The 56,589-nt window shown below is 52.2% G+C and carries 60 protein-coding genes and 3 tRNA genes (2 of these 63 running past the window's edge); 12 read left to right on the plus strand and 51 right to left on the minus strand.

Annotation, left to right across the window (positions count from 1 at the left end):
* A protein-coding gene (locus tag EDM60_RS07760; protein WP_122963450.1) for a glycerophosphoryl diester phosphodiesterase membrane domain-containing protein crosses the window boundary here: on the minus strand, positions 1-282 show its 5' end (the start). Its footprint begins 1,542 nt before the window's first position; 282 of the gene's 1,824 nt are visible here — the first part of the coding sequence; it begins with the start codon at positions 280-282; its stop codon lies beyond the left edge, outside the window.
* Positions 283-459: 177 nt separating this feature from the next.
* On the opposite strand from EDM60_RS07760, the gene EDM60_RS07765 reads away from it, so the two are divergent.
* Positions 460-1,473, plus strand: coding sequence for a helix-turn-helix domain-containing protein (locus tag EDM60_RS07765; RefSeq protein WP_122963451.1), 1,014 nt, complete (start codon positions 460-462; stop codon positions 1,471-1,473).
* Between the two features lie 141 nt (positions 1,474-1,614).
* On the opposite strand, the gene EDM60_RS07770 is transcribed toward EDM60_RS07765, so the two are convergent.
* From EDM60_RS07770 to EDM60_RS07805, 7 genes are all read right to left on the minus strand, one after another.
* On the minus strand, positions 1,615-2,376 hold the full coding sequence (locus EDM60_RS07770) for an ABC transporter ATP-binding protein (protein WP_122963452.1): 762 nt from the start codon (positions 2,374-2,376) through the stop codon (positions 1,615-1,617).
* 1 nt (position 2,377) lies between these two features.
* Positions 2,378-3,493, minus strand: a complete 1,116-nt coding sequence (locus tag EDM60_RS07775; RefSeq protein ID WP_122963453.1) for a FecCD family ABC transporter permease — start codon at positions 3,491-3,493, stop codon at positions 2,378-2,380.
* 2 nt (positions 3,494-3,495) lie between these two features.
* Entirely contained in the window at positions 3,496-4,530 is a 1,035-nt protein-coding gene (locus tag EDM60_RS07780) for an ABC transporter substrate-binding protein (RefSeq protein WP_122963454.1), read from the minus strand.
* 33 nt (positions 4,531-4,563) lie between these two features.
* Positions 4,564-6,012, minus strand: a complete 1,449-nt coding sequence (locus tag EDM60_RS07785) for an MFS transporter (RefSeq protein ID WP_122963455.1) — start codon at positions 6,010-6,012, stop codon at positions 4,564-4,566.
* A gap of 382 nt (positions 6,013-6,394) precedes the next feature.
* Positions 6,395-7,777 carry an MATE family efflux transporter gene (locus tag EDM60_RS07795; protein ID WP_122963457.1) on the minus strand — a complete coding sequence of 461 codons (1,383 nt, stop codon included), beginning with the start codon at positions 7,775-7,777 and terminating at the stop codon, positions 6,395-6,397.
* A gap of 37 nt (positions 7,778-7,814) precedes the next feature.
* Entirely contained in the window at positions 7,815-8,402 is a 588-nt protein-coding gene (locus EDM60_RS07800; protein WP_167470251.1) for a TetR/AcrR family transcriptional regulator, read from the minus strand.
* Positions 8,403-8,621: 219 nt separating this feature from the next.
* Entirely contained in the window at positions 8,622-9,077 is a 456-nt protein-coding gene (locus EDM60_RS07805) for a hypothetical protein (RefSeq protein ID WP_122963459.1), read from the minus strand.
* 217 nt (positions 9,078-9,294) lie between these two features.
* Between EDM60_RS07805 and EDM60_RS07810 the strand changes: the two genes are divergently transcribed.
* Both EDM60_RS07810 and EDM60_RS07815 read left to right on the plus strand, forming a co-directional pair.
* Positions 9,295-9,957, plus strand: a complete 663-nt coding sequence (locus EDM60_RS07810; protein WP_122963460.1) for a hypothetical protein — start codon at positions 9,295-9,297, stop codon at positions 9,955-9,957.
* Positions 9,958-10,117: 160 nt separating this feature from the next.
* Positions 10,118-10,618: a hypothetical protein gene (locus EDM60_RS07815; protein WP_122963461.1), complete on the plus strand. Its 501-nt coding sequence runs from the start codon at positions 10,118-10,120 to the stop codon at positions 10,616-10,618.
* 396 nt (positions 10,619-11,014) lie between these two features.
* Here the strand turns inward: EDM60_RS07815 and EDM60_RS07820 are convergent, their stop codons facing one another.
* The 5 genes from EDM60_RS07820 to EDM60_RS07835 all read right to left on the minus strand — a co-directional run bounded on the left by EDM60_RS07820 (position 11,015) and on the right by EDM60_RS07835 (position 12,020).
* Positions 11,015-11,380, minus strand: coding sequence for an imm11 family protein (locus tag EDM60_RS07820; protein ID WP_141254136.1), 366 nt, complete (start codon positions 11,378-11,380; stop codon positions 11,015-11,017).
* Between the two features lie 13 nt (positions 11,381-11,393).
* Complete coding sequence (locus EDM60_RS28480; protein ID WP_167470252.1) at positions 11,394-11,534, minus strand: hypothetical protein; 141 nt, start codon at positions 11,532-11,534, stop codon at positions 11,394-11,396.
* A gap of 196 nt (positions 11,535-11,730) precedes the next feature.
* Positions 11,731-11,814, minus strand: a tRNA-Leu gene (locus EDM60_RS07825).
* Positions 11,815-11,825: 11 nt separating this feature from the next.
* Positions 11,826-11,901: transfer RNA gene (locus tag EDM60_RS07830), tRNA-Thr, on the minus strand.
* A 42-nt stretch (positions 11,902-11,943) separates the two neighbouring features.
* Positions 11,944-12,020: transfer RNA gene (locus EDM60_RS07835), tRNA-Asp, on the minus strand.
* Positions 12,021-12,205: 185 nt separating this feature from the next.
* Here EDM60_RS07835 and EDM60_RS07840 point away from each other — a divergent pair.
* On the plus strand, positions 12,206-13,114 hold the full coding sequence (locus EDM60_RS07840) for a C40 family peptidase (protein ID WP_122963463.1): 909 nt from the start codon (positions 12,206-12,208) through the stop codon (positions 13,112-13,114).
* A gap of 63 nt (positions 13,115-13,177) precedes the next feature.
* Here EDM60_RS07840 and EDM60_RS07845 read toward each other — a convergent pair whose 3' ends face one another.
* The 17 genes from EDM60_RS07845 to EDM60_RS07925 all read right to left on the minus strand — a co-directional run bounded on the left by EDM60_RS07845 (position 13,178) and on the right by EDM60_RS07925 (position 29,708).
* A complete protein-coding gene (locus EDM60_RS07845; protein ID WP_063227052.1) occupies positions 13,178-13,420 on the minus strand; it encodes a hypothetical protein in 243 nt (80 codons plus the stop codon).
* A 97-nt stretch (positions 13,421-13,517) separates the two neighbouring features.
* Positions 13,518-15,299 carry a M3 family oligoendopeptidase gene (locus EDM60_RS07850; protein WP_122963464.1) on the minus strand — a complete coding sequence of 594 codons (1,782 nt, stop codon included), beginning with the start codon at positions 15,297-15,299 and terminating at the stop codon, positions 13,518-13,520.
* Positions 15,300-15,427: 128 nt separating this feature from the next.
* Positions 15,428-16,645, minus strand: a complete 1,218-nt coding sequence (locus EDM60_RS07855) for a M20 family metallopeptidase (RefSeq protein WP_122963465.1) — start codon at positions 16,643-16,645, stop codon at positions 15,428-15,430.
* Positions 16,646-16,703: 58 nt separating this feature from the next.
* Positions 16,704-17,663, minus strand: a complete 960-nt coding sequence (locus EDM60_RS07860; RefSeq protein WP_122963466.1) for a P1 family peptidase — start codon at positions 17,661-17,663, stop codon at positions 16,704-16,706.
* A gap of 3 nt (positions 17,664-17,666) precedes the next feature.
* Positions 17,667-18,224 carry an ECF transporter S component gene (locus EDM60_RS07865; RefSeq protein ID WP_122963467.1) on the minus strand — a complete coding sequence of 186 codons (558 nt, stop codon included), beginning with the start codon at positions 18,222-18,224 and terminating at the stop codon, positions 17,667-17,669.
* A gap of 61 nt (positions 18,225-18,285) precedes the next feature.
* Positions 18,286-19,122: an energy-coupling factor transporter transmembrane component T family protein gene (locus EDM60_RS07870; RefSeq protein WP_122963468.1), complete on the minus strand. Its 837-nt coding sequence runs from the start codon at positions 19,120-19,122 to the stop codon at positions 18,286-18,288.
* Positions 19,123-19,134: 12 nt separating this feature from the next.
* Positions 19,135-19,995: an energy-coupling factor transporter ATPase gene (locus tag EDM60_RS07875; RefSeq protein ID WP_122963469.1), complete on the minus strand. Its 861-nt coding sequence runs from the start codon at positions 19,993-19,995 to the stop codon at positions 19,135-19,137.
* Positions 19,992-20,861, minus strand: coding sequence for an energy-coupling factor transporter ATPase (locus tag EDM60_RS07880; protein ID WP_122963470.1), 870 nt, complete (start codon positions 20,859-20,861; stop codon positions 19,992-19,994). Before EDM60_RS07880 ends, EDM60_RS07875 begins: the two co-directional genes overlap by 4 nt.
* A 158-nt stretch (positions 20,862-21,019) precedes the next feature.
* Complete coding sequence (locus tag EDM60_RS07885) at positions 21,020-22,321, minus strand: sigma-54 interaction domain-containing protein (protein WP_122963471.1); 1,302 nt, start codon at positions 22,319-22,321, stop codon at positions 21,020-21,022.
* On the minus strand, positions 22,318-22,563 hold the full coding sequence (locus EDM60_RS07890; RefSeq protein WP_122963472.1) for an LPXTG cell wall anchor domain-containing protein: 246 nt from the start codon (positions 22,561-22,563) through the stop codon (positions 22,318-22,320). Before EDM60_RS07890 ends, EDM60_RS07885 begins: the two co-directional genes overlap by 4 nt.
* A gap of 110 nt (positions 22,564-22,673) precedes the next feature.
* The gene (locus EDM60_RS07895; RefSeq protein WP_122963473.1) at positions 22,674-23,345 is read right to left on the minus strand and encodes a GNAT family N-acetyltransferase; all 672 of its coding nucleotides are present in this window, start codon (positions 23,343-23,345) and stop codon (positions 22,674-22,676) included.
* Positions 23,346-23,382: 37 nt separating this feature from the next.
* On the minus strand, positions 23,383-24,051 hold the full coding sequence (locus EDM60_RS07900) for a GNAT family N-acetyltransferase (RefSeq protein WP_122963474.1): 669 nt from the start codon (positions 24,049-24,051) through the stop codon (positions 23,383-23,385).
* Between the two features lie 26 nt (positions 24,052-24,077).
* A complete protein-coding gene (locus tag EDM60_RS07905) occupies positions 24,078-24,935 on the minus strand; it encodes a carbon-nitrogen hydrolase family protein (protein ID WP_122963475.1) in 858 nt (285 codons plus the stop codon).
* 155 nt (positions 24,936-25,090) lie between these two features.
* Positions 25,091-26,350 (minus strand): M20 family metallo-hydrolase, encoded by a 1,260-nt coding sequence (locus EDM60_RS07910; RefSeq protein WP_122963476.1) that lies wholly within the window; start codon positions 26,348-26,350, stop codon positions 25,091-25,093.
* Positions 26,347-27,969: an amidohydrolase gene (locus tag EDM60_RS07915; RefSeq protein WP_122963477.1), complete on the minus strand. Its 1,623-nt coding sequence runs from the start codon at positions 27,967-27,969 to the stop codon at positions 26,347-26,349. The genes EDM60_RS07910 and EDM60_RS07915 overlap by 4 nt, the downstream gene beginning before the upstream one ends.
* Positions 27,970-28,014: 45 nt before the next feature.
* Entirely contained in the window at positions 28,015-29,508 is a 1,494-nt protein-coding gene (locus tag EDM60_RS07920) for a sodium:solute symporter family protein (protein WP_122963478.1), read from the minus strand.
* A complete protein-coding gene (locus EDM60_RS07925; RefSeq protein ID WP_063227036.1) occupies positions 29,505-29,708 on the minus strand; it encodes a DUF3311 domain-containing protein in 204 nt (67 codons plus the stop codon). The genes EDM60_RS07920 and EDM60_RS07925 overlap by 4 nt, the downstream gene beginning before the upstream one ends.
* Before the next feature lie 165 nt (positions 29,709-29,873).
* On the opposite strand from EDM60_RS07925, the gene EDM60_RS07930 reads away from it, so the two are divergent.
* Both EDM60_RS07930 and EDM60_RS07935 read left to right on the plus strand, forming a co-directional pair.
* Positions 29,874-31,532 (plus strand): PucR family transcriptional regulator, encoded by a 1,659-nt coding sequence (locus EDM60_RS07930; RefSeq protein WP_122963479.1) that lies wholly within the window; start codon positions 29,874-29,876, stop codon positions 31,530-31,532.
* Between the two features lie 40 nt (positions 31,533-31,572).
* Positions 31,573-31,764 (plus strand): hypothetical protein, encoded by a 192-nt coding sequence (locus EDM60_RS07935; protein ID WP_063227034.1) that lies wholly within the window; start codon positions 31,573-31,575, stop codon positions 31,762-31,764.
* A 75-nt stretch (positions 31,765-31,839) separates the two neighbouring features.
* Here EDM60_RS07935 and EDM60_RS07940 read toward each other — a convergent pair whose 3' ends face one another.
* From EDM60_RS07940 to EDM60_RS07960, 6 genes are all read right to left on the minus strand, one after another.
* The gene (locus tag EDM60_RS07940; protein ID WP_122963480.1) at positions 31,840-33,453 is read right to left on the minus strand and encodes an ABC-F family ATP-binding cassette domain-containing protein; all 1,614 of its coding nucleotides are present in this window, start codon (positions 33,451-33,453) and stop codon (positions 31,840-31,842) included.
* 458 nt (positions 33,454-33,911) lie between these two features.
* The gene (locus EDM60_RS07945) at positions 33,912-35,027 is read right to left on the minus strand and encodes a sulfate/molybdate ABC transporter ATP-binding protein (protein WP_122963481.1); all 1,116 of its coding nucleotides are present in this window, start codon (positions 35,025-35,027) and stop codon (positions 33,912-33,914) included.
* On the minus strand, positions 35,024-35,890 hold the full coding sequence (gene cysW, locus EDM60_RS28915) for a sulfate ABC transporter permease subunit CysW (RefSeq protein WP_141254163.1): 867 nt from the start codon (positions 35,888-35,890) through the stop codon (positions 35,024-35,026). The genes EDM60_RS07945 and cysW overlap by 4 nt, the downstream gene beginning before the upstream one ends.
* Before the next feature lie 12 nt (positions 35,891-35,902).
* Positions 35,903-36,739: a sulfate ABC transporter permease subunit CysT gene (gene cysT, locus EDM60_RS28920; RefSeq protein WP_141254161.1), complete on the minus strand. Its 837-nt coding sequence runs from the start codon at positions 36,737-36,739 to the stop codon at positions 35,903-35,905.
* A 41-nt stretch (positions 36,740-36,780) separates the two neighbouring features.
* Positions 36,781-37,848, minus strand: coding sequence for a sulfate ABC transporter substrate-binding protein (locus EDM60_RS07955; protein ID WP_122963482.1), 1,068 nt, complete (start codon positions 37,846-37,848; stop codon positions 36,781-36,783).
* A 260-nt stretch (positions 37,849-38,108) separates the two neighbouring features.
* Complete coding sequence (locus EDM60_RS07960; RefSeq protein WP_141254159.1) at positions 38,109-38,396, minus strand: hypothetical protein; 288 nt, start codon at positions 38,394-38,396, stop codon at positions 38,109-38,111.
* A gap of 99 nt (positions 38,397-38,495) precedes the next feature.
* Between EDM60_RS07960 and EDM60_RS07965 the strand changes: the two genes are divergently transcribed.
* The gene (locus EDM60_RS07965) at positions 38,496-38,804 is read left to right on the plus strand and encodes a DUF3846 domain-containing protein (RefSeq protein ID WP_217364880.1); all 309 of its coding nucleotides are present in this window, start codon (positions 38,496-38,498) and stop codon (positions 38,802-38,804) included.
* 93 nt (positions 38,805-38,897) lie between these two features.
* Here the strand turns inward: EDM60_RS07965 and dut are convergent, their stop codons facing one another.
* Positions 38,898-39,434: a dUTP diphosphatase gene (dut, locus tag EDM60_RS07970; protein WP_122963484.1), complete on the minus strand. Its 537-nt coding sequence runs from the start codon at positions 39,432-39,434 to the stop codon at positions 38,898-38,900.
* A 208-nt stretch (positions 39,435-39,642) separates the two neighbouring features.
* Between dut and trhO the strand changes: the two genes are divergently transcribed.
* The 3 genes from trhO (at position 39,643) to EDM60_RS07985 (ending at position 41,502) form a co-directional block, all read left to right on the plus strand.
* On the plus strand, positions 39,643-40,587 hold the full coding sequence (trhO, locus tag EDM60_RS07975) for an oxygen-dependent tRNA uridine(34) hydroxylase TrhO (protein WP_122963485.1): 945 nt from the start codon (positions 39,643-39,645) through the stop codon (positions 40,585-40,587).
* Between the two features lie 226 nt (positions 40,588-40,813).
* Positions 40,814-41,017 (plus strand): hypothetical protein, encoded by a 204-nt coding sequence (locus tag EDM60_RS07980; RefSeq protein WP_122963486.1) that lies wholly within the window; start codon positions 40,814-40,816, stop codon positions 41,015-41,017.
* Between the two features lie 20 nt (positions 41,018-41,037).
* Entirely contained in the window at positions 41,038-41,502 is a 465-nt protein-coding gene (locus tag EDM60_RS07985; protein ID WP_233454098.1) for an NUDIX hydrolase, read from the plus strand.
* Here the strand turns inward: EDM60_RS07985 and EDM60_RS07990 are convergent.
* Positions 41,495-42,190, minus strand: coding sequence for an HAD family hydrolase (locus EDM60_RS07990; RefSeq protein ID WP_122963488.1), 696 nt, complete (start codon positions 42,188-42,190; stop codon positions 41,495-41,497). The genes EDM60_RS07985 and EDM60_RS07990 overlap by 8 nt on opposite strands.
* 125 nt (positions 42,191-42,315) lie before the next feature.
* On the opposite strand from EDM60_RS07990, the gene EDM60_RS07995 reads away from it, so the two are divergent.
* Together EDM60_RS07995 and EDM60_RS08000 are read left to right on the plus strand one after the other, a co-directional pair.
* Positions 42,316-43,767: an amidase family protein gene (locus tag EDM60_RS07995; protein WP_122963489.1), complete on the plus strand. Its 1,452-nt coding sequence runs from the start codon at positions 42,316-42,318 to the stop codon at positions 43,765-43,767.
* Between the two features lie 126 nt (positions 43,768-43,893).
* Entirely contained in the window at positions 43,894-44,370 is a 477-nt protein-coding gene (locus EDM60_RS08000) for a GNAT family N-acetyltransferase (protein WP_122963652.1), read from the plus strand.
* 240 nt (positions 44,371-44,610) lie between these two features.
* Here EDM60_RS08000 and EDM60_RS08005 read toward each other — a convergent pair whose 3' ends face one another.
* From EDM60_RS08005 to EDM60_RS08065, 13 genes are all read right to left on the minus strand, one after another.
* A complete protein-coding gene (locus EDM60_RS08005; RefSeq protein ID WP_122963490.1) occupies positions 44,611-44,922 on the minus strand; it encodes a hypothetical protein in 312 nt (103 codons plus the stop codon).
* A 73-nt stretch (positions 44,923-44,995) separates the two neighbouring features.
* Positions 44,996-45,778 carry a nucleoside 2-deoxyribosyltransferase gene (locus EDM60_RS08010; protein WP_122963491.1) on the minus strand — a complete coding sequence of 261 codons (783 nt, stop codon included), beginning with the start codon at positions 45,776-45,778 and terminating at the stop codon, positions 44,996-44,998.
* Positions 45,779-45,947: 169 nt separating this feature from the next.
* Positions 45,948-47,564 carry a DUF2326 domain-containing protein gene (locus EDM60_RS08015; protein WP_122963492.1) on the minus strand — a complete coding sequence of 539 codons (1,617 nt, stop codon included), beginning with the start codon at positions 47,562-47,564 and terminating at the stop codon, positions 45,948-45,950.
* Positions 47,542-47,781 (minus strand): ABC-three component system middle component 7, encoded by a 240-nt coding sequence (locus tag EDM60_RS08020; RefSeq protein ID WP_122963493.1) that lies wholly within the window; start codon positions 47,779-47,781, stop codon positions 47,542-47,544. The genes EDM60_RS08015 and EDM60_RS08020 overlap by 23 nt, the downstream gene beginning before the upstream one ends.
* On the minus strand, positions 47,778-48,533 hold the full coding sequence (locus EDM60_RS08025; protein WP_122963494.1) for an ABC-three component system protein: 756 nt from the start codon (positions 48,531-48,533) through the stop codon (positions 47,778-47,780). The genes EDM60_RS08020 and EDM60_RS08025 overlap by 4 nt, the downstream gene beginning before the upstream one ends.
* A 458-nt stretch (positions 48,534-48,991) precedes the next feature.
* Entirely contained in the window at positions 48,992-49,438 is a 447-nt protein-coding gene (locus EDM60_RS08030) for a hypothetical protein (protein WP_122963495.1), read from the minus strand.
* Between the two features lie 320 nt (positions 49,439-49,758).
* Positions 49,759-51,360, minus strand: coding sequence for a serine hydrolase domain-containing protein (locus tag EDM60_RS08035; protein WP_122963496.1), 1,602 nt, complete (start codon positions 51,358-51,360; stop codon positions 49,759-49,761).
* 72 nt (positions 51,361-51,432) lie between these two features.
* Positions 51,433-52,503: a M42 family metallopeptidase gene (locus EDM60_RS08040; protein WP_167470253.1), complete on the minus strand. Its 1,071-nt coding sequence runs from the start codon at positions 52,501-52,503 to the stop codon at positions 51,433-51,435.
* 2 nt (positions 52,504-52,505) lie between these two features.
* Complete coding sequence (locus EDM60_RS08045; RefSeq protein WP_122963498.1) at positions 52,506-53,147, minus strand: FMN-binding negative transcriptional regulator; 642 nt, start codon at positions 53,145-53,147, stop codon at positions 52,506-52,508.
* Between the two features lie 18 nt (positions 53,148-53,165).
* Positions 53,166-54,119 carry an alpha/beta hydrolase gene (locus tag EDM60_RS08050; RefSeq protein ID WP_122963499.1) on the minus strand — a complete coding sequence of 318 codons (954 nt, stop codon included), beginning with the start codon at positions 54,117-54,119 and terminating at the stop codon, positions 53,166-53,168.
* Positions 54,116-55,438, minus strand: a complete 1,323-nt coding sequence (locus tag EDM60_RS08055) for a serine hydrolase domain-containing protein (RefSeq protein WP_122963500.1) — start codon at positions 55,436-55,438, stop codon at positions 54,116-54,118. The genes EDM60_RS08050 and EDM60_RS08055 overlap by 4 nt, the downstream gene beginning before the upstream one ends.
* Positions 55,439-55,443: 5 nt before the next feature.
* Positions 55,444-56,421 carry an ABC transporter ATP-binding protein gene (locus EDM60_RS08060; RefSeq protein ID WP_122963501.1) on the minus strand — a complete coding sequence of 326 codons (978 nt, stop codon included), beginning with the start codon at positions 56,419-56,421 and terminating at the stop codon, positions 55,444-55,446.
* An 8-nt stretch (positions 56,422-56,429) separates the two neighbouring features.
* Positions 56,430-56,589, minus strand: partial view of an ABC transporter ATP-binding protein gene (locus EDM60_RS08065; RefSeq protein ID WP_122963502.1) — the 3' portion only. 857 nt of this gene lie beyond the right edge of the window; only the last 160 of its 1,017 coding nucleotides appear in the window; its start codon lies off the right edge, out of view; the stop codon is at positions 56,430-56,432.

A 56,589-nucleotide genomic window follows, 5' to 3' on the forward strand; every position in this document is an offset into this window, starting at 1 on the left:
TTCCAAAAAGATCAATATCGTAGCGGCAGGAATTAATATCAGCATGCATAAAAAGCCGTAGCGGCTCACAACGAAAGACAACAGCTCGTAATTCGTCGCACCAGCGTAACCACCCAACCTAAGCAGACTGTGGAAGACGAACGAAATCGCCGGAATGAAGATGAATATCGTAATGACCTTGTACAGCAGCTCGAACAGGAAAATCTCCCGGTACGTAAAAGCCAACGTTTTGAAAATATCGGCAATCAGTCTATGTACAGGAGCTTTCTTGGTAGTGCTCATGTTTTGGTTCCTGCTTTCCAAAAAGATGTCAGGTCCTTCATTTTAGCATAAAAGCGCATGCTCCACCGCATGACGGGCTTGATCCCGCACGTCTCTGCCGCCACAGCCCTGTCACGATGATTGTAAGGCAAATGCAGATCAAGTAGACTGGAAGGGACTAAAGAGGTGACCGAAGCCATGGCGTTACACGTAACCAAGATTCACGACCTTTTTGACCAATTTACAGAAATGGTAGAAGGACAGGTCCAGCAAAAAGCCTGGGAACAGCAGCTTACCATTCCTGCGCATATCGGCAAGGGAAAAATAACGCGCACACAAATTCGTCCCGGCATGGAAATCATGCTGACAGATATTACGTATCACCAGGATATGCAGCTACAGATTCAGGAGTCGTGCCAATTATTTGAATTGAGCTATTGCGTGAGCGGCGAGATTCATTGCGATTGGAACAGCAAGAACAGCCATACGCTGTCCCAAACGGGAAATGTTCTGTTTTTGGAAGATGTTCGCGTCTGCGAAGAGAAAAAAGCAGGCATTCGCAATCAGCTGCTGGAAGTCAGGTTTACGCCAGACGAGTTGCTGCGCTACGCCGAGGATGTCACGGAGCAGCGGAAGATGGAGTCTTGGCTCAAGCATCATCGCGGAAACATTGACCAGTATCCGAACACGCCTGCGATTCAAAGATGCGTATCGGAAATGATTCATTGTTCGCATCTGGGAGCGATGAAGCGGCTGTACATGGAAAGCAAGGCGCTGGAATTTTTGGCGCTGTTTGGAGAATCGGGCGGATACGGTGACGTCGGAGGCGACATCATGCTGCGCCGCGAGGACATATCCAGATTGCAGCAAGCGCATGCCTTGGTGCAGCAGCATCTGGAGCAGCCACTGTCCATCCGCGAGTTGGCCAAGCGGGTTGAAATGAACGAATTTAAGCTGAAAAAGGGCTTCCGCGAGCTGTTTGGCATGACCATCTTTGAGCTGGTGCGCCAAAAAAGAATGGAGAAAGCGCTCTGGTATTTGGAAGTGGCGCGTCTGAATGTCGGCGAAGCGGCTGCCTCGGTCGGTTACAGCAACGCCAGCAACTTCACCACGGCTTTTCGCAAGCATTACGGCTGCAATCCAAGCGAGCTTGTCAAACGGATCAATCAGTTGGATGTGGAGCAAAACAAGGTGACCAACGACTCCAATTGATCATGATAGATAGGCTAGTTTGTCCAGTCCAGTACAAAAAGCGGCTTGACATCGAGGAAGGAAATCGTCCTTCTCACTGTCAAGCCGCTGTTACACATAGCGCCGATTCATTTCGCCCGCGTACGCAATCAGGCTTCCTTTTCAGGGCAAATACGCGATTGCCAGATCCCCCGTAACCGGATTGGCGTACACTTCGCAATCAATTTCGTACACCTGCCGGATGAGCGAATTGGTCAAAATTTCTTTGGGCTTGCCCGCCGCCAGAACCTCCCCTCGCTTGACCACGTACAAAATATCGCAGTACGCAGCCGCCATCGACAGATCGTGCAAAGCCGCCAGTACGCCGATGTTCAGCGATTTGACCACCTGCAAAATCTGGAGCTGGTATTTGATGTCCAGATGGTTCGTCGGCTCGTCGAGAATCAAAAAGCGGGGCTGCTGCGCGATCGCTCTGGCGAGGATCACGCGTTGCTTTTCGCCGCCTGACAGCGTCAAATAGCTTCTGTCTGCATACCCGGCCAAATCAACCTTTTCCAGCGCCGCTGCGACAAGTTCGTAATCCTGTTTGTTGTCCGCTTCCATCAGATGCTTGTGCGGCGTTCGCCCCATCATCACCATCTCATGAACGGTGAAGTCGAAGTTCAGCTCATTGAACTGCCCGACCACGCCCAACTCCTTCGCGATCACGCGCTCCGACGTTTTCAATACATCTGTCTCCCCCAAAAAGACAAGGCCCTTTTGCGGCTTGATGACTTTATACATGCTTTTCAACAAAGTCGACTTTCCGCATCCGTTCGGCCCGATGAGTCCGACAAACTGCCCGGCTTCTACTCTAAGGCTGATGTCCTTGACAATCTCCGCTCCTGATAACGTGATCGACAAATGCTCTGCTGTCAGATTCACCTTACTTCCCCCCGAAGCCGTAGCTTTTTTTGATAAGCATGTACATGAAGACGGGAGCGCCCAGAAGCGACGTAACAATCCCAATCGGCAATTCTCCATTCGGAATGACGGTTCGGGCAAACACATCCGTCCAGATCATGAACAGAGAGCCGAACAAGATCGCGACAGGCACAAGCCGCTTATGGTTGGAGCCGACGACACTGCGCACCAGATGCGGCACAATCAGTCCCACAAACCCGATGATTCCGCACGTGCAGACAAGGACACCCGTGACGACCGATGAAATCACCATGTACAGCCGTCTGTAATGATTCAGGTTAATCCCGAGTGTTACCGCCGTCTCCTCTCCCATCAGCATCGTGTTCATGACCCGGAATTGAAACAGAAAAAAGAGCGCCGCGGCGAGGACGACTGCTGTAATGAGGGAAAGCGTCCCCCACTCAGCCGCGGCCAAGCTGCCCATTGTCCAAAACGAAATGGAACGAATGCCTTCCGCATTTTTGGCAAAGTAAATGATAAAGTTGGAAAAAGCCCCGCACAACGCGTTAATGACCGTTCCGGCCAAAATCAGCTTCACCGATGAGGTTTTGCCGCCGATACTGGCAAGGCCCAAAACGAGCACAGCCGCTGTCAATGCCCCGAGAAACGCCCAGGAAGCGACGCCAAGCTCTCCGATAATCCCGCCTAAGCCAAAACCGAGCAAAATGGAAAACGTTGCGCCCAAGGAGGCCCCGGAAGAAATCCCGAGTATAAACGGATCAGCCAGCGGATTTTGGACAGATGCCTGCATGACGGTTCCGCAAAGCGCCAAGCCAGCCCCGGCTACCATGGCCAGCAGCACGCGCGGAAAGCGGATTTCCCAGATCACATCGAAAAACATGCCGCTCGCATCCGCGCTGATCTGCCCGGTTTCCAGTCCGGTGATTTGTTCCAGCAAAATCCAGAAGGACTGTTCAAACGGAATCGATACTTGGCCGATGGAAACCGAGCTGACGATGGATACTCCGACCGCGACAAGCAGCGCCACTGCCATTGCCGAAAACAGGGAACCGTTCTGTATCCGGTTTTCCGTATCCAGCGAGCTGCTTGTGCGTTGTCTGCTAGATGTGGTTGCCATGCCTATTCCCCTTCAAACAGCTCAGGATGAACATACTGGGCCACGTCCTTGTACAAATCAGCCAACCCAAGACTTCCGCGAACAGCCGTCGTGTACTCGACCACCTTCACGTTGCCGTTTTGAATCGCAGTCGCATTTTTCAGCTTCGGATTGTGCAAGTATGGATTGATCAGCGCTTCGCTGTCCGATTTCTGAAATCCGGTAATGATGATTTTGTCGGGATTTACCGCCAGAATCGACTCCTCCGACATCTCGACATACGTCTCAGCGGACACTTTTACATACTCGCCGCCTGCCCCTTCAATCATCTCATCAATCAGGCACAGCGATGGACCGTAGTAATAAGTCGTTTCCCCGCTCGTGCCAAGCAATAAGACCTTGGGCTTGTCCTTGGCTTGCGCCGCTTTCCGCTGAATCTCGCCAATCTGCTCTTTTTGCTGCTCTACAAAGGCATTCGTTTTCTCTTCGATATTCAGCACCTTGCCCAGATTGGCGATATCGTCGAAAAAGCTGTCAATGGTGCGGCCCGTCGTATAGTTAATCCCGGCAAGCACCGGAATGCCCCGACTGTTCCAAAAAGCAATATCCCCGATCCGTTCTTTTTGAAAAGCGGACGACATGGAAATAATCAAATCCGGTTGCAGCCCCAAAATCGCTTCCTTGGAAGGCCACATATCCGTCATAATCGGCAGTTGCTTGATTTGTTGTTCATATTCGGAAAAAGATTTGTCCAAATAGGCCAGGCCGACGATTCGCTCCTCTTCGCCAAAGGCAAGCATCCACTCCGCGAAGCCTTGCCTGATTACGACAATGCGCTTCGGTTCTTTGGCAATCGTTTGCTGCACGGCTTTTCCGGCATCGTCGTAAATGGTCAAGCTCAACGGGTAATGGCTTTTCTCAGCAGGGGTGCTTGGGACTGCTTCAGTTTGATTCTGATTTGCAGCTTGTGGCTCGGCTGTTTGTGACAAGCAAGCAGACAGCATCGTCAGGCAAAGGAGAAGGGGTAGCAAAATCAATGCGTGTTTTTTTCTAAACATATGTTCTTCCTCCTGATTTCGGAAAGCGGATTTTTACGGATTGTGCCGATTGGGTAGAAAACATAGGCAGCCAAAAGCAGCCAGAGCAAGACTTCCGCAGGCTGTCAAAGAAGTGGAAAACGCCCTTGCGTAGTCGGACAAAACAGCGCTTGCCATAGACTGTCCCAGCGCAGCGGAAAACAAAATGCCAATCAACGCCACGCCTAGCGAATTGGCCATGTACATCACGGTGTTAAACAAACCCGAGCCTGTTCCCGCATCCTTCGCCGGGACGGTGCTAAGCACGACGCGAGTGAGCGGTGTCGTGACCAGGCCGACCCCCAAGCCGTGAACAAAGAAAAGCGCAATGAATGGCATACGCAGCAGATGCACCGCGTCCATTTGCAAGAAAAAGCAGAAGACAAAGCAGCAAATTCCCGTGACCAAAGCGCCGATTCTCAGCACGCTCATCCCCCACCTGTCAACCACTCGCGACGAGATCAGCGAAGTCAGGAAAAACCCGCCGCCCAGCGGCAGAAAAGCGAGACTCGTCGCTTGGGCATCGAAATGCAACCCGAACTGCAAATAATAGGTCAGGATAAAGTAAAAGGAAAACGTGCTGAGATAGATCAAAATAACCGCAGCCATCCCTACGCCGAATAAGCGTTGCTTGAATATCGCCAGATCAATGAGCGGCACCCGCTTCCGTTTTTGCTTGGCTACTTCGACGGCAACAAAAGCAAGCAGCAGCAACAGCGAAAGCGCGAGGCACCCCCAGATCCAGTCCGGCCAGCCTTGCTTTTGCCCCTCAGACAGCGGGTAAACGAGCATGAACAGCCCGCTCATCAGGAAAGCCGTGCCTGTCCAATCAACCTTCTGCGTCCGCTCGCCGCTCGATTCCGGCAGCAGCGGCATGCAGAGAAGAATCAACATCCCGAAAGGAACATTGAAAAAAAAGATCGTCCGCCACCCCAGCTCAATCACGTTCCAATGAAGCAGCATGCCTCCGAGTGTCGGTGCGAAGGCAAAGCCGAAGCCGAGCAAAGCGCCGTAAATGCTGAAGACAAGCCCTTTTTCCCGCGGCAGAAATTGAAGCTGCATCATGGACAGCACCTGGGGCTGAATCAGCGCTGCGGCAAGCCCTTGCACAAGCCGAATGACGATCAGCAGCGCCGAACTCGCAGTCAAGCCGCCGAGCAATGCCATGAGGGTAAACCCGCTGACGCCAACAAGCAGCAACCGTTTTCGCCCGTAGATGTCGCCCAGTTTTCCGCTCACGACGAGCGCTACAGCGAGACTCAAGGAAAAGCAGGTCACAATCAGCTGCGCATCGGAAAAGCTGGCGTGCAGACTGTGCTGGATCAAGGGCAACGCGACCTGAATCATGTACGTATTCAAAGAGTTGAGCAAGATCGGGAGCAAAATGACTGCCAGCGCATACCAGCGGCGCGGATCAACCTGCTGCTCCCGGTTTTCGCCTGCGGTTGGCGTCTGATGACCCATTCGTATCCCTCCAGAGCCGCCAGCTTGTTGGGCATCCGCTTCGCGTACAAGCCAGCCAACTTTTATTCGTTGGTTCCCAAAACCACTCCCCTGTTCTTTTTCTCTCCCGATGATCGTTGTGCCTCAAGCGGAATTTATTGATAACCATTATCAATTACCAACGAGACCAATTATCCGCGATGCTGCCCCTTTTCTCTACCTGTTGCAGGAGCTTCTTCTTTTATTGCGGGAGCGAAAATTCGTGCGAGCAGGAACATCCTCGCTACGAGCAGTTTCGGGTGGCAGCGCATATATTGCCAAGCTTCCTGTAAAAAGCAAAAAGGGTCAGGAGCAAATTCCTGACCCGCTTGATCTATCCTCGTTCTTTCCGCCTTGGCACCAGTCACCCTTCCAATTTTCCGCGCACGGACGAGCCAGTTGCAGGCAAGCTTCTGGAACGTCGACGCACGTATGCGTAGACCGTCAGCAAAACGATCAGCTCCGAAAGCGGAATCGCCAGCCAAATCCCCGATGTGCCGAGCCAATGAGGCAGCGTGAGCAAAATGGCGACCATCAGCAGCATTTCACGAGCTACTGTAATCCAGGTTGCCATCCGCACCTGATCCGTCGCCTGGAAATACGTCATCATGACAAAATTGATGCCCATGAACAAATACCCTGCGAAAAACAGGCGAATGCCCGTAACAGCCAGCTCTTGCACTTCTTCGGCGAACGAACCGAATGCTGCGACGATGCCGTGCGCGGCGACCAGCCCGATCAGAAATACAACAAGCCCGGTTCCAAAAGCGGTGCGAACGGCGATCCTCATTGTCGCCTTTTGCCGCTCCACCAGCTTCGCTCCCCGATAATAACTGATCAACGGCTGGATGGCCGAGCCCATCCCGAGAAACGTCATCAGCATGACACTATGTATGTAATTCAAGATCGAGAACGCGGATACGCCCACCGTCCCTGCCCAGCGGACCATCGCCATGTTATAGCCTGCGGTAAAGACAGCGATGCCGATTTCCGCCACAAAACTGGGGAAGCCAATCGTAAACGTTTCTTTCGCCAGTTCCCGGGAAAAACGCGAAACGGCGAAACGCAATGCCGTATCCTTGCGCACAAAATGCAGGGACAGCACGATAGCTCCCAAGGTCGCCGCAATGACGAGCGCAAGTGCTGAGCCTGCTACTCCGTAATCGAGCACAAACAGAAACACATAATTCAAAACAATATTGAAAAATGCAGTGACGAGCAGCGACATCATCGCCAGATTCGGGTTGCCGTCGTTGCGGACGAAGACACTGAACGTGTTTTGCACAGTAATGGCGAACCCGCCGACCAGCAGTACGTTCATGTATTCCTTCACATAAGGCAACGTATCGTCGTTCGCCCCGAGAAAGACGGCCAACGGCTCGCGGAACAGGAAAGCGAGCGCTGCCAGCAGCAACGTCAAGCCGAAAATCAGCGTCAACGAATGGGTAAATACGGAGCGTGCCTCCTTGATTTGCTTGGCTCCCAAATGACGCGAGCAGATCGTCGCCCCTCCGATGCCGATCCACAACGATAAGGCAAAATAGATGGAGAACAGCGGAAATGCAACGTTGACACCGGCAAGCGCCACTTCGCCAAGCCGTTGCCCGACAAAAATGCCGTCCACAACAACGTTCACTGACATCATGAGCATACCGATGACAGAAGGAACCAAGTAACGGACAAAAACTTTCCCCACAGAATCGGTTTCCAAAGACAACAACTGGTTATGATCTTGATTTGTATTCATCCTGCACCTCTATTCGATTAGCTGAAACTGGACAGACTCACTCTTCCCGCTCGTCGCTGCCCGGAACAATTCCTCGCCACAGCAAGGAAAAGGTCGTATTTGTCACATGGAGAAAATAATCCGGATTTTCGAAAATGAGCTTGGCCGTCGCCCCTTCGTAAATGGTATGCACAGCCAAAGCGCTCGCCTTGGCGTCGGCCTGAATAGTCGAATCTCTCCGGAAAGCAAGCTCCAACAAATGAAGCAAGTGATACGAGTACAATTCATACATCGTAATGAACAGCTCCCGCAATTGCTCCGGAGGCATGAAAGCCATCAGAAACATCAGCTTGACATTTTGATTGTCCAGATAGCGGTCTTTCATTTCGATCACAAACCGATCAAGCAGCGGGCGCATCGGCTCCCCCTTGTGCTCATCGAAGAAAGAGGTCAGAAAAGCCATCTCCTGCTTGGTCGCTTCCTCGTGAATCTCTATGACAAGCTCTTTTTTGCTGGCAAAATGCGCGTACATCGACTGCTTCTTAATCCCGACCGCATCGGCAATATCCGCAAGCTTCGTTCCCTCGAACCCGTACTGCAGAAGATGACTGACCGCGACTTTTTTAATCTCTTCTCTTCGGCTCACAAACGTCCCACCTTTCGAATGACTTCTCTCAATACCTGACCACAGTCAGTTTTTGGAACAAAAACATAATACCATGCGAAAATGTAAGCAGCAACAAAAAACTGACCGTAGTCAGTTTGAGGTTATTACTCTTTTTGTTGTACGAATCATCTGACCATTTTGCTGAGCTTGCTGTCTTCCCATCATGAAGATCCGCTCTATCGTAAAAATCCTTCGTCTCTAGCCTTGCTTGTTGATGAGAAAATCCAGCCACCAGCCATCTTGCGGATGCAGGAAAGCAGGGCTATTGCCGACGTTTACAGCCGAAATCACAAGCTCCACTGCTCGCGCTTCCTCCGATTCAACAAACAGCACTTTGTTCGGTCCCGGAAAATCCTGTTTGCTGGACGTTGACTGAAAAAAGGCTTGCGCTCCCCGCACTTGCACTCTCAGTCGTATATTCCGGTTTTGGAAATGAAAACGTGTAGCGTTCAGCACGAGAAAAGCCGAAGAAATGATCCCGACTGTGATCACTTGAATGTTCCTTCGTTGCTTCGGGGCAATTTGAAAGGACTTGGCCCCACCTACATTGCCGCTCAAGGAGAATCTTTCAAGACGAATCACTCGCGCACGGATTCTCTTAGGTTTATGCTTCAGTTTCAGTTTCTTGACAGGGGAAGATTTTTTTACTGCCATCGCTTGTCACCTCCTCTATCAACAAATGCTGGAAACAAAAAGTCGGCAACGGACAAGTGTACCCTGGAACAAAAATAGCTTCCTGCCCATCGATCATCTCGCTCCTTTTCTTTCCTTTGCCCCGCGAATAGGGAACAGACCAATTACAATTCATTCGTTTTTTGTCCAATCCCCCATCTGCATTTTCGAATAGATTATCGCATGGAGGTGAAATAAATTGAGCAAAGACAAACTAAAGGTAAAATATACTGATAGCTCTTTAAAGGAACCTTTATCCAACGAAGAGTATAGACAGACTTACGCGGATATGAATGATTTAAATGAAGCAGCAAGCGCGTTTTTTCGAATCCCTGTTTTTTTTAGCCACCAAAACCTGTTTACTCTTGGACCATCGCAGCCACCGTTATCACCGGAGCAAAAATTCATCATTCGGATGTTTAAGGAAATCAAAAAAGTTCTGCTTTTTCCTAGGACGATACCGAACACCGACCAATATCCGAATACAACCTTGGAAAATATCCGGACGATGATCAACTCCAGTTACGGTGCGGCAGCTGCTTTATTAAAGCCAACAAGTGCAACAGGTCAAGGAGAACCTTATACCCCCTTCTTGCAGATTGAACCTTCCATGGCACTGCAATACGGGCTCCCTTTGCTCCTTGTGAAACAAGATACGATTTCAGCAGGAGGAATTTGGGGTGATGCCGGTCCGCTTGCTCCCTACACGCCACTGACCTGGCACTCTTCAACCGGTGTAACCGTGAATGAGTTTTTTGATAGTGTTCAGTGGAAGGAGGCTTTGCAAAACTGGGCAGGGCAAGTGCGCAGCGGTTACTTTATTCAAACAGGCCCTGAATTTAAATATACTTGCCGTAACTAAATGAAAGATTGCAGGGGACTACAAATGGCGGTTACATTCCCCGTTACAAGTCCCCCTATTTAAACTTGCCTGCCTATTGTTGAATTTTCCGTAACAGGATTAGGTCTGTTGCCCTACCCTTTGACGTGTATTGGATACTAGAAAGGAAGCGATCCAAACGATGGCAAATCCAAACCTCAATCTGAAAAAAGGAGAATGCGTCGGAGTCGTGTACAAACAAGCGGGCGTTTGGAAAGTGCATGACGGAGTTTTGACTGCGCCGATTGCGGATGGCAACAAGCCGCCGAATACCGTTACAATCATTCATTTCGTCGTGAATCAAAAGACTGGCAAACTCGTACGGCAAACACGCAAATTGCAAAATGTGAACCAGGTGCTGCGGACCATCAATAACCCGACGTTCGCCTTAAAATGTCCCTCTACTACCAATCCGAATCTGCGTGTAGGCGATTGTGTCGTTGTCAAAATAAATAAAGCGAACACGCCATCTGGATTGGATGCGAAAAATGGTCTATTAGTCTGTTCTCTACAAAACCGCCTCGCCCCAAAAGGGAGAGTTTGGATTAATCATTGGAAGATCATCACAAAAACTCGACCTCGCGTTTTCCTGGAAACCAAACAATATCCGAACGCGCTTTTTGTGCGAAAAGTAATGGTCTAAACACACAACGCTTCGCTCCGTGACACTGGCAAGCAAATTCAATGGTTTGCAATGATCAAGTTGTACATCATTATTGTTAATTACGTACAACACTTATGTTCATACACACGATACGCAAAGTTGTGAAGTGAAAAAGATCCCGGCCAATGACAAACTTTGGCTGGGATCTTTCCATTTTAAAAACGATAAGCACGTTGAATTTTTCAAGCATACAGGTCATGAGCGGTCACATCCACTTTCCTAAAAACGCCGAGACGTTTTTCACAGAAAAAATCCCGTAGTCACCTGTTGGTAACGTACGACATTGACCTCATACCAAGCAACGTCGAGCTGTCCGTCTCAGAAATTAACCTGCGGGATGAAGAAACGTCTGTAACGCATGCGGATGACCCGGTTTTATTTGATGACAAGCTCTTCCAGGTGCACCTTCAAGCGCTCGTTTAACATCGACTTGGCAAGCGTCTCCGACACGATCGGGTCAACCAGAACAACGTTCTTGAGAAAAAAGAAATCGGCGTCTGCCGCGCACTTCTCATCAATAACTACGGACCGGACTCCCTTGACTAAGAAGCTATCGGGATGCTCGCCCTGCGCCAGCCGCTCCAGAGCCAGAGCCTTGCCCGCGTATTCCGACTGCTGATAGTCAAAGCAGGACAAGCGTTGCTCTGCATGAACGAGAAAATATGTTTTCTCGGTATTTTTGCCGTTGAAGTAGCGCGTATCTGCCTGTATGATCTGTACGTCACATTTATGAAGCTTCAAGAGCGCAGCCAATTCAGCCGATGCAAAAAAAGCCCCCGAGGTCGTTACTGCATGCCCCGACTTGGTAGTATGCTTCCAGCGGAGGGTCAAATACGACATCGCCATCGATGTAGCCGCCGTCCGGATAGGTATGTCCGAGCAGAAAATATTTCATCCCTTCCCCCCCTCATAGAATAAGCCAGCATGTCTATTTTAACTCTAATTGCTCATAGGTTCACCAGTATTCTCCAAAAGAGTACAGGCAGCAACGGAATCGCCGAGGAATCTAGCCGGAGCGGTGACGATAAATAAAAGACCCTTAAATTACGAAACTAAGCAATTTAAGGGTCTTTTATTATGTTCGCAGTTGATGCGGTCGAGAGGACTTGAACCTCCACGGTGTTGCCACCACTAGAACCTGAATCTAGCGCGTCTGCCAATTCCGCCACGACCGCGTATGAAAAAATGGTGCCGGCAATAGGACTTGAACCCACAACCCCCTGATTACAAGTCAGGTGCTCTACCAATTGAGCTATACCGGCATGTTTGCTGATTTGCTTTTCGCCATGCTTCTCGTAAAAGAATGGCGGAGCTGACGGGACTCGAACCCGCGACCTCCGGTGTGACAGACCGGCGTGAACTCCAACTTCACCACAGCTCCATGTGGTTTTTCCATTTTTTGCTCACTCTCGTGGGCACTCTTGTAATATAGCATGTTCCCTATCAATTATGCAATAGTTTTTGAAATCTTTTTTAAAACATCATTTTTTCATAGATTTACCATTGAAAATCCGCTAGAATTTTATCTAGATATGCAGAAAATAGTAGATTGGTGGAGACGATGATATGAAACTTACTTCGAAGCTACTCACCTCCCTCGCCCTCTTCACTCTGCTGCCTACTGCTGCCCACGCCGCCTCAGGAGTGTATGTGGTATCAGCAGGTGATACGTTGAGTAAAATCGCCCGCGAGCACCAGACTACCGTGAGCCAGCTCATGCAAGTCAACCAACTGCAAAGCGACCAGCTGTCGATTGGTCAGACGTTGTCTTTGCCTGATGGCAGTCTGTCGACAAGTGGTGACTCCGACGCTCCTCATGATGTCGTAACCGCGCCTTCCGACTTCGCGCAGGAAGAACCAGCAGAATTGACCGCTGGCGAAAAGGCTCGTGTGACGGTTGACGTTCTCAATGTTCGCAAAAAAGCGTCCACCGATGCAAAAGTATTAGGCAAGCTCAAATTTGGTGATGTAGTTGAGGTCGTCCAAACTGGCAGTGAATGGACAAAAATCGAATTTGAAGATGATGAAGCGTACGTCTTCACCTCTTACCTGAGTCCAAAGCTCACTCCGGATGTTACTTTTTCTGGTGACGTTGATTCCGCCAGCCTGAAGCATCTGGAAACGATTTTTGAACCTTTGCTGAAAACTCCGTACGTGCTTGGCGGGACCACGCCGGACGGATTTGATTGCAGCGGCTTTACTTCTTACGTTTTTAACCGCCTTGGGGTTACACTTCCTCGCACATCCGAAGAACAATTCCGCGGCGGGACATCGATTCCGCTGGATCAAGCCCAGCCGGGCGATCTGCTCTTCTATGATGCGCTTGGAAAAGGACGCGTTTCCCACGTAGCGATTTACTTGGGGAACGGAACGATCGTCCACGCAAACGGGGATGACGTTCGCTACGGAAAAGTGGAATACATGCACAAGCTGTATCCATTTTACGGCGTCAAGCGCTACATCGATCTGCAATAAGGAATCCACGCATACAGCCCACACCTGTCATCAGGTTGTGGGCTGTTCGCATGTTGGATCGGCTCAGTGAATTTCGGTGTTATGTCCTGCCTGGGGCGGCTGTTGGTTCGCCCCGATTTCGATCTTGCCCAGAGCTTGCTTCATTTTGTCGAGCTGAAGCTGGTAATCGCGCACCACTACGGTGAGAACGCTGACCGATTCCTTGAAATCCGGTTCGCTGCTGACCCTGTCGATGGCTCTATGTAGATGCAGCATTTTGTTCTCTGTTTCCCGTAGTAGGTCGAGTAACTGCAATCCGTTTACCACGTGATCACCTCATTTGTTTTTTCTTACTTTCTCCCTGTCAGCAAGTTGCTATGCGCACAAAAAAAGCCCGATGCTCAGATCGGGCTTTTTCCTGCAGCTAGGCGCGCGCAGCCGCCAGCTCTACAAACGTATCGATATCTTTGGCAATCAGGGCGAGCGAGTTGCGCCAGAAGTCAACGGAGCGAACATCTACGTCCATAATCGCAGCGACGTCGGCGATGCTCATCTTTCCGGTCACGGACAACAGCTCGTCATATTGCTGCACAAACGCTTCACCGCGCTTCACATACTCGGCGTACAGCCCTTTGGCAAACAGCAGGCCAAATGCGTACGGGAAGTTGTAGAAGTTGAAATCGGCGCTGTAGTAGTGCGGTTTGCACACCCACATGTACGGATGCAGCACGGAAGAATCCAGCCCTGCTCCATATGCGTCTTTTTGCGCTTGCAGCATCAGTTCCTTCAACTCGCCAACCGACAGGGAGCCTTCGGAACGGCGGGCAAACACCGCGCTTTCAAACAAGTAACGGCTGTAAATATCGACGATGACCTGGCTTGCACCGGAGATGTCATTTTCCAAAATCGAAAAGGCTTCTTCCGGGGTTGCCTGAGCCAACGCCGCTTTGGCGATGATCGTCTCGCACAAAATCGACGCGGTTTCCGCGATCGGCATCGGGTAGTCGCTGTTGTAAAACGCTTCCTGCACCAGACATTCTCCGTGATAGCCGTGGCCCAGCTCGTGCGCCAATGTGCTCACGTCGTTGTAGCTGCCCGTGTAGTTTGCCATGATCCGGCTTTCCCCTACCATGTGCAGGTTGTAGCAAAATGCTCCGCCGCGCTTGCCTTCGCGAGTCTCGGCGTCAATCCACTGGTTGTCGAACGCGCGGGCAGCATAATTCGCCAGTTTTTCGCTAAAGCTACCAAAGTGCTTCACGATGAAATCACGCGCTTCCTGATACGTAAAGCGCATGTCCGCTTCGCCAACCGGAGCGAACAAATCGTAGAACGGCAGACCGTTCTCATGGCCGAGCAGCTTCGCTTTGGCCTGGAAGTATTTTGTAAAAGCTGGCAAGCTTTCCTTCATCGCGGTCAGCATCGCGTCGAGTGTAGCCTTGTCCATGCGCGAGTCGAGCAGCGTTTTTTCCAGAGGCGATTCATAGCCGCGCAGCTTCGCTACCGTAATGACTTCGCCCTTGATCCCATTCAGGCTCGCCGCAGACGATTCCTCGATCTTCTTGTAGGCTGCCAGTTCAGCCTCGTAAGCCGTTTTGCGCAGAGCGGCATCTTTTTCATGCGCCATGTTGCGAACGACAGGCAACGGCAATTGCTTCGCCTCTCCGTCGATGGTAATGTCGACCAAAAGCGTCGACGTCAGCATTTCTTGCAGCTTCGTCCAGGCATTGGAACCTGTGTTTTTCATTTTGGCTAAAATGATTTCTTCTTTTTCGCTGAGCATGTACTTGCTCTTCTCGGACAGTTCCGTCAGCATGTAGCGATGGGTTTCCAGCAGGTCGGACTGGCTGATCAGCTCGCTCAGATTGTCCAGTTGGCCGAGCCATTTTTGGAACAGGACGCCCGGCTCCACCAGTTCAACAGACTGATCCTGGATTTTCTCGATGAATTGCAGCGCTTTTTCATTTTTGGCGTCAACGCTCGCGGTCAGTTCGCCATAAGCGTACAAGCGATATTGCGTCTGCAAAATCGAAGTCATCTTCGCAATGTATGTCTCCATCTTTTGCACAGCGTCATCTGCCGTTTGCAGGCTCGCTTGCGCCCAGCTTTTTACCTCGTCCATCTCCCGGCAAAGTTTCTCCCAGTCTTGCTTGCACTCCGGCGAATCAAACGATGTGTACAACACATCCAAATTCCAGCGCATATTCATAGGCCCGGCCTCCTCTTGCGTATGTATCAGTCTCTATTGTAAAAAAATTTGGATAGATTAAGCAAGTTTTTATCAAATCGCAACGCGAAAAAGACTTTGCCACACGCTTTGGCAAAGTCAGCTTTTTCTCACGCACGGACAGGCTGTGTCAAGAAGGTCAAGGCAGACAAGGCAAACAGTTGGGTCGATTCCACCAACTCATCAATGTCCACGTACTCATCGGCATGATGCGGAATGTGGCGATCGCCCGCTCCGGTCGTCAAGATCGGGATTCCGGCCTTGTGCAAAAAGGTTCCGTCCGTCGCTCCCGGCACTCCGTTGTAAATCGGTGCCTTTCCGGTGATCTCGCGGTAGGCGCTGGCAACGGACGTGACGACTTCCGCTTCCATCGCGGTCAACGTCCACGGACGCTCCTCGATGACTTCCAGTGTCGCCTTGAATTTGTCGTCCTCTCTGGCCAATGCTTGCAAAATCGCTTGCATCTCTTCGTGGAGCCGCTCATGCTCTTGTCCGGGAACAGTCCGAATATCCAGGGTCGTCATGCACTGATCGGGCACGACGTTGATTTGCGCATCGCCTTTGACCGGCGCCTGAACAATCGTTGGCGTAATGCTCGGCCAGCCAAGCATCGGGTGCTCGCCCAGTCTCGCCATCTCCCGGCGCTCCAGCTCTTCCAGGGCCACGATGGCTCGGGCCATCCGCGTATTGGGATTAATCCCTGTCAGCGGCATCGCGCCGTGCGCCATTTTGCCATATGTACGCAAGATCGCCCGCATCGCTCCTTTTTGGGTGATGCACAGCTGGTTTTCTTCCGGCTCGCAGATGATGGCGGCATCGACGCCTTTTGCCCAGCCCCTTTTGATAAAGTCCTTGATCCCGATCATCATGCCTTCTTCATCGCACGGGATACACAACAAAATTTTGCCCGCAAACGCTTCTTTGGAACGCTGAATGGCCTTGACCGCGCAAATCGCGGCGGCGAGGTTTCCTTTTGTATCGCACGCGCCCCGTCCGTAAATCCGCCCGCCGGAAATAGCCGCACCGAACGGATCGTAGCTCCAGGCATCGCGATCGCCCTCTGTCACGACGTCTGTGTGTGCTTCGAACAGCAACGTTTTCCCCGGTCTGCCCGAGTCGTAAAAAGCGATGACATTCGGACGTCCTGGAACGACTTCTTCGTAAAAGACTTGCAGCCCCATCTTGCGCAGGTAATCGGCCACAAACAAAGCGACCCGCTCCTCGTTTGCCCCCGCCTGCTCCGGGCGAAACACGCTCGGAATCCGCACCAGCTCCTGCGTCAAGCGCACAACCTCTTGCTCGTCTACAAAGGATATTACCTGATTCATCAGACCGTCTCCTCCCCTGCGTCCCTATGCGTGATCAATAGGCTGTTTTCTGTTTTCGTCAGTTGTGAAAGCTGCTGTAGGCCGGAAGACCGCCCGCTTCTTTCGCCGCCTTGACCGCGTTCACGACAGCCGCAGCCAGCACATCTGCCGACAAGGCTCCCACTACATCTACCGCAGCTTCCATCTCTCCTGTCGCGACGGAAAAAATCGTGTCGCCATCGTACATCGTATGGATCGGCCGAATGGTGCGGGCAAGCCCGTCGTGCGCCATTTGCGCGACTTTTTGCGCCTCGGCCTTGGTCAGCTTCGCATTGCTGGCGACGACGGCAATCGTCGTGTTCGTGCCTGGGGGAATCGGGGAAAAAGCGTGTTGGAGCATCATGTCCACGCTGTCGCGAATCTCGCGGTGCTCATCCAAAGGGCCTGCGAGAATCTCGCCCGTCTTTGGCTCCATCACATGCCCGACCGCGTTGACTGCGACGAGCGCGCCAATGACCAGACCGTTCGGCAAGCTTAGCGACGCGCTGCCCAGACCGCTTTTCATCGCGTTGGCAAACCCGTTCAGCTTGCCCACCGAAGCGCCTGTACCCGCGCCGACATTTCCTTCGCTGACCGCTTCCGAAGTCGCCGCCGCTGCCGCCTGATAGCCCATGTGGCGATCCGGCCGCACCCGATGATCCCCGACGGCAAGATCAAACAAAACCGCAGCAGGCACGATGGGCACGACCCCGTAGCCAACATCCAGACCAACGCCTTTTTCCTCTAGATACTGCATAACCCCTGTGGCGGCGTCGAGGCCGTACGCGCTGCCTCCGGAAAGGCAGATGGCATGCACGACGCTCACGAGATTGAGCGGGTCAAGCAAATCCGTCTCGCGGGTGCCCGGGGCAGAACCCCGGACATCCACGCCGCAGACAGACGGCTTGTCGAGCAAAATGACGCTGCAGCCTGTCAATGCTTCTTCGTTTTGGGCGTGCCCGACTTTGACGCCTGGCACGTCGACAATCGTTCCTGTCATTGGCTAAAAATCTCCTGAAATTTTTGATTTTTGTCTCCCGGAGCTTCCAAGCTTTTTCCACGCTGCCACGACCGCCAAGGTGACGATCACGGAAACGACCGCTTCCGGCAAACCGTTCGTAACGGCAACAGTCGCCGCTACCCCGAATGGCATGTAGCCGCGAATTACGGCCAGCCCGAGCACCAGGACGGTGTTCGTCAACGCTCCGATGAATCCGGCTGCGCCAATGGCGAGGTACTGGTTGACATTTTTCAACCCGACGTAGGTCAAATACGCCGTCACCCCGATAAACAAGCGCGGGAGGATCGCTACCAGCGGATCTTTAAAGAGCGGAACAGTGGCGTTCAGGAAGGAAGAAACTCCAAAAATGAGACCAATGATCATTCCAACGCCCCAGCCCTCCATGATGCCGCCAATGACTGCCGGGATGTGCATGATGGTGGCATTGCCTGCCGCCGTAGGAACAGGAATGTAGCCGAGGCGCGTCACCCCGAGCAAAATCGCAATCGCTCCGAGAACCCCGGCAATGACGATCTTGCGTACGGTCAATCCTTTTTCCATGCGTACTCCTCCTTTTACCTGCGATTGATATGGAACCCTCTGTAGGGAGAACTCCCGAATACTACCACGGTATTCCCAGCATGACGACGGAAATGACTACGCTTGCACCCAGCGCCGCATAGTCGATGCCTTTGGCCTTGTACTGCGTATAACGCGTCCGGGATGCACCTGGCATATAGCACCTTGCTTCCATCGCCAAAATCAGATCCTCGGCGCGGGACAGCGCGACATTGAATAGCGGAATGATGATCGGGAACATGTCTTTGGTGCGCTGCACGATCCGCCACCACTCGCCTGTGCCGAAGTCTGCGCCGCGCGAAGCCTGCGCTTTCATCATTTTTTCCATTTCCATCGCAAACGTCGGGACGAAGCGAATCGCGATCGTAATGATCAAGGCAAACGCATGGACGGGAAACTTGACTTTTTCCAACGGCCCCAAAAGCCGCTCCATCCCGTGTGTCAGCTCGGTCGTCGAGGTGCTCAGCGTCAGCACGCTGGAGAGGAAAATCACTTCCACAAAACGCATCGCCGAGACGATGACGAGCCGGATGCTTTCGCTGGAGATCGAGATAATGCCGTACTGGAAGTAGACTGTGCCGCCATTGGCGATCTCGCCGTAAAAAAGCAATTGCATGATGGCCAAAATAATGATGAACGGAATCGCTGGCTTGATGCCGGAGATGCCGTAGTGCAGCGGGATTTTCGATACCTGGAACAGCCACAGGCACACCGCCAGCGCAAACAGGTTGCCGACGTATGTGTTGCAGATGGCAATCGCTACGATCAGGATGGCAAAAGCGCCAAGCTTGAACCGGGGGTCGAGGCGATGCACGACAGAAGCAGTCGGCAAATACTGGCCGATGGTAATATTGCGCGTCAATTCAAATTCCGCAGACATGGACTCCCCTCCCTAGCGTTGGATCAGCTTCAAAATTTCGCAGGCGGTTTCTTCCGGCAAAAACGCTCCCGGATTGATGTCGTAGCCGCGTTCGCGCAGACGGTACAAAATATCGACCGATTCCGGCGTGCCGATATGATGCTCGCGCAGCAGCTCCTGGTTTCCGAAAATTTGCCGCGGCGTTCCTTCGCAGACCGCCTTGCCATTTGCCATCACGTAGACGCGGTCCGCGAGCTGCGATACCTCTTCCATGTTGTGGGAAACAAAAATTACCGTCAGTCCTTCTTCGCGATTCAAGCGTCTGATTCGCCCGAGCAGTTCCAGGCGGGAACGGGGATCGAGACCAGCGGTAGGCTCGTCAAGCACCAGCACTTTTGGCTGCAAAGACAAAACGCCTGCCAGTGCGACCTTGCGCTTTTGACCGCCGCTCAGTGCGTAAGTCGGCCGATCCTTCATTTCCTGGAAGTTCAGGCCAACGAGGTCCATCGCCCATTTCACGCGGTTTTTCACTTCTTCCAGCGGAAGTCCCATTTTAAACGGACCGTAGGCCACATCGTCTCCGACCAGCTTTTCGAACAACTGGTCTTCCGGGTTTTGAAAAACGAGGCCGACTTGTCTGCGCAAGGAACGAATGTCGATTTTCGGCTGGGAAACATCCATGCCGTTCACGATGACTTTCCCTGATTGCGGCCGAATCAAGCCGTTGAAATGCTGGATCAGCGTCGATTTGCCGGAGCCTGTATGACCGATGATCGCCAGGCACTCGCCCGCTTGCACTTGCAGGCTGACTTCATTCAGCGCCACATGCGACAGCGGGGTTCCTTGCATGTACACATGGGACAGCTTTTGCACGTCTACAATCGGCTGTGTCATGACCCGCTCGCCTCCGCCTGTCTGACGTACAGGCGGCCGACTTCCGCCACGACTTCCGCATTGTGGATCAGATCGGGGGCAAACGCTGGCAGCTCCGCATGAACCAGTGCGGCGATCCGGCTTGCGTCCGGAACGTCCAGATGCAGCTCGCGCAGCCTGTCCTGATGCGCGAACACTTCTCGCGGCGTTCCTTCCAGCACGATTTGGCCGCCCTCCATCACAACGACCCTGTCCGCCTCCGCCACCTCTGACATGTGGTGTGTGACGGTCACAATCGTCATCCCTTCCCCGTGCAGCTTGCGAACGACTGCCAGGATGTCCTGTCGGCCGTAGCTATCGAGCATGCTCGTCGCTTCATCGAGAACGAGGCATTGCGGCTTCATTGCGAGAATGCCGGCAATGGCGATCCGCTGCTTTTGCCCGCCGGACAGATGATGCGGCGGACGATGGCGAAAAGCGCTCATCCCGACCGCTTCCAGAGCGAAATCGACCCGCTCCTTCATTTCCTCCAAGCCTACCCCGATGTTCTCCAAGCCAAATGCGACATCATCCTCCACAATCGTCGCCACAATCTGATTGTCAGGATGCTGGAACACCATTCCTACGCGGCTGCGCACTTCGTGAATCCGCGCTTTTTCCTTCGTGTTAATGCCATTGACCAGGACATCGCCCTCTTTTGGCGTCAAAATGCCGTTGAGGTGTTTGGACAACGTCGATTTTCCAGACCCATTGTGCCCGATGATCGCCAAATACTCACCGGGGTACACTTCGAGAGAGATGTTTTGCAGCACCGGGATTTGCTGGTCCTGACTCACCTGGTAGGTGAACGAGACGTTTTCAACACGTATGATAGGCTCCATAGACATGTGCTTCCCTCCCTTTCCACGGGTGTGCGTATGTATGCTATGCCTTGAAAGTAAGCAACTCCCGTGCCAAGTCTTTATGTTTTAAATTTTCTGTAAATTACACAAATTTTGTTGGCTCACCTGTTGCATCCAGCATCATTTCCGTTGCGTTTGCAACATTAGTTCCATTCCTCATACTTCTTCATCTTTCTCCACAGCGTCGTGCGATCCATTCCCAACATCTTCGCTGCTTCTCGCTTGTTTCCTTTTGTCGCTTCCAGAACCTTGCGAATCATCTCTTCCTCATCATCCTGCTGCTGTCTGAGCGCTTGTTTGCGGGCGAGTTTTTTGGACAGAAACTGCGTGTCTTCCAGCCGCAAGTAGTCGCTTTTGCACAACAGCACCATCCGTTCCACGACATTGCGCAGCTCGCGCACATTCCCCGGCCAGTCGTATTGCCCGAGAAAATGGTACACCGCTTCATCGACGCCTTGCAGCCGCCTGTCTCCTCGCTGCGCGATTTCCTCCATGATGGCCTCCATCAAAAGCGGGATGTCCTCCGTGCGTTCGCGCAAAGGCGGCAGCTCCAACGTCAGCACGTTCAGCCGATAGTACAGGTCGGAGCGAAACAGCTTTTCTTCCATCATCTGCTCCAGATTCCGATTCGTTGCGGCAATGATGCGCACATCGACAGGCACGATTCGCTCGCCGCTGACCCGGCGCACCTTTTTTTCCTGAAGGACGCGCAACAGCAATGCCTGAATCGTGATGGACATTTCCCCGATCTCGTCGAGAAACAGCGTGCCTCCGTGGGCCAGCTCAAACAGGCCGGGCTTCCCGCCTTTTCGCGCTCCGGTAAAAGCCCCTTCTTCGTATCCAAACAGCTCGCTCTCCAGCAGATTGCCCGGAAGCGCGGCACAGTTCACCGCGATGAACGGCCCTGTCGCTCGCTGACTGCTCAGATGAATGCCTTGGGCGAACAACTCCTTGCCTGTCCCGGACTCCCCTTGAATCAGCACAGTCGCATCTGTTCTGGCAAACGTTTCGGCCCATTCTTTCGCCTCTTGCATCGCTTTGGAATGCCCGACGATATCTTCCAGGCGGAATTTGGCTTCCAAGCCGCTTTCCATGCTTTGCTTGCGAATGCGCATCTCCATTTTTTGAATGTCCGTAATCTCTTTAAAGGTCGAGACAGCTCCGACAATCTCTCCGTTCACGACAATCGGCAGCCGATTGATAATAATTTGCCGATTCAGCACGGTAGCAATGTCACCGATTTCCTTTTTTCCGGTCGCCAAAATGCGCAACATGTCCGAGTTCGGGATGTAACGGGTTATTTTTTCGCCGACGACATGGGACGGCAACCCGAGTATTTCTGTCGCGTTCTGGTTGACCCAGATGATCGTATAGTCGTGGTCGACTGCGATGATCCCGTCATGAGAAGCATCGAGGATGGCTTGAATGTGAATGTCGCTAATCATTGGCCTGGCTCTCCTTCCTCGGCACGGTCCACGAGAGCAGCCACTTCTGCTGGCGGCCGTCTGGTCCGGCGCTTCGTTTTTCGCTTCTTTTTCCGCAAGACGAACAGGGCGAGCAGCATCAAAGCGAGCATCGCAAGCTGGATGGGCTGAGACATTTTCGCGCTGACCCAGCCGCTCATGAGCAACAGATGGAGCAGGACCGCTATGTAGAGAAGAATGGATGCGAGGTTTGGCGCATTCACTCTCTTCCCTCCTCTATGGACAATGTTGGGGGCGGTAGAAGAAAAACTCCCGTGAAGCCACGATGAATAGCCCCACAGGAGTGTCGGTTCTTGCTGTCAGATCGTTTCGTTTAGATCGGCAAAAGCTCCACGCTTTCTTTGCTTTCAAGCTCTGCGACCATGTCCAGCCAAGCTTGCGGCTTTTGCGGGAGGACGGCGTAGTAGCGCTTGAGGAAAGTGACGATCAAATCAGCTTCCAGCGTGGTTTGCTCTTCATTGGTCGGCATGAAGCCAAGGTCCAGTCCTGCGACTGCTTCTCCGTCGTTTTGCCAGGATGGATGGACGTATTGGAAATTGGTGCGCTTGTAGCCGAGATGGGACAGCACTTCGCGGCGAACGAACGGGTCCATCGGCTTGATGCCGCCGAAGCTGTGCTCTTCCACGCGGTACGGGTCGTAAATTTCCGCAAACATGCCGTACAGTTCTTTGCCGTTTTCCGCAGCGAGCGCGAGCAAGTCTTTTTGGCGCTCTCTCGCCAGGAAGCGGCCCACTCCCAGTCCTTCGCGGCCAATGATAGTGAAGTCGGTCATGGCGACGTTCATGTCCGGATAATAACGGTATTCGGTAGCGCCTACCACTTCTCCTTCATGAACGGCCACAAACACGCGGATGGACGGGTCTTCGAGCGGTTCTTTCCACAGATCGTAGTCAAGCACTTCCTCCGGCGGGAAAACGTCCTGCATCAAGCGGTGCATGTTGGCGAACAGCGGGTTGTCGATATGTTGAATGCGTACAAATTCCATCGGTTTCGTCCTCCTGAAAAAATGATTCTTTTTTGGCTTATCGTGCCAGAAACGGATTTTTCCATTCCATCAGCACGGCGTAGTTGCGGGATTCCTCGTCTTCCAAATAATCGGCCACGATCTGCACAGGCACGCGCCCGCAGCGCATCAGAAACGTGATGACGGGGTCTTTCACTTCGCCCGAAACCACATGCTCCACGTATTGCTCTGGCGTCCATCGGTTCGCATAGCGTCCGTAGCCCGGCATTCTTCCGCCGCCGAGCAAGCGCGTCAAGCCTTTTTGCACAACCAGCTCATACATCGCCTGCATCATCAGCTGTCCCAGTCCGAGCTTGCGGTGGCTTGGCCGAATGCATATGTCCACGATGTACAAGGTGTCGCCGCCAGGATTGTGGCTCCTGATATAGCCGTCGTCCGTCACGTCCGCCCATTTGTGCTCGGGGTGCGCCGGATCGAACGACACGAGCAGCGCCGTCATTGATCCGGCCAGCACTCCGTCTACCTCAACGCAAATCGCGCCCTCGGGAAACAGCGTGATATGGTTGGTGAGCTGCTCCTGGTTCCACCACAGCTCGGATGGAAACGGCGGCGGGAAGCTCTCCGCCTGAATCTGGATCAGCTCGAAAAAGTCGGAGCGGTTGTAGTTGCGGATCACAGCCTTGCGCGGCTTGTCCCCTTCAAACACATACAGCTCTTTGCGGTACATTGCCATCCTCCTTACGTGCGCTGATGCTAGTTCCAATCGGTGTACAAGTCTGTCCGGCGGTCACGCCAGGTCGTCACGGAGCCTTTTTCCCGCACTTCATACAAAAGCGACAGGTCGAGGTCGGCAGTCACGAGCATGTCGTGGTTGATCTCCCCTTCGGCAAGCACTCCGCGCGGCGGGAACGGCACGTCGTTTGGCGTCAGGATCGCTGCCTGGCCAAAATTGGCGCGCATAAAGTCGACAGTCGGCAGCGAACCGATTGTGCCTGTCAGCACGACGTACACCTGATTTTCGATCGTGCGCGCGTGGCTGGTGTAGCGCACGCGATGGAAGGCGTGGCGGTCGTCTGTGCAGGACGGACAGAAAATGACATCCGCTCCGCGCGCTTTGGCAATCCGCACCCACTCTGGGAACTCGATGTCGTAGCAAATGATCATCGCGACTTTGCCTTTGTCGGTTTCAAAAATTTGCAGGGAGTCGCCCGCGCCCATGTTCCAGCCTTTGACTTCCCACGGGGTGATGTGGATTTTCTTTTGCTGGCCGACTCGTCCATCCGGGTAGAACAGAAAAGCCGTGTTGTACAGCTTGCCGTTCTCCTCGATGATGTGCGTGCCCCCGATCAGGTGCATGTTGTACTTGGCCGCCAAGGAAGAAAACAGCTGGACGTACTGCTCGGTGAACGAAGGCATCGCGGTAATCGGCAAAGCGCGTCCCTGCTCATCGCCAATGGACATCAGCTGGGTGGTGAACAGCTCGGGAAACAGCAGAAACTCGGTTTCGTACTCATCGGCGTTGCGAACGTAGTGCTCGACCTGATTCGCAAAATCTGCAAAACTATGTATCGTGTGCAAGTGGTACTGCACAGCGGAAACGCGCATTTTCATTGCATTCTTCCTTCCTGTTTTCTTATCCTTAAAATATATCAAAAACGATCGGCAAAGTCTTCCTTTCCATGCGCCGCAAAGGTTTCGCTTCACGAAAAGTCGCCTGCCAGTGGATCGGCAGGCGATTTTTTATGCGGCCGCGGCGCGGTGTCCGTCTAGCTGCTCGCGCTCATACGCAGCGCCGTTTGGTACAGCAGCTCTGTCCCGAGGGCGATATCCTCGTAGGTGGAAAACTCTTGCGGGTTATGGCTGATTCCGTCTTTGCAGCGGACAAAAATCATCCCGTAGTCGCATACGTACGACAAAGCCAGGGCGTCGTGAAACGGGCCGCTCATCAATTCCCGCGGCTCCATGCCGAGTGCGCGGCTCTCTTCGTGCATGATCGCCTTGATCCAGTCCGCACAGTAGCGAGGGTCGCTGTTCGTATCTTCGGTAATCGTGTATTGCAGGCCGCCTTCTTCTGCTGCCGTCGCGATCGCCTCGCGCAGCGCCTTTTCCCGCTCGTCGCGCCGGGCCAGGTCGATGTCGCGCAAATCGACGGAAAAACGCACGCGCTCCGGGATGATGTTGCGCGAATCAGGAAACACCTGCAAATGCCCTACCGTGCCGACAGTAGGCGCCGCAGGGTCGAGCTTCGCCAGCTCATTGACCGCGAGAATGACCTTCGCTGCGCCGACCAAGGCGTCTTTTCGCATCGGCATGGGCACCGATCCGGCATGTCCGGCAAAGCCCGTCAGATCCACCGTCCACCAGAGCGGGCCGGAGATCCCGGAGACAATGCCGATCGGCTCGTCTGCGCCATCGAGCACAGGGCCTTGCTCGATATGCAGCTCCAGGTAAGCCCCGATGCTGCCTTCCGGATAGACAGATTCGGCCAACCGATCCGGGTCGCAGCCAAAGGCGACGAGCGCTTCCCTGCGTGTCACGCCATCTTTGTCGGCTCGCGCCAAATCTTCCTCAGCCCATTGTCCCAAAATTCCTTTTGATCCGAACAAGCCTTTTTGAAACCGACAGCCTTCCTCGTCGCAAAACGCGACCACTTCGATCGGTTGCTGCGGCACGATCCCTTGTTCGCGCATCGTCTGCACGGCTTCCAGAGCGCCCAGCACGCCGATCACGCCGTCGAATCGGCCACCGTACGGTTGGGAGTCGATGTGCGAGCCGATCATCAGCACAGGCGCTTCCGGGCTTTTCCCCGCCATTCGCCCGATCAGGTTGCCAAAATGATCCACCCGGGCAGCAAGTCCCGCTTCCTCCATCCACGAGCGCACCAAGTCCACCCCTGCCCGATCCTCTGCGGACAAAGCCAGCCGACATACGCCCGTCTCGCCGATTTTGCCGATTTGGGCCAGCACCTCGATCCGTTTGCGCAATCGTTCTGCGTTGATCGCAAGCGTCCTCGCTTTTTCAGTCATGCCTGGATAACCTCCTCGTCTTGTCTTTGGTAAACCAGCTTGCCGTCGATCATCGTCTGTTCGACCTTCAGTTCCTTGATCCGGTCATGCGGAGTGGCGAGAATATTGCCGCTGAGCACGACCAGATCAGCCAGCTTGCCAGGTTCGATGCTGCCTTTTTGCCCTTCCTCAAAGCTGGCGTACGCCCCGTTCCAGGTGAACATGCGGATCGCTTCCGGCACACTCACTCGCTGGTTGGCTCCCACCGATTGGCCCGATTTGCTCTGGCGGTTGACCGCCGCATGAATCCCGATCAGCGGGTTAAAATCGGTAACAGGGCTGTCCGAAGCGCCTGCGGCCACGATTCCGCACGCAAACTGATCCTTGGCCGGAAACATGTGGCGAACCCGCTCCCCGATATTTCGCACGTACGAATCTCCATGGTCGTAAATAAACGCCGGGTTCGGGATCGGCACGACACCGAGTTTCGCCATCCGCGCAAGCAAGTCAGGAGAAGAGACGCCTGCATGCTCGATCCGGTGGCGGTGATTTTCGCGCGGATGGGCAACGAGAGCGGCTTCGAAGCAAGTGAGCAGCATGTCAATCGCACGATCTCCCTGTGCATGGGCAGTAATCTGGAACCCTTTTGCATGGGCCTCTCCCAAAATCGTATTCAACTCGTCCTGCTCATAGTAGAGGATTCCGCAATCGTCGGGGCGACTGGTGAACGGCTCGCGCATCGCCATCGTCGGCGCAATGCTCGCTCCATCTGTAAAAACTTTCGCCGGGCCGATGCGAAAGCGCTCATCGCCTGTACCCGTCACCATTCCCGCGTCGATCATCCGCCGCACAAATTCCTCCGACTGATTCAACGAGCAGACGATGGCGTAGATGCGCACCTTGACGTCTCCGGCGAGCACCGCCTTTTGCATCGCCCGGAAGTTTTCAGGGCCATACCCGCCCGCGTCGTGTATGCTGGTGATTCCTGCCGCCACAAAGTCTTCCGAAGCCAGCCGCAGCCCTTCCCTGTATTCCGCTTCGGAAAAGGCAGCCTGCTCGAACATTTTCATGTGTGCCGTCTCGACCAAAAAGCCTGTCAGGTTCCCATGCTCATCGCGGTCAATCCGTCCGCCCTGCGGGTCAGGCGTGTGCCGATCGTAGCCGGCAAGCGCCAGTGCCCTGCTGTTGACTACACTGTGATGGGCGCAAGTGCGCATGACAAAAATCGGATGATCAGTCGAGACGTCGTTCAGCTCGGCCAAGGTGGGGTAGCGCCGTTCTGCCATCCCGTTTTCATCGAATCCGCACGCCCGCACCCACTCGCCCGCCAGGGTTTTTTGCGCCTGCTCTTTGAGCGCGGCGAGCAGTTCGTCAATCGAGCGAATGCCGCGCGCCTTGCAGTCCACCCCCAATTTGTTCGTGCCGTAAATCGTCATGTGCAAATGCGCGTCAATAAAGCCTGGCAAAAGGCTTTTGCCTTGCAGATCGATCACGTTTGTCTGCGGGGTGATCCAGCGCTTGATCTCCTCCGTCGTTCCGACCGCGACAATGCGGTTCTCTCTGACCGCTACCGCCTCTGCGATCCGATTGTTTGCATCCACTGTCACTACATGTCCATTGAGAAACACCGTTTCTGCCATTTCATTTCCTCCTTTTTGTCGTCAGCCGTGTTTGGGCCTTTTGCTTTATTTGAACGTAGGCGTTCCTTCCGTATTGGCCGCCTGCTGTCCGTTGACGAACAGCGGTTTGGTGGTAATCGTCACGCCGAACATCACGACGATGTTCACCAGCAGCGCCACGACCCCGATGTTGAGATCCTGGATGACGGAAGGCCAGTGCGGAAACAGCGTTGCGAGCGTCGCCTGCGAGACCGTCGTATAGGCGACCGTCAACACTCCGGCTGCAATTCCGGCAAACGCCCCGTATTTATTGACGAGCGGCTGTTTGCCCAAGCTGAACAGCAAAGCGGGAAACAACTGGGTCACCAGACTGTAGCCCATCAACAGCAAGGTGACGAGCGTGTCTCCGCCGCTGAGCGTAAAGTACAGCGAGATGAGCGACAAAACCGGAACAAGCAGCTTGGCGACTTTGGCGATCTGGACATCCGAGGTGGCAGGCGCCATGACTTTGTAGACGTTTTTCGCCAAAAGGGTCGCTCCCGTCATCAGCAGCATCGAGCCTGGAACGAGAGCCGTCAGCAGTCCAGCCGCGCCGATGATGCCGACGATCCACGGGTCAAACGTCTTCAGCGACAAACGCAAAAGCGATAAATCCCCATCTGCCCCTTTCAAGCCGGGCACTTGCAAAATCGCCGTAAAGCCGACGAAGAACACAAACAACAGCATCAAGGTGTACAGCGGGAGCATGATCGTATTTTTGCGGAACACGTTTTCGTTTTTGGCGGAAAACACGGAACCGAACGTGTGCGGCCACATGTAAAAACCAAAAACCGTGATGAGTACGGTAGAAATATACCAGGAGGTGCTAAGCCCTTCTGTCGGGAAGGTCAAAAAGCCCGGATTAGCCGCATGCACGGCTGCAAACATCGGCTGGATGCCACCGTAATAGTGATACGGCAAATAAATCCCGAGAAAAACGACCACGAAAAAAATCATGATGTCTTTGATCGCCGCCGTCCAGGCCGAGCCGTGGATGCCGGAGAGCATGACGTAGATGGTAACGGCAATGACTCCGAGCCAGACAGCGGCTGCTGGCGAGATCGTGCCGTACGAGGCTTCGGAAACGATGATGCCCAGCCCTTTGAATTGCAGCACGAGGTAAGGAATGATCGCGATCACGCCAACGGCGGCGACGAGAATCCCCAGCATCGGGCTGTTGTACTTGCTCACGAAAAAATCGGATTGGGAAACGAGCTTGTGCTCTTTGGCATAGCGCCAGATCGGGGGCAACAGCCAGTAGGAGATGACGTAGGCAAGCGAAATGTAGGACAGGACGTAGTAAGACGGTGCTCCTTTGGAGTAAGCCCAGCCGCTTCCTCCGAGGAAGGTGAACGTCGTGTAAATCTCCCCGGCGACCAGCAGGAAAATAAAGATCGAGCCAAAGCCTCTGCCGCCTACTGTCCATTGCTCCATGTTCATGTCTTTGCCTTGGCGTGCGCGAATCCCGGAGTAGAACGACAGCAGCAGGAAGGCAAAAATGATCAGCAGAGCAATGTTCATGATGAACTCTCCTCCTCTTTTGTAGCCGGATCGAGTTGATGGATGACCGCCATAATGACAGAAGTCAGCACAACCCACAGGACAATCCAGAACAAGACAAAAGGCATGCCCAGCACATAAGGCTCCACCCGGTTCACAAACGGCACTCCGCCAAGCATGCCGATAAACGGCACGACTCCAAGCCAATCTCTTGCTTTCATGCAGATCCCCCTGTTTACTCGATTTGTCCCATTGCCTGCGCGCGCTTTGGACATGTACTCTATTATTATCGAAAAATTCAATTTTCTCCTTTGTCCTGCTGACCAGAAAACATCGCGTTCTTTTGTTTCTTGAGCCAAAAGCATTGAAAGACGGAGGGAAATGGCGTGATAACAGTCCGTGAACTGATCGAAGTTGGAGGCTTTACGAAAGCATCCGTGCTTGCCGGGGAAGACTTTCTCGACAAAGAACTGCTTGGGGTTACCTCGTTTGACTCGCCGGATGGACACAGATGGCTGCGCGCAGGCGAATTTGTGCTGACGACAGGCTTTCCTTTTCTGATCCGCCAAAATACGTGTGAAGCTACCTTGATTCAATTGATCGACGAGTTGGCTGCCATCGGAACGCCTGGTCTGGCGATCAAACTCGGCCGCTACATGGCGAGCGTGCCTGCTGCCGTCCTCGCCCACGCCGCGAAAAGGCAAATGCCGATTTTGTCCTTTCCGATGGATAAAGCGTGGTCGGACGTCATCGTGCCTGTCACGCAGTACATCAACGACAAACAGCGCCTTGAGCTGAATCGCACACATGCGATCTACGAGCGGTTTCACCTGCATCTGACTGCCAATGATCCGGTGTCCAAGCTCGCGGCACTGCTCGCAGACTTGCTGCAAACGCCGATCAGCATCGAAGTGCCGAGCCTGAGATGGAAGTGGGCCGCTTCGCCTGACGCTCCCCCTGGCGGCTTTGGCTTTGCAACCGACGAGGGGCACGACATCCCGCTCGGACAAGCCGCTTCGCCTTCCATGCTGAAAAATCCGCTCGTCAAAAGGGCAGATGGCCGTCACGTGCGCTGGCTGCTTCAGGAGCGGAACGTACAAGGCGCGATCTGCACCGGAATCATCGAACGAGATTTATACGCCTGGGAAAAAGTCGCGATCGAGCAAAGCGCCGCCCTGTTGTCGCTGGAAATCGAGCGGCAGCGTTCCGTAAACGAGACGTACCAGCGGTTTCGCAATGACTTTTTGCAGCTGTTGCTAAGCGATCAGATGCACGCGCGAGACGTGCTCACGCGCAAAGCGGATGAGGTAGGCTGGAAGCTCGCCGATCACTACACGGTCGCTGTTCTCGGCGTCTCCCCTCTGGAGCGGACAGGGATCGAGAACTGGAACGACAACCGCGACTTGCTTTTGGCTCTGACTCCTTCCCTGTCCGCCCTTGATGACGCCATTTTGCTGGGACTCGATCAGCAAAACCGCATCGTGCTGCTAATCCCGACAGCCAGTGGCTCTAGTGATTCCACTGCTTGCCTGACCAGCACCAAACAAGTTCTCGCTGCTTTGCTCGCTTTTTCGTGGCAACAGCGCGTGTTTGTCGGCCTGGGGCGGTTTCACGCCGGACACACGGGCATTGCTGCCAGCTATCGCGAGGCGCAAATCAGCTTTCGTGCGGCGATGCGCGGGCTTGATGCCAAGGCAGCAGCGAATACCACCATCGTCGCTTTTCACGACCTCGGGCTGGAGCGCATCCTGTTTGCCGAGCAGCCGGACAGAGAGGCACGCTTGCTCGCTCAGGAATACTTGGACAAAATCAACGAATACGATCGCGAAAAAAACGGGCAACTGCTGGATACGCTTCACATCTTTTTGCAAGTGGACGGCAATCACGCAGAAGCGGCGTCACGGCTGTACGTGCATAAAAATACGATCAAATATCGGCTGGCGCTCATTCGCGAACTGACGGGCTTAAACCCGGATCACGGCCATGACTTGCTGTTGCTGCGCATCGCCATGACAGTGCAATCGATTGGTTTTGCCAAAGGCTAAGCTGGTATAATGGCAACAGAGCGACTTAGGGGGAATGTAGATGGATGAGTGGCTGAACAAGCCGGTTAAGACGAAGGAACGGCCCAAAAAGCGAGGAATCGTCGAATACATAGATGATCAGTACATCGTTGTTTTCTTTACGTTGCCGCGCAAGGAACGCGTCATTTTTTCGAGCAAGGAAGCTTTTTTGAACAAAATCGAGTTCGTCGAAGAAGCAGCACCCCCGAACTGACCCACGCAAAAAATCCCGTGTCTGGCATCTGACTACTGCCTTTGACACGGGATTTTTTATGGAAACAAGCAGGTTTTACGCGTAGTGTTCGTCGCGAAGACGCTTGATCTCGTCGCTTTCGAGGTACTCGTCATACGTCATCATCTTGTCGATAACGCCTTTCGGAGTGAACTCGATGATGCGGTTGGCGATCGTTTGTACGAACTGGTGGTCATGGGAAACGAACAGCAAGGTTCCGTCGAAATCGATCAAGCCGTTGTTCAAGGCTGTGATGGATTCCAAGTCCAAGTGGTTCGTCGGCTCATCCATGATCAGGACGTTTGCGCTCGCCAGCATCATTTTGGACAGCATGCAGCGAACTTTTTCGCCTCCGGACAGCACGTTTGCTTTTTTCAGCGCTTCGTCGCCGGAGAACAGCATGCGGCCGAGGAAGCCGCGGATGAACGTTTCATCCTGCTCTTTCGAGTATTGACGGAGCCAATCCACGAGACTCAGCTCGGAGTTGAAGTATTCAGCGTTGTCTTTCGGGAAGTACGCTTGCGAAGTCGTTACGCCCCATTCGAAAGAACCGCTGTCTGCCTGTACTTCGCCCATCAAAATTTGGAAGAAAGTCGTTTTTGCCAGCTCGTTTGGTCCGACAAACGCTACTTTGTCTCCCTTGTTGATGACAAGGTGCAAGTTTTCAAACAGCTTCTCGCCTTCGACTGTCTTGCTCAAGCCTTCGATGGCAAGCAAATTTTTGCCTGCTTCGCGCTCCGGCTTGAAGTTGATGAACGGATATTTACGGCTGGACGGACGAATGTCTTCCAGTGTAATTTTTTCCAACAGCTTTTTCCGCGAGGTCGCTTGCTTCGACTTGGAAGCGTTGGCGGAGAAACGCGCGATAAACTCCTGGAGTTCCTTCATCTTCTCTTCTTTTTTCTTGTTCTGATCGCGAACCATCTTCAGCGCCAATTGGCTGGACTCGTACCAGAAGTCGTAGTTCCCCACGTACATTTGAATCTTGCCGAAGTCGATATCCGCAATGTGCGTGCACACTTTGTTCAGGAAGTGACGGTCATGGGATACGACAATGACGGTGTTCTCATAATCGGCGAGGAAGTTTTCCAGCCAGCGAATCGACTCGATATCCAAGTGGTTCGTCGGCTCGTCCAGGAGCAGGATGTGCGGGTTGCCAAACAGCGCTTGCGCGAGCAATACCCGTACTTTTTCCGTACCGGACAGGTCTTTCATCAGCTTGTCGTGCAGGTCTGTCGGGATGCCCAAACCGATCAAAAGGCTCGCTGCATCTGCTTCCGCCATCCAGCCGTTCAGCTCTTCAAATTCCCCTTCCAGTTGGGAGGCACGGTTGCCGTCCGCTTCGGAGAAGTCTTCTTTCATGTAGAGCGCAGTCTTTTCTTCCATGATCTCATAGAGGCGCTTGTGGCCCATGATGACCGTTTTCAGAACTTCATACTCGTCAAACTCGAAGTGGTTCTGTTTCAACACAGCGATACGCTCGCCTGGTGTCACCGAAACGTGTCCGCTTGTCGGCTCGATCTCTCCGGAGAGGATTTTGACAAACGTAGACTTCCCGGCACCGTTCGCACCGATGAGGCCGTAGCAGTTACCAGGGGTAAACTTAATCGATACATCTTCAAACAGTGCGCGTTTGCCGTAGCGCAGCGTCACGTTCTGAGTGCTTATCATCGTCGCAATACCTGCCTTTTTTGAATCGTTCAAACACTTATCTTATCAGAGATAGCTGCATTTTGCAAAAAATATCGGGCGAAAACGCCGCGCGCTTCTCCGGCGTCGGCCGACAAATACGTGACAATCTCCCCTCCTCCACCTTGTCTATTTTACCAGAAAATCCCTGATAAATAAAAATCAGGGCGCTCGGGCACATTATGTGATGTCTCTGTATCTCGAGCGAGGGAGGTTGGGGTTATGTCCAAGAAAAACGGCGTGAAAAATGAGATGGGAAACAAGGAAAATCCTTCGCAAACCAGATCTTCCACTACTGTAGGCAAAGAAGAAACCCGCTCCAAGCAGCGCGGCGAGTAAAATTCGTTGAGGTTCGTTTCCTCACACAAAAACCAGTCTGCTGATGAGTAAACGGCAGACTGGTTTTTGCCATGACGAATGGCGGAGTGCGAAGCGCGAAATCAAACGGTGACGTGAACGGGAGTCAAGGCAGGTGTCGGTACAGATTGCAGTTCGGATTCCACGTAGATGGACAAATTGTTCAGCGTGACATACACGACGTCGCCTTCTTCCACGAGAAGTTCGAGGAAGCGCTGCCGGCCCATCTCCGCTTCAAACACTTCTTTCGTATCGAGGCGTCTCAACTCCAGACGCACGAGCGGGCCGAGCAGCGTAATCCGCTCGATATGCGCCTGAACAGCCGTAGCGGCAGCTGATTGTGGCGGATGCAGCGACACTTCTGCATCATGCGGACGCATGTAGCCGATCGCCGGGCCTTCGCTGACACCTTGCTCTGCTGTGAACTCCGCCTCGCCCAGTTTGATGCGCCCGTTTTGAATGCGTCCGCGAAACAGATTGACGCGCCCCAGGAAGCTGTACACAAACGGGTTGGCTGGCTTGAGATAAATTTCTTCGGGAGAACCGACCTGCTCGACGCGCCCTTCGTTCATGACGACGACGCGATCAGCCAACTCCATCGCCTCTTCCTGGTCGTGGGTGACGAACAAAATCGTCAAGCCGAGCTTTCCATGCAAGTGCCGCAACCAACGCCGCAACTCCTGTCTGACTTTTGTATCCAAGGCGCCAAACGGTTCATCCAGCAGCAAAAACTTCGGCTCGACCGCAAGCGCTCTTGCCAACGCCACGCGCTGACGCTGCCCCCCGGACAGCTGCGACGGATAGCGGTGCGCCAGCCCTTCCAATTGCACGAGCCTGAGCAATGAATGCACTTTTTCGCGAATTTCTTCCTTGCTCGGTCTGGTTTTGCGTGAACGAACCGTCAACCCGAACGCGATGTTGTCAAAAATGTTCATGTGCCGAAACAAGGCGTAATGCTGAAAGACGAAGCCGACTTTGCGCTCGCGGACATCGCGGTTCGTATTGTCCTCGCCGTTGAACAGGATGCTTCCTTGCTGCGCCTGTTCCAGCCCGGCAATCAGCCGGAGCAAGGTCGTTTTGCCTGAACCGGAAGGCCCCAGAAGCGCAACCAGCTCCCCTTCGGGTATGTGCAGATTGACATTTTCCAGCGCGGTAAAATTTTTATACGACTTGGTAATGTTGACAACTTCTATGCTCATCCTGCTTTCTCCCCTGACGCGTCAAAGTAATAATCCTCTTCCGCCTTGGACTTCCGCTCGGTTTTCCATTCGATCAAGCTTTTTAGCACCAGCGTGACCAGCGCCAGCACAGCGAGCAGCGTTGCGACGGCAAACGCAGCGGCGAACTGGTACTCGTTGTACAAAATCTCCACGTGCAACGGCAGCGTATTGGTCATGCCGCGAATATGGCCGGAGACGACCGATACCGCGCCAAACTCCCCCATCGCCCTGGCGTTGCAGAGGATCACACCGTACAAAATCCCCCATTTGACGTTTGGCAGCGTGACGCGCCAAAACGTTTTCCAGCCGCTCGCTCCCAGCGATACAGCCGCTTCCTCCTCGTCTTTGCCCTGCGCTTCCATCACCGGAATCAGCTCGCGGGCCACGAACGGAAACGTCACAAAAGTCGTCGCAAGCACGATCCCGGGCACCGCGAAAATGATTTTCAGATCAAGCGCAGCCAGCCATGGCGCAGCAACCCCCTGACTGCCGAACAACAGGACGAAAATCAGCCCGGCGATGACTGGCGACACGGCAAAAGGCAGATCGATCAGCGTAAGCAGCACATTTTTGCCGCGAAACGAAAACTTCGCAATCGCCCAAGCGGCGGCAATCCCAAACGTGACGTTCAGCGGTACGCTAATCGCCGCTACGAGCAAGGTCAATTTGACCGCAGACAGCGTTTCCGGCTCGGCAATCGCAGCCAGAAAAACACCCGCCCCTTGCTTGAACGCCTCAGTGAACACGGCGATCAGCGGCAAAATGAGAAACAGGCCCAAAAACAGAAAAGCGACTGCGATCAAGCTCCAGCGAACGTAGGCTGGCTCGGTTACATGTTTCATTTGTCCCACCTCCTATCGTGCCGCATCGAACTTGTTGATTCGCCATTGCAAGTAGTTAATGAGCAGAAGCATGACAAACGATGCGACGAGCATGACGGTTGCAATGGCGGTAGCTCCCGCGTAATCGAACTGCTCCAGCTTGGTCATGATCAAAAGCGGCACGATTTCCGTCTTGAGCGGCATGTTTCCGGAGATAAAGACGACAGAGCCGTATTCGCCAAGCGCCCGGGCAAAAGCGAGGGCAAAGCCCGTAATGATCGCCGGCAGCAAATGCGGCAAAATGACGCGGGTAAACGTGGCAAACCGCGTGGCTCCCAGCGTCGCAGCTGCTTCCTCCATCTGCAAGTCCCAGTCCTGCAAAACAGGCTGCACGGTTCGCACCACAAACGGCAGCCCGATAAAGGTCAAAGCAACCCAGATGCCGATCGGCGTATACGCCACTTTTACGCCCCACTCGGCCAAATACTGCCCGATCCAGCCGTTTTCGGCGTAGATGGAGGTGAGCGCAATCCCGCCTACCGCTGTCGGCAAGGCGAAAGGCAGATCGACAATTCCGTCAATGATCCGCTTGCCAAAAAAATCGTACCGGGTCAACACCCAGGCGACCAGTACACCGAATACCGCATTGACACAAGCGGCGAAAAAAGACGTGAGGATGCTGACGCGAATCGAAGCGATCACCCTCGGATCGAGGATCGTTCCCACGAACTGCTCCCAGCTCATGGTAGTGGCCTTCAAAAAAAGGACAGACAGGGGGATTAATACCAAGAGGCTCAAGTAGATGATGGTATAGCCCATCGTCATGCCAAAGCCCGGCAGGAACCCCCTGCGCAAAAATGATTTTCTCATGGAGCTAACTCCTCTGATGGCAGGATAGGTTATGGACTGGATTACGGTTTGTACAGCTGATCAAAGACGCCTTGGTCGGAGAAGTGCGTTTGTTGAGCTTTTGTCCAGCCGCCAAAAAGTTCATCTATTGTGAACATTTCGATTTCAGGAAACGCAGGCGTATGCGCTTTGAGCACTTCCGCGGAACGTGGGCGATAGTAATGCTTCGCCGCAATTTCCTGCCCTTTTTTCGTGTACAGGAATTGCAAGTAGGCGTCGGCGACTTCTTTTGTCTTGTGCTTTTCCGCATACTTGTCGACGACGGTCACCGGAGGTTCTGCCAGGATGCTGAGAGACGGATTGACGATTTCGAATTTGTCTTTGCCCAGCTCGTTCACAGCCAAGTACGCTTCATTTTCCCAGGCGATCAGCACGTCGCCAATCCCGCGCTCGACAAACGTCGTCGTCGATCCGCGCGCTCCCGAATCGAGCACAGGCACGTTTTTAAACAAGGCTCCCACGAACTCTTTTGCCTTGGCTTCGTCACCGCCATTTTTCTTCAGGGCGTATCCCCATGCGGCGAGGTAGTTCCATCTGGCGCCACCGGAAGTTTTCGGGTTCGGCGTGATGACGGAGATGCCCGGTTTGACCAGATCATCCCAATCTTTGATCTGCTTCGGGTTGCCTTTGCGCACGAGAAAAACGATGGTAGACGTGTAGGGAGAGCTGTTTTCCGGAAGCTTTTTTTGCCAGTCTGCCGCAATCAGTCCCTGCTCGGCGATCGCGTCGATGTCGTACGCCAAAGCCAATGTCACCACGTCCGCTTCCAAACCGTCGATGACGGATCGGGATTGCTTGCCGGAGCCGCCGTGCGACTGCTTGACGTTGAGCGTCTGTCCGGTTTTCGCCTTCCACTCCTGGGCAAATTCCGCATTGACTTCCTGATAAAATTCTCTGGTCGGGTCATACGAGACGTTCAGCAGCTCGACGGTCTGTGAGCCGCCCGCTTCCCCGCTCCCGTTTGTCCCTGTTCCTTGCGACGCAGCCGAGCATCCTCCCAAAGCGATAGCTACGGCAACGATCCCGATGCGTTGCAGGATGGACTGAATATTGCCCTTTGTGGTGTTCATACTGGTGACCTTCACTCCCCATTTTTAATCTATACTATTTTACTCGGAATACTTAGTTATCTACGATTATACCTGCCTTTTTATCGCTGTCAATCATATTCCCATCCACTTTATGCCCACTAGCTGGGCGAGGTGAGAAATGGCGGCGCAAAAAAGACGTATGGCGTGTGGCTGTACGTTCGTTTAGCTACTCGGTAAGCAGGGGGAGCAGCTTCCTAATCCCAGTGATTTGTTCCCCGCTGTCGTTGTTTCGCTTCTCGCTATCGGTTTTCCGCTTCGTACTGCTTTTTCCGCTTCGCACAGCCGTTTTTTTGCTTCTCGTTGCCGTTTTCCACTTCGCACACCGTTTTTTCGCTTCTCGTTGCCGTTTTCCACTTCGCACCACCGTTGTTTCGCTTCTCGCTGCCGTTTTTCCGCTTCGCACCACCGTTTTTTCGCTTCTCGTTGCCGTTTTCCACTTCGCACCACCGTTTTTTCGCTTCTTGCTGCCGTTTTCCACTTCGCACCACCGTTTTTTCGCTTCTCGCCGCCTTTTTGCCCTTCCGCACTGCCGCTTTTTCCATCCGCTCGCAGCATATTCCGCGCAATCCCAGCCAACACTCTCGCGCATTTTTTGGCTTTCGGTTATGATGGGACAAAAGGAGTGAATGATCGTGATCACCGTTTATGTCAAACGTCCGCATGAGGACGCAACGATTGCTGAAATTGCCGATACGGATGCTTTATCCGAGCTGGTCGATGGGGATTTTGAAGTGGTGACGGACGACCATCTGGAAGGAATCTCGCTGATCGTGAATGAAGACGGACGAGGTGTATTGGCCAACAATTTTCCGATTACCGCAGACGGCTACCTCGACTGGGTATATGGCCCGTGTGTGTTCGTCAAGGCAGACGGCCGTTCTCTTAGCGAGGACGACATTCGTGTCATCGACCAGTTTCTCGCCGCCAAAAAATAGCAGCTGCCAAAAACAAAAAGACCCCTCCTCCGTCAGCGCATGTGTCTCGCACACTTGCTCGGAGTCAGGGGTCTGTTCTTTTTTAGGGCTGTCTTATCCGTTAATGCCGCTGCTGCCGAAGCCGCCAGCGCCTCTCTCAGTCTCATCCAGCTCGTCTACCACTTCGAAACGGGCAACAGGCACGACACCGATTACGCCTTGCGCGACGCGGTCGCCTTTTTTGATGAAATAGCTGTGAGAATCCACTTCTGTGTCTACCGTCACTTCTTTTTCTCCCGCATCGAGGCAGACGTTGCCGATCTTGCCGGACGGAATGCGGATGTTTTCCATCAAGACGCACACTTCTCCGCGGTATCCCGCATCGATCGTGCCCGGAGCGTTCGGCAGGCGCAGTTTTGTTTTCGCGCCAATGCCGGAGCGCGGACGCACTTGCAGCTCGTAGCCCTCTGGCAGTGCAAAAGCAAGTCCGGTCGGGATTTTGACGGTTTGCCCCGGAGCAATCAACACGTCTTCGACGGCAACGAGGTCAAATCCCGCGTCCAAGGCACGGGCGTATTGGGGAATGACTGCTTCCGGGTGCAGTTTTTTTAGTTTGACCTGGGCAACCAGGCGATCATTTGTCTGATTCATCAAAAGTCTCTCCTCATCTATCACCATTCTGCTAATGTCCTCCCATAGTGTACAAGATGGGCCACCATCCAGCAAGTTCAGCCACTTGCCCGCGTTTTCATAGAACGATCACAAATTCCTGTCTTTTTCTACACTTTTGTTTGCGGATTATGATATAATCACCGTTGCGTCATAAACTACAATTGAAAAAAGAAAGGTGGATTGTACCTTGCAAGTACAAAAACCATACCGCATTTTGCTCTACTACAAGTATACTCCGTTGGAAAACTACGAGGAGTATGCTGCTGAACACTTGCAATTTTGCAAGGAAAACGGACTCAAAGGACGGATCATCATCGCTCCGGAAGGAATTAACGGAACGGTATCCGGCACTGTCGAGCAGACCGACGCTTACATGGAATACGTGCGAAAAGACCCGCGCTTCGCGGACATGTGGTTTAAAATAGACGAATCGGAAGAACACGCATTCAAAAAAATGTTTGTTCGCGCGAAAAAAGAACTGGTGACCTGGCGTCTGGAAAACGACGTTGATCCGAATGAGAAAACAGGACACTATTTGAGCCCGAAAGAGTTTTACGAAATGATGCAGCAAGAGGACGTTGTCATCCTCGACGGCCGCAACTACTACGAATACGACCTCGGACACTTCCGTGGCGCGATTCGTCCAGAAGTGGATTCTTCCCGCGAGTTCCCTGAGTGGATTGCGGAAAACATGAGCCAATTCAAAGACAAAAAAGTCCTCACCTACTGCACAGGCGGCATCCGCTGCGAAAAGCTGACAGGCGTGCTTTTGGATCAAGGCTTTGAAAATGTGTACCAGCTTCACGGCGGAATCGTCACCTACGGAAAAGATCCGGAAGTAAAAGGCCGCCTGTGGGACGGAAAATGCTACGTATTCGACGAGCGTATCTCCGTACCGATCAACCATACCGAAGAAGATGTGGTTATCGGCCGTTGCCACTACTGCGGCACTGTGGAAGATCGCTACGTGAACTGCGCCAACCCTTTCTGCAACAAACAGCACTTCTGCTGCACAGAGTGCGAGCAAAAATTCAAACGTTCCTGCTCCGACGAATGCCGCGAGCATCCGCGCAACCGCTTCGTTGAAGAGGAAGAAAAAGCGAAGCTGCAAGCCGCTGGAGCGAACGCATAACCATACGAAAAGGAAACAAGCTGACCGTGCCTTTGTGCCAGTCAGCTTGTTTTTTATTTGCCGCTGTCTGATTCGGTGCGAAACGCGGCGAGCTGCACAATCGGTGTTCGGTCATCCCACTCTTCCCCCTGCTGCTTTCTTCTGATTTTTTTGTTTGGTCGTTGCCAAAAAGCTCCCTCACTCGTATTACTTGGCGAAGTGTCAAAAAAAACAGGAGACGTATGCCATGGAAAAAAAGCTCAGCATCATTCTCGGCTTCATTGTCGGGCTTGTGTTCGTCAACTTCGACTTTGACTATTCTTTTCTGCTCGAAATGAATGTCGATCCTGCTTTTGTGCGAGCGGCCGTCAAGACAATCGGTTTTGTAGGCGCTTTGTTCTGTGGACTCACCTTGCTATTCGACGCCTGGAAAGCCATTCGGTCCAGTTGATAATGGAGGGAACAACGCTTGTGAATGACTATATCTCGACCATGCGAAAGCTCATCGGCCACGAAACGCTGCTCACAGTCGGCTGCGGAGCCATTTTGGAAGACGAATCGGGACGCATCCTTTTGCAACAAAAACACAACCGCATCTGGGGCATTCCCGGCGGTCTGCTGGAGCTTGGCGAAACGTTCGTGGAGACGCTCAAACGCGAAGTGCTGGAGGAAACCAGTCTGACTGTCTTGCAGTGGCAGTTGTTTGGCCTCTACTCAGGAAAGAACGGCTTCGCCCAGTACGCCAATGGGGATAAAGTGTTTAGCATCCAGCTTATTTTTCGCGTCACGGACTATGCAGGCGTGCTCCAGACAAATGAAGAGAGCACCCGCCAACAGTTTTTTGCCAAAAACGAATTGCCGGACAGTCTGAACCCCCATCAGGCTCCATTCATTTTGGACTGGGTACATGGAGTGACCCCGCCGATTGTCAGGTGAAGTCTGCGCCTCTCCCCATCTGGCCTTGAAAAGACGGAAGCACCCATGCGCTGATCTCTGCCAAATCGTCAATGACGGCATGAGCGTCGGCAGCTGCTGCATACTGGGAGCAGCGTTTCCATACCGCCTTCATTCCAACCGCCCTGCTGGCGCGAACATCGTTGTCGGGGTGGTCACCTATGTACATCGCCTGTTCAGCAGGCACTCCAAGCTTGTCCAATGCCCGGTGAAAAATCGCCGGATCAGGCTTGCGCAAGCCTTCCCATTCCGATATGAGCACCTCGTCAAAATAAGGCGCGATGCCCAGTGCCTTGACATTGTCGTACTGGAACTGCCCGAAACCGTTTGAGATCAAGCCCAGCCGGATGCCCTGCTTTTGCAGGTCGGCAAGCATTTCATGCAGATGCGGGAACGCGACACAATGCTTTTGAAAATGACAGAGGTAGTCTTGCAGCAAAAAGGCCGCTTCCAGCTTCGCAATGGCAAGCTCCTCGATGAGCTGCGCGTACACTTTGTCCTTCCATACGTATCCGTGCTGATCCAGCTCGATAAAACGTTGCACGAATGTTTCCTGTTGGACGTGCTGAAGCTGGGAAATTCGCTCGTACTGGTCGTGGACAAACCGGATGAGCGAAGTGTCGCGGTCGAGCAAAGTGCCGTCCAGATCGAATAGTACCGCTTGTATCATCTGCATCACACTCCTTGTTGAATGATACGAACATTCCCGCATGTAATTGTTCCACAACCATTTGCCCGCTTCCCTGCATTTGGTAAACTAAGAAAGATCAAATCAAACAGAAAAAGGTGAAAATTATGTCGCCGAACCATGAAGCAAGCATCCTGGAATGGCAAGCTGCATTAGAAGCAGGACAAACGACGTCCCGTGAGCTGACCATTCTGTTTTTGGAACGGATCGCTGCCTACGACAAACAGGGACCGACCATTAACGCCATCAGTGAAATCAATCCCGATGCCTTGCATATTGCCGAAGCTCTGGACAGGGAGCGGGCGATATCCGGCAGTCGCGGGCCGCTTCACGGCATTCCGATATTGATTAAAGACAACATTGCGACCGGAGACAACATGCACACGACAGCCGGGTCGCTCGCCTTGGCCGATTCGTACGCGTCAGCAGACTCGTTTGTCGTCGCACGTCTGCGCGAAGCAGGCGCCGTCCTGTTGGGCAAAACCAATCTGACCGAATGGGCTAACTTCATGGCTGACAACATGCTGAACGGCTACAGCTCGCGCGGCGGACAAGTCCTCAATCCGTATGACCCTGCGTTCGATGTCGGCGGCTCCAGCTCCGGTTCAGGCGCGGGAATCGCGGCAGGCTTTGCCGTAGCCGCTGTCGGAACAGAGACTTCCGGGTCGATCCTCGGCCCTGCCAAAAAAAATTCGCTCGTCGGTATCAAACCGACGGTAGGCTTGATCAGCCGCCAGGGCATTATCCCGATTTCCCACAGCCAGGACACGGCAGGCCCGATGACGCGAAACGTAACGGACGCGGCCATTTTGCTCGGTGTCCTGACAGGTGTCGATCCGCAGGACGCGGTGACCGGAAAAAGCGCAGGGCTGGCCCACCGCGATTACCTCCCCTTCCTCGACGCAAACGGACTGCAAGGTGCCCGAATCGGTGTCGTGCGTTCCGGCTATTTGGCTGAATGCGACGAGGAAGAAGCCGCTCTTTACGAAGCCGCCATCTCGCAGCTGCGGCTGGCTGGCGCTACTGTCATCGATTCCGTAAGCATTCCTTCTGAAAATGCCGATTGGAACTCGCAAGTTTTGTATCACGAGTTTAAGACAGGTGTAAATGCCTATTTGAAAACATTGCCCGCCTCTTTCCCGATCCGCACCCTGAAAGATATTGTCGCCTTCAATCGCAAGCACGAAGCAAGAGCGCTCCGGTTTGGGCAAAGCGTACTGGAGCAGTCCGAGCAAACCAGCGGCACCTTGACCGATCCTGCCTATTTGCGGCAAAGGCTATACGATCTGGAAATGTCGCAACGCCAAGGGATCGACGCCGCACTCAAGGAACACGCCCTGGACGCTCTGCTGTTCCCGGGAGACACGGGCTGTGACATTGCGGCGAAAGCGGGCTACCCGTCCATTGCCCTTCCCGCTGGCTACACTGCGCAAGGAAAGCCTTTTGGCATCATGCTGACTGGACTGGCCTTCTCGGAGCCTGCTCTTCTGCGCATGGGCTACGCCTACGAGCAAGCGACTTTGCTGCGTGTCCCGCCTGTCTTGACGGAGCAAGCTTGATAGCTTAACTCCTTGTTGAGAACCTGGCGAGCGGCACAGACGATACACTGCTCTCGCCCATTCGTGTCGCAAACCAATCGCCAGAACGCCAATCCCAAGCTCAGTAGGATCGGAGGTGAATTTTTGTTGGAAAACGTTCGTTTGCGCCCGACCACTGCGGAAGATTTGCCGATTTTGTTTGAGCAGCAGCTCGACCCGGAGGCAAACCATATGGCCGCCTTTACCGCTAAAGACCCGAGTGACAGGCAAGCTTTTACCGCCCATTGGAACAAGATTTTGGCAGACGACTCGATTGAGAAAATGACCGTACTTGCCGATGGACAGATCGCGGGCTACATCGTTTTCTTCGAGCAATTTGGCAGCCCTTCCGTCGGATATTGGCTCGGCAAACCATTTTGGGGCAAAGGGATCGCGACACAGGCGCTTACCGCCTTTCTCGCGCTTCTCCCCGTCCGACCTGTTTACGCCCGCGTCGCCAAAGACAACGTCGGTTCGATCCGCGTCCTGCACAAATGCGGCTTCCGCCAGGCAGGAGAAGACGCGGGATTTTCCAATGCCCGCGGCTGTGATGTCGAGGAGCTGATCATGGTGCGGGAAGGTTGACGTAACTAATTATGGGGTTGCTTATCTTTCATCAATACAGTGGGTAAATGTTAGTTGTCATAGACACCTCCCTTTTTGGTTTTATGGAATGGATAACTTTTTAGCACAAGCTTAAAATAACAGAATAACTCGTACCTAAAGGTACGAGTTATTCTGTTTCTTCCTTTTTCTCATACTGAAATATTTTATGAACTAAAGAATAAGTAAGCGATCTTTTTCCCACTATCCCAGTAGCAGTTACTAAAAATCTAAATCTTTTATAACATATGTGCGCCATTCGTTATTTTCTTTTTGAAATTTTATATATCCCATGTCCCTAAGCGTCTTCTTATATTCCTCCACTAATTCGTAGCCCATATGGTCGGGACTTCCTTCATAAACATAATTCACCATTTCCCTTGAACTAGCTTTACTCCAGCCTTTATTATTATTTCTTGAGTCATTCAAAATGTAATTATAGGTATTAACTAAATACCTTCGATAATTGCCAGTAGGATTTTCCCTTTGCTCGCGTAAATACTTTAGCTTCTGATTTTTTTGCGCTTCGTTCATTCCCTCAGCCCTTCCCTTAATTTCTTCTATGTTTTTAAGATAATTCTAGATCAAGAAACTACATTGTTCCGAGCTAAAATGGCAATTCTGCGTCTTTAAATGGGTCGCTAGGTTTAGGTGAATCCTGCCTTAAGATTAATTTATCAATATTGTTATGAAGCCAAGTCATTCCCTGATTAGTTACATTATAAGCTTTATAGTACTCACCTTGATAATCTTGTTGTTCAGAAAACTGTATAAACCCTTTATTTAATAAGGAATCTAATCCTAGCGCCACAGCGATAGGTGCAAATCCTGCCTTGTTCATATCTTGCCTAATTATGTATGCACTCACCGCTTCATTTGGACTATCAACATTCTGAGTTATTGATACTAATAAAGTCATTTCATGCTGTGATAAGCCTTCTGTTAACGCAATAGATGATTGTGTAGAAATCAATCCCAGTTTGACTTGTTTTTGTTTAATTGCAAGTATCCTATCGGTGATTTGAGTAGTTAAATTCTCAAAATCTCTCGGAGAAGCAGTTGTATAAGTAATAATTTTCCTGTGTTGAATATCAAAAGGAAATTTTGAATTCCTCTGGTCTGAACAAATTAATACTACTTCTTTTTGGCTTGCAATAGCATAACCAAGCTCAAACCAAACATTTGGATTGTCCAAAGAAATTTCAGCCAAAACTACATCAGCATTTTTTATTCCATTTTGGATATCCTCGATTGGTATATTTACATTTGGATCTCTATCGACTCTGTAAGCATCTAATCCAGCATTAGTAATTGCGGGCACAAGAATATCTTCATACCTTTTATCAAAAGCTCCACCGTCAAATGGTTGAATAACAAAACAAGTTGTCATAAAAATCCTCCAATCTTATATTCATAAAGTAACTGTTTGACGCAGATCACTAGCAAGTAAAATTAACTTTTTACGTTTTTCTTTAGACCCATTTTGTCGACTGTTAATTTCGACCGTATTTAGAATTGAAAGAGGCTATATAAAAGAGTGAACTCAGATTTTTGTTTTTCTACTGCCCATCTTGTTTCCAATTCTTAATAAATAGTAATTTATCTTTCGAAAGCTGCAATACTTTATGATCTGTGATGATTTTTTCCGTTTCTGCCTTATACGAATTAATCTTATCGATAGCTATAAATATTTGTTTTTTGCTCGTACTATAAAGTTCAACTATGTTCTCCAGTGCATGATTTTCTATATTTTTTAGAAGTGGCAAGTCATGTGCGATTGCAGGCAAACATGTTAATTCTAAAAGTGCCAAATCAAACGTAATAAGATTCGCAAATGCTGTACCAGTTCCTGTATCTCCATAGGTATTAAATGTATATCTTTCACCACGTATGCTTAGAGTAGGAGCACGTCTGTTATCTGAGTAAATTCGTTTATTGAGCTCATGCATTTTAATATTAATTTGATTGCATACCTCATCTAATATAGTTACTTTTAACTCATCCAATTCTTTTCCCGCTTCTACAATGGAATCATCTAGATTTTTCTTTTTTGTATAAAAACCATTTTCTTCAGTCAACTGCTTGATTTGAGAGGCAAGTTCAACCACCTTCTCAATTGCATATTTGGGGGCATTCTGTATTGTTAAGTTATCTGCAATCTCTTGGTCAATTTTTGTAATTTCATTAACAATAACAGCAATCTGCTTTCTGATTTCTTTTTCAGTCTTTTGAAGTTCTTCTTTTAATATTTTCGTAATTGAAGCATGGAAAGAATCAATCTTCTTTACCTGTTCAACATTAAAATTCGGAAAAAAATCGACCAATCGTTCTAGCTCAGAATCAATTTTGATATTTTTGTCTGCGATATTGGTTAAGGTTCTCTTCAAACGGCTTTCGTACACATTTTTTTGTATAGTCAAACTACTTTTTTTCTTTCTCAATTCCAAAATTTCTTTAGAAACGAGTGCTTCAATATCTACTGAGGAGCTTACAATGCTATCTTTTAACTTTTTTAACTCCTCATTTAAGGCATCTATTTTTTTCGTATTTTGACCAAAAATCGCCTTGTTAATTTTGGGAATTAACTCTTTTTTTGCAGCATCAAGCAATACATTTTTTTCATCCGTCAGTTTTTGAATTTGCTTTTCATACTCTTTGATGTTTCGATACTTATCGAAAAGTTTCAATAATACGACAATAGAATCCTTCTTCTTTTCTTTTTCAAAGTATTGAATTGGTTTTCTTTCGTTTAAATTTTCTTTTCCATATACCCGAAAATATCGGCCAACAATACTTCGAAATGACATCTCATCAATTTGGCATTTATATTTTTCCTGAAGAAGCTTTGTATAGTCATTAATTTTTATAGTGTCTTGCACTTCAAAATTTCTATTACAGACAGCAACAAATTTAAATTCGTTTGTAGAACGGCTAAAAAAGAGTTCACCATCTTCGAAAGTAAAAGAGAATTTAAAAATGTGGTGTCCTAAGTTATCCACAGTGTCATGATTTCTAGTAATATAATCGTCACCACCAAAAACGAAATCTATAATCATCAACATCGTAGATTTACCAATTGAATTAGAAGCAATTTCATCTCCTACCACAGCATTTAATCCACTATGAAAAATGATTTTTTGTTGTACAAATTTATCACAAAGGATCTGCCTTAACATATCTAATCACCTTCAATTCTTGATCAAATTCAATTTTTTCCAGAGCAAACAAGACATCTAAGACCAATATGAATTGGTTAATATCTTCAAGATACTGTTTCGTTTTCTCAAACAAAATTTCAACACTTTCATCGTTGACCACTAAAACGTTCAGGATATACACCATTTTAGCGAGAATGCTGTCTTTAAATGGGATTAATTTATTCGGTAGTATCATGAAAACACCTCACAATCTTGCACAAAAAAAGCAATTACAATTTCACATGCCCTCTGTGAATAACGATCTGTTTTTTCAAACAGCCATTCCACTAAAGCATTGTAAATGTACTCTTGGCTCTCATTTGTCTGCATGCATTTCCAATAGAAGCTTTTAATCTGTGATGCCAATGTATCAAATTTATGTGGAGTCTCCTGGTCAAGCGTAATAAAAATGTTTCTAATAAAATCAAAGTAGTCAACGGTGTCATTAGTAATTTTTCTTTTCAAAATAAACGGCAACGTATGGTTAGTTTTTTGATCAATCTTTAAAGAGTCATAGCTTAAGGGGATAATGTTACCATCAATATTTTGCAAATTCTCCAATACTACTCTGATTTCACTTTCTATGTTAAACATATAATAGGTACTCTTTAACTGTGCTTCTTGAATCAAACCCTGTTTTAATCTACACCATTTTCGATATTCCGCTACAGTTCGTGGGTTATCAAAAAGACCATGGCATTTTTTGCAGGCAGCTATCACATTTTTCAAGTCGTTGACATCTTCAGACAGCTTAATTTCACCTTTCAATAATTCAACTTCTTCTGGCAATGGATTAGCAGGATAAATATGTGCAACTTCAAAGGATTTGAAGATTTTCCCATTCTTTCGATGAGTTAATTCATCTCCACAAAATGGGCAATATCCGCCTACCTCATTGAATAATATCATTTTTTCATTCTGGCTGAATTCACGTCTGTTATCTTGCATTATATTCACCTACAATCTCTTCATTGCTACGGTTTAAGCCCATATTATATATTCATAATAATCTTGCATAAAACGTCGAATCTTGTTGACGTATTCGACAACTATCCATTTTATTCCTGCTTCTTACTATTTAAAGCTGTTTGAATTAAATATGCACCTTAACATAAAAAAAGCTCCGACTACAAAAGCGCAGCTCATGCCCCACTGATTCTGTTCTTCTTAATAGTAGTTAATTTGCAACAAACTGTAAATGAAATCCAATTAGCTTCCCGACTATAACTGCTTCCGGGAAAATGGCGGATGCGTCTCGGCTTTTTTCTCGGTCTGGTTGTCATCAGCGGTGTGCTCTACTGGGGCGGGTACTGGCTGATTGGTTGACAGCCTGAGCGCCCTGACTGCCCTTTCTGTTTCCGCCCACAAAAAAACGCATGTACCCGAATCGGTGCATGCGTTTTTCTTTACATGGTCGTTTGCTGTTCTGCCTTGCCCAGTCGGTCCTCGAAAAGCTTGCCGAGCTGGCCGATGTCCACTTCCCACTTGTCGTCCTTGTAGTAGACGGTCGCCTTCGTCTCGCCTTTTTTGCCTACGATGCGAATGCTCGCCGTCTTGACCTCGTAGGTACCATCCGGCTGAAACGTAATGTCTGCATCCTTCAGTTCGCTGTCGAGCACAGGCGTGATCGTCTTGTCCACCACTTCCTGCGTAGCCACCGCCGCTTGCCGTCCCATCTGGATGACTTCCTCCGGGCTGAAGTGAAAAAACAACACCAGTACGACTCCGATGATGGCTGCAAGCGAGATGATCCGAATCAAGCTGCGCACGACCCATTGAGCTGCCAAGATCAGGACTATGATACAAACCGCGACGGGCCAGTAATCTTTCACGAGTTGAAGAACTTGCTCCATCCTCATCACTCCTTCACCATTTCATTTTCGCCAAAAAAGGGCGGTCCCTAATCACAGACGACAGAGAAAATGGCGCTTTTTTTTGAAAAGTAGAAAAAACCGCCGCAAAGGTGCGGACGGACTCTTTCGGCACAACTTTTCAATCTGTAACACCATTCGACAACTGCCGCATCGAGTCCTGCCACGAAGCGCAAAAACGGCGACAAATCAATGACAAATGCGGGAAAGCTGATGGTGGAGACAAGCGCAATGAAGGCTGCCGTACGGATAACCTTTCCAGTCCGTACGGCAGCCTGTTTTTCTTTTGGCTTAGTGCCTGCTTAGTTCCTTTTGGCGAAGGCTACTGCTTGTGCTCTGCCCGTCGACACCCGGAACCCGCTGACCGCTTGATTGGCTGCTCGCGCAAAAGTGAGAGTTACGCCATACAAGCTTCCTCCGACTCCGGCGATAAACTGATCGGGGGCCGTGCGCAGCAGCAGCTGCTTTTTGTTCCGGCGATGCGAGAGATAGAGCGCCCCGTCCTCGACCAGCACCTCGTAGGCGGTTCCCAGCTCCGCGCTCTCGTACGTGCCCGCATATGCCAGCCCGTCTGCCTCGCATTCCTGATCAGGCTGCCATTTTTTCAGTGGGATGCAGCGCGTTCCAAAGCGAAATCCGGCTGTTGAACCGAGATACAGCTCGTAGTTGGCCGTTCCCGCTTGATAGCGGTTTCCCTCCACCTGAACAAGGGGCGCAGCTCCGTACTCTTCAAGCAAATACAGCTGATCTCCCTTGCCCACCACTTGCGCGATGAGCGCGTACGTTCCGTCGGAATAATACGTCCCTGCCACGTCCTCGTCTGCAAAATCGGCATCGTAAAAGTCAGGCAAAACCTGCGGCTCCACCTCGCTCCGCTCCACTCCCAGCAGCAAGTCGACGATTTTCTCCGCAGCCCTGCCGATTACTACCGTATCCGTGTTGCTGAAAATGGCGATATCGATATCCTCTACAGGAAACCGGACGGTACAACTGCGGAATGCCGCGTCTGAACCGTCGTGCCCGATAAAAGGACGCCCCTGGTACAGAGCAGGATCATTCACGATCAATCCGCCCGCGTAATGAATCTTCGTTCCGTCCAGCAGTGTCGGGCAGGCAAACATCTCGGAAAGTGTCTCCCGTTTGCAAATGACCGGCTCCTTGAAGTTGGCCATCCACTTCATAAAATCAGTTGCGGTCGTGTGCAGCGAAGTGGCGCCATACGTGCCGTAGTTCAGCACGGCATGAATCAGCTCCCCGCCGACGCGCTTGTAAGAATCCGCGCCATTTGGAATCACCTGCCAATACCGATCCTTGAAGCACGTTTGCGCCATGCCGAGCGGGGCAAAAATCCGCTCACGGGCAAACTCGTTCAAACTTTTGCCGGACACTCTTTCAGCGATTTCGGCCAGGAGGGTAAAATTCGAGTTGCAGTACATATAGCGGGTAAGTGGCGGAAAATTCAGCTCCGTTTGCGTGGAAATAACGTCTTTGGCGTCAGACTGTGTGATCGTGTCATCAAGCCGGACTCCTTGCAGCATGAGCAGCTCCCACTGATCCCGGATGCCGCTCACGTTGTTCATCAGATTGCGCACCGATACAGGCTCGGCGAACGAAACCATGTCCGACACGTAGCTGCGAATGTCGTCATCTACGTTCAGTAGACCGTCTTCCTGAAGCAGCAGTACACACATCACTGTCACTTGCTTGGACACCGATGCAACATGAAACACCGTCTCGCCCGTGATCGGCAACCTATGCTCCACGCTGGCGTAGCCAAAGCAGTTTTCGTAGACGATTTCCCCGCCTTTGCGAACCACAACCTGTCCGCCCGGGCATACGCCTTGCTGCCAATCTGCGAACAAGTCATCGATTTTTGCCGCTATCCCCGCATCATATCTACTCACAACCTTGCCTCCTCTGGCTCAGCAGACCAGCTTCCTGTTACATCAGTCGACCTCTGCCTCTTTTTCCCAACTCTACCACTTCTGCCGAAAGCTTTCAATGAAAGCGACGAGGAGCTGAACCGCGTTTTCCAGATCGTCCAGATGCACGAGTCCAGTCGCAGAGTGAATGTAACGGGACGGGACCGAGATGCATCCGGCTACCGTTCCTTTGCCAGCGAGGCTGATCGAGTACGTGTCTGTCACGCAGTTCAAATACACGCCACGCTGGTACGGGATGTGATTTTCTTCGGCCGTTTGCACCAGCTTTCTCGTCAGCTTTTTCGGGACGCTGCTTCCCGCCCAGTTGTCGGTGACCCACTCGAAAAACAGGATGACCGGGCCGCCGCCAAGCGCCAGCGGAATCATTTTCTCCTCGATCTTCGGCGTCCCGCCAGTGAGCGCGACATCGAGCGCCAGCGCAACGTCCGGCTGAACGGCGAAAGCGGCAGGGCCTGCGCCGCGCATCCCGACTTCTTCCTGAACCGAGCCGACCGCATAGAACGATGCGGTGAGCTGTTTGCCCGCGAGCCGCTTCATGACTTCGAGCATGACGGCGCAGCCGGAGCGGTCATCGACCGCTTTTCCGGTAAACACTTTGCCGCCGTTCAAAAATTGCCCCTCCCGCGAAAAGGTGACGAAATCGCCGACCGTGACGCCAAGCGCTTCTGTTTCCTCTCGGCTCGCCGTCCCTACGTCCACATACAGCTCGCTAAGCGGAATCGCCAGCTTCGCCTCTTCCGCCGTCACGATATGGGACGGCTTCGCTCCTGTGACTCCCTTGACGACGCCTTTGTCCGTATGAATATCCAGCACCTGGTTGATCACCATGCGGCTATCGTGACCGCCGACCGGGTGAAACCAGACAAATCCTTTTTCGTCAATGTAGCTGACGATAAAGCCGATCTCGTCCATATGCACGCACAGCATGATTTTCAGGTCGGGATCGCTCCCTTTTTTAATGAAAAACTGATTGCCTAGCGCATCGCTTTGGTGCTCGTCCACCACATCCAGCAAATTTTCCCGCAAGTAAGCGGCAACCCGCTCCTCATCCCCCGCCACACCGGGGATCGCGTCCAGTTCGGTCAGCCATTTTTGCAAACTCATGTTCATTGCTCCTCTCCTGATTCTGCTTTGGGCAACTCGCGCTGCATCATGTTTCCTAGCTCTGCCACCACCGTGTCGGGGCTTTGCGCCAGTGCGTCCGCCACCCGTTGGCGAATCGGCAGCGGCTTGTCCTGGCTCAGCTTGAACGCCCCTTCGATTTTCGTTACCTGGATCTCGAAAGCGACCAGCTCTTGTTTCAGCTTTTCTGTATAGTCTTGTGGAATGGCGTCAAAATGCTTTTCATAAGCAGGCTCGAACGTGCGGATCGTCTGCAACAGCGTCTGCGCGACGTCTTCTGCCTGCGAATAAATGACAGGCTTGCCGTAGACGTGCACAGCCGCGTAATTCCAAGTCGGCACACCGTAGCGGCTTTCATAATATTGCGGCGAAATATACGCATGCGGCCCTCGGAACATGACCAGCACGTCCTGCTCCGCAAACGTTCGCCATTGCGGATTCGCCAAAGCCATGTGGCTGACCAGCGTGATCTTCGCCTGCTCGTGCTCATGCTCCACCAAAAACGGCAAATGGGTCGCCAGCGGAATCGTCCCGTCGAAGCTGACGATGGTAGCAAAATGGTACTTTTTCATAAAGGCTACTAGCGTCTCTATATCGTTTTCGCGATAAGATGGGGGAATAAACATCGTCGACCTCCTTGTCTGTCAGGTGTAAAACACGCGTTTCAGCTCGGCAGCCGTTTCGGCCAACGCTTCTTTGCTCGCGTCTACCTCGCCGGAAAAGTTGAAAAAGCTGTGCACCATGCCAAGGTAGCGCTTTGCTTTTGCCGCGACACCGAACGAAGCCAGCCGCTCGGCATACAGCTCTCCTTCGTCGCGCAAAGGATCGAACTCGGCCGTGACGATTACAGCTTGCGGCAAGCCGCTTAAATCGCCAGCAAGCAAGGGAGAGGCGAGCGGGTCGTTGATCTGTTCCTCATCCTGCAAGTAATGAGCGCGGAACCAGAGCATCTCGTCGTAAGTCAAGTTGTATTGATTCCCGCATTCCCGACAAGACGCCGTATCGAGGGCAAACGAGACAACCGGATAGATCAGCAGCTGGCAGCACAAGCCAAACTCGCCGCGATCGCGCGCCAGCAAGGAGACGACAGCCGCCAAGTTGCCGCCTGCGCTCTCTCCGCCAACAGCGATTCGCTTGCTGTCTCCGTTGAAGGAAACCGCATGCTCAACTACCCACTTGGTCGCCGCATACGCATCCGTGACGGCTGTCGGGAACTTGTGCTCAGGCGCGAGGCGATAGTCGACAGAGACGACGATGCAGCTCGCCGCTTGTGCATAATAGCGACAAATGCGATCGGTTATCTCGATATTCCCGAGCACGAAGCCGCCCCCGTGAAAAAAGACGAACACAGGCAGAAGCTCCGGCACCCCTTCCCCGCCTGGGGTGTACAAACGAATCGGCAGCTCTGCTCCCCCTTGTTCTGCCACTGCAATCACCCGATCCTCTACTGCTACTACAGGCGTCTCAAGCTCCGAGAGATTGGCCCGCGCTCGTGAAAAAGCGAGACGCGCTTCTGCGGGCGTCATGGATTCGGTATCTGGCAGTCCAAGCAAGCTTTGTTTGCGAAATACTTCCTTTACTTGCGGATGTACACTCATGCCTTCCTCCCCTTCTCTTGACGAGTCCACATGCGAAATCCGAAAAAGGCCGCCCACGCCTGCTCGTCGTCATTGGCAAAAAACCGGATCGGGTACTCGTCTTTTTCCATGACAAGTGTCTGACTGTCGCTGGCGCGCAAATCGTAGCGCTCGCCGCCAAAAACGAGAGTCGGCTTGTCTTGGGCAAGCTCAATCTGCAAGCTGCCCCCCTCTCTGGACTGATACGTGCCTGCGAGCTTTTCCAGTTGTTCCTTTGTCGCCGTATAGTGCGGCTCCTGGCTTGCTTTTTGCGTGAGCGGCAAGCCGAGCGCCTGGTTGACCGCCGCCAGCCAAATGTCTCCTGCTGGCATATCCGTCGCGTTGATCAGGACAGCTGCGACAAGCCCCTGTTCCGGGACGAAACCGAAGCAAGACGATACCCCTTGCTGACTTCCGCCGTGGCTGACGAGCGTCACGCCCGAATAATCGGGAACGATCTCCAGCGCCAGTCCGTAAAATTGCTTGCGGCCAACCTGATGAACAGGCTGCCACATTTTGCGCAGCAGCTCTTCGCTTGCGACCGGATTTTCGCCGCCTACAAAAGCCGCGCCGTAGCGCAACAGATCGTTGACCGTAGAGCGCAAGCCGCCGCCCACCTCGTAATTTCCCAGACTCGGCCACGGCACCGCTTCCAACTTGCCTGTCTCGTTGTTTTTCATATACGGTACAGAGACGTCAGCCATTTTCGCAATTTCTTCCAGACTGTACGTGGAGCGGTGCATACCAAGCGGAGAGAGGATCGTTTCCGTGACAAATCTGCGGTAGAGCCGGTTCGTCAGCCGTTCGATGATCGCGCCTTGCAGCAAAAAGGCATCGTTCGAGTAGCTGAAATACTCGCCCGGTTTGCCCAACAGCTCGTGCTCCTGCCCCGCGATGTACGTGAGGTGGTCTTCCAGCCTGTTGATTTCCGGTTTGCGGGGAAGAGGCGGCAAGCCGCTCGTGTGCGACATCAAATGATGGACTTTTACCATGCCGGGGTCATCCATGCCGCACAGCTTGAACTCGGGAAGATGCGCGCATACCGGATCATCGAGGGATAAGCGCCCTGCTTCCACCAGCGAAAGCAGCGCCATCACCGTCAGCGACTTCGTGACGGAGCCGCACCCGAACAGCGTGTCGGGGCCAATCGGCCGCTTCGTTTGCAAATCGGCATAGCCAAAGCCGCGCTCGTATACAACCGTTCCGTTTTTCGCAACAGCGATGGCGATGCCCGGAATTTGCTCTTCGTCCATCCGCTTGGTGACGTATGCTTCGAACTCAGGCCAGTTTTCCACTGCCATCTGTGTCACTCCCCCTTCTCCCCATACAAATGGCATTTGACATAATGCTGCGGAAGCACTTCGGCAAAGCTCGGTATTTCCTTGGCGCAAATGTCGAACGCTTTCGGACAGCGCGTATGAAAGCGACAACCGCTCGGCGGATTCAGCGGATTGGGAATCTCGCCTTGCAAAACGATTCGTTCTCTGGACTGCTCCTGAACCGGGTCAGGCAGGGGAATGGCGGACAGCAGCGCTTCCGTGTACGGATGCAGCGGTCGCGCATACAGCTCATCGCTTGCGGCAAGCTCGACCAGTTGCCCGAGGTACATGACGGCGATCCGGTCGCTAATATGCTTCACCATGGACAAGTCGTGGGCGATAAACAAATAGGTCAGCTGTTTTTGCCGCTGCAAATCCATCAGCAGGTTGACGATTTGCGCCTGAATCGACACATCGAGGGCGGCAATCGGCTCATCCGCCACGATAAAGGAAGGCTCGACTGCCAGCGCCCGGGCAATCCCGATCCGCTGACGCTGCCCGCCGCTAAATTCGTGCGGGTAACGATTCGCCTGCCTGGAACTGAGTCCGACAAGCTCCAGAAGCGCGCTGACCTGCTCTTTCCGCTCTTTTTTCGCAAGATTCGGACGATGGATCATCAGCCCTTCGGAAATGATCTCGGTGACAGTCATTCGCGGATTCAAAGACGAGTACGGGTCTTGAAAAATCATTTGCATCTGGCTGGTGTACGCCTTGTGCCCCTTGCGCTCGGTCATGTCGCTTACACGCTCGCCCGCAAAGCGAATTTCGCCGCTGGTCGGCTTGTACAGCTGCAACAGCGTCCGGCCCACCGTCGATTTGCCACACCCGGACTCTCCGACCAGTCCCAACGTCTCTCCTTGCCAAATGTGAAAGCTGACATCATCGACTGCGCGCAGCGTCTGATTCGGCCCGAGCTGGAAATGCTTGCTGAGATGGTTCACTTCAAGTAGTACGCGGTTGTTCATGACCTCATTCACCCTCCTGCGACTCCTGCCAGCCGCTCTTGCTGCTGCGCCCGCTGATCGAGCAGCCAGCACTTGGCTGTATGCCCGCTCGACACTTCTGTGAGTGGCGGCGAAAAATGTTTGCACACCTTCATCACGTGCGCACATCTCGGGGCGAACGGGCAGCCT

The organism is Brevibacillus parabrevis, from assembly GCF_003710905.1.
GTDB classification, from domain to species: domain Bacteria; phylum Bacillota; class Bacilli; order Brevibacillales; family Brevibacillaceae; genus Brevibacillus; species Brevibacillus parabrevis.

Coding starts and splice junctions, on each gene's coding strand:
- EDM60_RS07765 (WP_122963451.1), top strand. CDS start 460: ATGGCGTTACACGTAACCAAGATTCACGACCTTTTTGACCAATTTACA.
- EDM60_RS07775 (WP_122963453.1), bottom strand. CDS start 3,493: ATGGCAACCACATCTAGCAGACAACGCACAAGCAGCTCGCTGGATACG.
- EDM60_RS07780 (WP_122963454.1), bottom strand. CDS start 4,530: ATGTTTAGAAAAAAACACGCATTGATTTTGCTACCCCTTCTCCTTTGC.
- EDM60_RS07785 (WP_122963455.1), bottom strand. CDS start 6,012: ATGGGTCATCAGACGCCAACCGCAGGCGAAAACCGGGAGCAGCAGGTT.
- EDM60_RS07795 (WP_122963457.1), bottom strand. CDS start 7,777: ATGAATACAAATCAAGATCATAACCAGTTGTTGTCTTTGGAAACCGAT.
- EDM60_RS07805 (WP_122963459.1), bottom strand. CDS start 9,077: ATGGCAGTAAAAAAATCTTCCCCTGTCAAGAAACTGAAACTGAAGCAT.
- EDM60_RS07815 (WP_122963461.1), top strand. CDS start 10,118: ATGGCAAATCCAAACCTCAATCTGAAAAAAGGAGAATGCGTCGGAGTC.
- EDM60_RS28480 (WP_167470252.1), bottom strand. CDS start 11,534: ATGAAATATTTTCTGCTCGGACATACCTATCCGGACGGCGGCTACATC.
- EDM60_RS07840 (WP_122963463.1), top strand. CDS start 12,206: ATGAAACTTACTTCGAAGCTACTCACCTCCCTCGCCCTCTTCACTCTG.
- EDM60_RS07850 (WP_122963464.1), bottom strand. CDS start 15,299: ATGAATATGCGCTGGAATTTGGATGTGTTGTACACATCGTTTGATTCG.
- EDM60_RS07855 (WP_122963465.1), bottom strand. CDS start 16,645: ATGAATCAGGTAATATCCTTTGTAGACGAGCAAGAGGTTGTGCGCTTG.
- EDM60_RS07860 (WP_122963466.1), bottom strand. CDS start 17,663: ATGACAGGAACGATTGTCGACGTGCCAGGCGTCAAAGTCGGGCACGCC.
- EDM60_RS07865 (WP_122963467.1), bottom strand. CDS start 18,224: ATGGAAAAAGGATTGACCGTACGCAAGATCGTCATTGCCGGGGTTCTC.
- EDM60_RS07870 (WP_122963468.1), bottom strand. CDS start 19,122: ATGTCTGCGGAATTTGAATTGACGCGCAATATTACCATCGGCCAGTAT.
- EDM60_RS07875 (WP_122963469.1), bottom strand. CDS start 19,995: ATGACACAGCCGATTGTAGACGTGCAAAAGCTGTCCCATGTGTACATG.
- EDM60_RS07880 (WP_122963470.1), bottom strand. CDS start 20,861: ATGTCTATGGAGCCTATCATACGTGTTGAAAACGTCTCGTTCACCTAC.
- EDM60_RS07885 (WP_122963471.1), bottom strand. CDS start 22,321: ATGATTAGCGACATTCACATTCAAGCCATCCTCGATGCTTCTCATGAC.
- EDM60_RS07895 (WP_122963473.1), bottom strand. CDS start 23,345: ATGGAATTTGTACGCATTCAACATATCGACAACCCGCTGTTCGCCAAC.
- EDM60_RS07900 (WP_122963474.1), bottom strand. CDS start 24,051: ATGTACCGCAAAGAGCTGTATGTGTTTGAAGGGGACAAGCCGCGCAAG.
- EDM60_RS07905 (WP_122963475.1), bottom strand. CDS start 24,935: ATGAAAATGCGCGTTTCCGCTGTGCAGTACCACTTGCACACGATACAT.
- EDM60_RS07910 (WP_122963476.1), bottom strand. CDS start 26,350: ATGACTGAAAAAGCGAGGACGCTTGCGATCAACGCAGAACGATTGCGC.
- EDM60_RS07915 (WP_122963477.1), bottom strand. CDS start 27,969: ATGGCAGAAACGGTGTTTCTCAATGGACATGTAGTGACAGTGGATGCA.
- EDM60_RS07920 (WP_122963478.1), bottom strand. CDS start 29,508: ATGAACATTGCTCTGCTGATCATTTTTGCCTTCCTGCTGCTGTCGTTC.
- EDM60_RS07925 (WP_063227036.1), bottom strand. CDS start 29,708: ATGAAAGCAAGAGATTGGCTTGGAGTCGTGCCGTTTATCGGCATGCTT.
- EDM60_RS07935 (WP_063227034.1), top strand. CDS start 31,573: ATGGATGAGTGGCTGAACAAGCCGGTTAAGACGAAGGAACGGCCCAAA.
- EDM60_RS07940 (WP_122963480.1), bottom strand. CDS start 33,453: ATGATAAGCACTCAGAACGTGACGCTGCGCTACGGCAAACGCGCACTG.
- EDM60_RS07945 (WP_122963481.1), bottom strand. CDS start 35,027: ATGAGCATAGAAGTTGTCAACATTACCAAGTCGTATAAAAATTTTACC.
- cysW (WP_141254163.1), bottom strand. CDS start 35,890: ATGAAACATGTAACCGAGCCAGCCTACGTTCGCTGGAGCTTGATCGCA.
- cysT (WP_141254161.1), bottom strand. CDS start 36,739: ATGAGAAAATCATTTTTGCGCAGGGGGTTCCTGCCGGGCTTTGGCATG.
- EDM60_RS07955 (WP_122963482.1), bottom strand. CDS start 37,848: ATGAACACCACAAAGGGCAATATTCAGTCCATCCTGCAACGCATCGGG.
- EDM60_RS07965 (WP_217364880.1), top strand. CDS start 38,496: ATGATCGTGATCACCGTTTATGTCAAACGTCCGCATGAGGACGCAACG.
- dut (WP_122963484.1), bottom strand. CDS start 39,434: ATGAATCAGACAAATGATCGCCTGGTTGCCCAGGTCAAACTAAAAAAA.
- EDM60_RS07980 (WP_122963486.1), top strand. CDS start 40,814: ATGGAAAAAAAGCTCAGCATCATTCTCGGCTTCATTGTCGGGCTTGTG.
- EDM60_RS07990 (WP_122963488.1), bottom strand. CDS start 42,190: ATGATACAAGCGGTACTATTCGATCTGGACGGCACTTTGCTCGACCGC.
- EDM60_RS07995 (WP_122963489.1), top strand. CDS start 42,316: ATGTCGCCGAACCATGAAGCAAGCATCCTGGAATGGCAAGCTGCATTA.
- EDM60_RS08005 (WP_122963490.1), bottom strand. CDS start 44,922: ATGAACGAAGCGCAAAAAAATCAGAAGCTAAAGTATTTACGCGAGCAA.
- EDM60_RS08010 (WP_122963491.1), bottom strand. CDS start 45,778: ATGACAACTTGTTTTGTTATTCAACCATTTGACGGTGGAGCTTTTGAT.
- EDM60_RS08015 (WP_122963492.1), bottom strand. CDS start 47,564: ATGTTAAGGCAGATCCTTTGTGATAAATTTGTACAACAAAAAATCATT.
- EDM60_RS08020 (WP_122963493.1), bottom strand. CDS start 47,781: ATGATACTACCGAATAAATTAATCCCATTTAAAGACAGCATTCTCGCT.
- EDM60_RS08025 (WP_122963494.1), bottom strand. CDS start 48,533: ATGCAAGATAACAGACGTGAATTCAGCCAGAATGAAAAAATGATATTA.
- EDM60_RS08030 (WP_122963495.1), bottom strand. CDS start 49,438: ATGGAGCAAGTTCTTCAACTCGTGAAAGATTACTGGCCCGTCGCGGTT.
- EDM60_RS08040 (WP_167470253.1), bottom strand. CDS start 52,503: ATGAGTTTGCAAAAATGGCTGACCGAACTGGACGCGATCCCCGGTGTG.
- EDM60_RS08045 (WP_122963498.1), bottom strand. CDS start 53,147: ATGTTTATTCCCCCATCTTATCGCGAAAACGATATAGAGACGCTAGTA.
- EDM60_RS08050 (WP_122963499.1), bottom strand. CDS start 54,119: ATGAGTGTACATCCGCAAGTAAAGGAAGTATTTCGCAAACAAAGCTTG.
- EDM60_RS08055 (WP_122963500.1), bottom strand. CDS start 55,438: ATGGCAGTGGAAAACTGGCCTGAGTTCGAAGCATACGTCACCAAGCGG.
- EDM60_RS08060 (WP_122963501.1), bottom strand. CDS start 56,421: ATGAACAACCGCGTACTACTTGAAGTGAACCATCTCAGCAAGCATTTC.